This window comes from Salipiger marinus, assembly GCF_035481585.1.
Classification (GTDB): Bacteria; Pseudomonadota; Alphaproteobacteria; order Rhodobacterales; family Rhodobacteraceae; genus Salipiger; species Salipiger marinus.
Map to the genome: position 1 here is coordinate 55,698 of NZ_JAYKSL010000017.1, position 42,508 is coordinate 98,205.

Genomic DNA, 42,508 nt, shown 5'->3' on the forward strand with positions numbered 1-42,508 from the left:
TCCGGATAAAGCCGGGGCCCGTAGCCCTGCAGCCCGACCCGCGCCAGCGCCCGCGCGGTCAGATCCGGCCCGCCCGCAGCGGGGCCAAAGCTTTGCCCCAGCCGCACCACCTCGGCCACGGTGAAGGGAAAGGCCAGCGCCGTGCTCTGCGCCAGAACCGCGCGGCAGGCCGCCCGCTGCGGGCCGGGGGTGGTGGCCACCTCGGCGCCCTGCAGGCGGATCTGGCCGCGATAGGCCAGATCGCCACAGGCGGCGCGCAGCAGCGTGGTCTTGCCCGAGCCGTTGGGGCCGCAGATGGCGGTCAGCCTGCCGGGCCGGGCGGTGAGGGTGACGCCGCGCAGCACGGCGCGGCGGCCAAGGTTCACCTGCAGGTCGCGGATCTGCAGCATGGTCTAGACCTCCGGCAGGCGGCGGCGCAGCAGGATCGCCAGAAACACCGGCGCCCCCATCACCGCCGTGACGATGCCGATGGGCAGTTCGGCGGGGGCGATCAGGATGCGGCTGATCCCGTCGGCCAGCAGCAGCAGCGTGGCGCCCAGCAGGGCGGCATTGACCAGAAGGCCGCGATGGTCCGGCCCGGTGGCAAGGCGCAGCAGATGCGGCACCACGAGCCCGACAAAACCGATGCCGCCCGACACCGCCACCGCCGCCCCCACGGCGCAGGCGACGGTGAGGATGGCGTGGCGCTTCAGCCGCTCCACCGGCAGGCCCATATGGGCGGCGGCGGCCTCGCCAAGCGCCAGCGCGTTGAGTCCGCGCGCCAGCGACGGGGCGGCCAGCAGCGCCAGCGCCATCAGCGGCGCGGTGGCCAGAAGCTTGGTCCAGCTTGCCCCGGCCAGCGAGCCCATGCCCCAGAAGGTCAGGTCGCGCAGCTGGTCGTCATCGGCCATGTAGACCAGCACGCCCGACACCGCCCCGGCCAGCGCGCCAAGCGCGATCCCGCCCAGAAGCAGCGTTGCGACCGAGGTGTGCCCGCCGCGCGTCGCCATGGCGTAAAGCAGCAGCACCGCCCCCCAGCCGCCGCCAAAGGCCGCAACCGGCACCAGCCACGGGCCCGCGGTGGCGGCAAGCGCGGGCGGCAGCAGCCCGCCCAGCACGATGGCGGTGATGGCGCCCAGCCCCGCGCCCGCGCTGACGCCCACCAGCCCCGGATCGGCCAGCGGGTTGCGGAAGAGCCCCTGCAGCACCGCGCCAGACACCGCCAGCGCGGCGCCAACCAGAATGCCCGTCAGCAGCCGCGGCAGCCGGATGTCCCAGAGCACGACGCGGGCGCGCAGATCCAGATCGCGCCCGGCCAGCAGATCGGCCAGTGCATCGCTCAGCGACACCTCCGCCGCGCCCACGGTCAGGCTGGCCACAGCGGTGAGCAGCAGCAGCACCAGCAGCGCGAGGGTGGCGCGGCGGGCGAGCCGCCGCCGGTCGCCCGTGGCGGGCGGATCGGCCTCCAGCACCGCCATGGCTCAGCCCGCCGTCCGGGCGAGGGCTGCGGCAAGCGCACGCACCGTCTGCGGCAGGCGCGGGCCGAAGCCCAGCAGGGCCATGCCCTCCATCCGGACAAAGGCGCCGGTCTGCCCGGCGGTGGTGCTGGAGAGCGCGGGCGAGGCGCGCAGCATGGCATCGGTGATGGCCAGATCGCCGCTGCGGTCCATCATCAGGATGACCTGCGGATCGGCGGCAAGGATCGCCTCGTCGGTCACGGGCTTGTAACCGCTGAAGCCGGTCAGGGCGTTCTGCGCCCCGGCCAGATGCAGGATGCCTTCGGCGGCGGTGTCCTGCCCTGCGGCCATGATGCGCCCGCCCTGCATCGACAGGATGAACAGCACCCGCCGGGGCGGCGCCTTGCCAAGCGCCGCCTGCGCCTCGGCCAGCTGGGCCGACACATCGGCGGCCAGCGCCGCGCCCTTTTCGGGCACGCCCAGCGTGTCGGCCACGGCGCGGATTTTCGCCAGCACCGCCGCGCCGTCAAACCCGTCCGGCACCTCGATGACGGGAATGGCGGCCTCGCGCAGCAGCGCCATGGCCTCGGGCGGGCCTGCGCCCTCTTCGGTCAGGATCAGCGACGGGTTGACCGACAGCACCCCCTCGGGCGAGAGCGCGCGGAGATAGCCGACATCGGGCAGGGCGCGCGCCGCTTCGGGATAGTTCGAGGTAGTGTCGCGCGCGATCAGCCGCGACTCTTCCCCCAAGGCATAGACGATTTCGGTGACCGAGCCGCCAAGGCTCACGATGCGCTCTGCCGGTTCGGCGCGCAGGGCGGCGGCGAACAGCCCCAGCAGCGCGCCGCAGAGCAGCATCTGCAGCCACATCAGCGGCGTGACGCGGGGGATCATGCGGGCACCTCTGCGGCGCGGGCGGGCAGGCCTGCGACCAGATCGGCAAATTCCGCCATGCGGTCCTGCGGTTTGTGGGTGCCGAAGATCTGGCACAGGATGCGGCCCTGCGCATCGAACGCCTCGACCGAGGTGACGGGGCCGCGTCGGGTGGGTTTGTGCACCTCCCAAAGTTCGGCCACGTGATCGCCGCGCAGATGCAGGTTGAACCCCGGATCCAGCACGTTGAGCCATGACCCCATCCCTTCGACGCGCCGGATCGGGCCGGAATGGATCTGGATGCAGCCGGGATTGCCGACAAAGATCATGACGGGCAGGGCGCTCTGCGCCAGCCGGTCCAGCAGCGGGGCCATGGCCGAAGGGGCCAGCGCGCGGGCATAGGGGGCGCCGGCAAGGCGATAGGCGCCAAGGCGGTTCATCTTCAGCCGCGCCACCATCATCAGGAACTGGTGGGTGTCGGTCAGCCGGTCCCAGCCGGTGCGCAGATCCTCGGCCCGGTCGGGGCGCAGCTTCGCCGCTTCGGGGGCGGCGCGGGCATCGGGAACCAGCGTGTCTGGTGCATCGGACAGGGCAAGCTCTGCCACCAGCCCGGCCCATGCCGTATGGTCGGAGCGGTCGCGCAGGTGGATTTTGTGCACCGCGTCACCTGCGGCATCGAACACCTGCAGCGACCGGCGCGGGCCTGTGTCGGTCATCTCTTCGACGGCGAAGCCATGCACCCAGTGGCGCGGAAAGAGGCGCAGGTCGATCGCGCCGTTCAGCACCATGCAGGCATGATCGCCCGACTGGTAATTGCCGTAACGCCCGATCTTTTCATGCACGCAGCCTGCCATGCGGGTCAGCGCCATCACCTCGCCCAGACCTTCCACGGCGGGCATGAGCCGGTCGGGATGGGCGGTGATGCGGGTGGCGCCATGGCCCTGATGCGCGGCCAGAAGCTGGGCTTCGGCCAGTCCCAGACTTTCGGCGAAATCACGGGCGCGCGGGGTGGGGGCGTCGCGGCGGGCGGCGCGAATCTGGTCTGCCGTAAGGGCGGTGGCGGGGGCCATGTCTGTCTCCTGTCCCTGCATGAAGCGGAGGCATCTGGCTGACCCGAGGGAGCGGGGACTGGCTGGAGCGTGATACGTGCCAACGTATAGTTGACTTAAATACTCAGTTATCCTAAGCGATGCAAGCGTCTCCTGCCGCCGGATTGCGGCGGCGGGGGCCACAGCCTCCTTAACCCCAATGGCAGGCCGCCAGCGTCCCAGCGAGCAACCTTCTCTCGTCTCAGCGAAGGGACCACCCATGACCACCTTTTCCCTACGTGCCGGGCTGCTTTGCGGCGCGGCGCTTTCCCTTGTCCTGCCTGCGCAGCCCGTGTTCGGGCAGGATGCGCTGGATCTGGGCACCGTGCTGCTGCCCCGGTCCAAACGCGAGGTGCAGACCGGCACCGCCACCGCGCAGACCGTGGTGGATCAGGAGGAAATCGAGGACCGGCAGGCCTCCACCATCGCGGATCTGATCGATTCCGTGCCCGGTGTCAGCCTCATCAACGGCTCCAGCCCCTCCGGATCGGGCATCAACATCCGCGGCTTTGGGGCCAACAGCGCCTATGGATCCGACCAGAAGGTCGGGATCATCGTCGATGGCGCCAGCGTCGGAGCCGAGGAGCTTTATCGCATCGGCACCCAGCTTTACACCGACCCCGAGCTTTACAAGCAAGTCACCGTGGTGCGCGGCAGCGCGGACACGTTCGAATACGGATCGGGCATGATCGGCGGTCTGGTGAAGCTCGAGACCAAGGACGCGTCGGATTTTACCGGCGGGGCGCCGGGGGTGAAGCTGCGCCAGACCCTGCAATACAGCTCCAACGGCGATGAGGGCGTCAGTTCCACCATCCTTGCATGGCAGCCGACCCGGGAGTTCGAGCTTCTGGGCAATTACACATGGCGCAGCTATGGCGTGCCGGTGGACGGGGCAGGCGATGACATCACCAGCGACGGATCCACGCTGCCGTCATGGGCGCTGAAGGGGAAATACACCTTTGGCGCGGCCCGCAACCAGTATCTGAGCCTGTCGCTGGCCGATACCGAAAGCGAGGAACTGGACGTGCCCTATAACAGCCGCGCGGTGGCCACCGACAGTTTCGGCAATGTCGACCGGCGGGTGCGCAGCCGCACGGCGGTGCTGACCTATGGCTTCGACGCGCCGGGGACCGACCTCATCAACCTGACGGCGCAGCTGTCCCATGCCGATCAGGACATCGACAGCAGCTATGTCGAGGGATCTTCGCCGCTGGAGGGCACGCCATCCGAGCCGACGGTGCGGGCGCTGGGGGATGCCGACAACCGCTACCGCACCACCAAGTTCACGCTGAAAAATCAGGCACTGTTCGATACAGGGGGCGCGTCGCATGATCTGCGCGTGGGGCTGGAGCGCATCCGCAAGATCCGCGCCGACAATCCCGACGCCTCTGCCAGCGGCGGCACGGACTGGCGGTGGGCGCTGTTTGCGGTGGATGACATCCGCATTGGCAAAAGCTGGACCGTGACGCCCGCGCTGCGCTACGAACAGCAGCGCATCGGCGGCGATGGCTATGACAGTTTCGACAGTGATGCGGTGATGGGCGGGGTCACGCTGCGCTATGCCTTCGGCACTGGCTGGGCGGTGTTCGGCAGCGGCAGCTATACCGAGAACCTGCCGATTCTCGACGATCTTGGCACCGTGGCCTATATGGAGCAGTCGGAAAAAGCCGAAACCTACGAGCTGGGCTTTTCCTATGACCGCACCAGCCTTGTTGCGGCGGGGGACAGTCTTGCGGTCAAGCTCAACGCCTATGACACGCGGGTCTGGGACGTGACCTCCTATTCCGGGCTCGACCGGGTGCATCTGCAGGGGCTGGAACTGGAAGCGGCCTACAGCCTTGCGGGCGGGCTTTATGTCGATCTGGCGGCCAATGCGATGCGCGGGCAGGGCTATGCCAGCGGCAGATCCTCGGGCGATGATTTTCAGGGCATCCCCGCCGACACGCTGCGCCTGTCGCTGGGCAAACGCTGGGGCGAGGAGCTGGACACCAGCTGGGAGATGGTCGCGGCGGCGGATATGGACGACTGGACCACGCCGACGCCCGGTTATGCCGTGCACAACCTGCGCGCCACATGGTCCCCGCAGGCGGGCGCGCTGGCGGGCAGCGAGATCCGCTTTGGTCTCGAAAACGCCTTTGACCGCGAGTATCGCCAGCATCTGTCGGAAAACAACGCCGCCGGGCGCACCTTCAAGCTGACGCTGGCGCGCACTTTCTGACCCTTGGCCCCCGCGCACAGCGACTGTGCAGGCGCGGGGGCTGGTTCCTGCCGGTGCCAGGGTTAGGTTGGCGTCAAAGGCCGCGCCCTGATTGCGGGGGCGGCGCACGGACAAGGAGACGGCCATGGAACTTGGGCTTTACACCTTCGGCGATGTGGGCCGGAATCCGGTGACCGGCGAGATGGTGGATGCACCGACCCGCCTCAGCCGGCTGATCGAGGAAATCGAACTGGCGGATCAGGTCGGGCTGGACGTGTTCGGGCTGGGCGAGCATCACCGGCCGAATTACGCCATTTCCTCGCCCGCCACGGTGCTGGCGGCGGCGGCGCGCAGCACAAAATCCATCAGGCTCAGTTCGGCGGTCACAGTGCTGAGCTCGGACGATCCGATCCGGGTGTTTCAGCAGTTCGCCACGCTGGACGGGCTGTCGGGCGGTCGGGCCGAGTTGATGGTGGGGCGCGGCAGCTTCATCGAAAGCTTCCCGCTGTTTGGCTATGACCTTAACGATTACAACGAGCTCTTCGAGGAAAAGCTGGCGATGCTGCTGGCGATCAACGATCACGAGCTGCTGCGCTGGCCCGGCACGCAGTTCACGCCGAAAGTGGACCGCGCAGGCGTCTGGCCGCGCCCGGTCAACGGGCGGCTGCCGGTCTGGATCGCCGCCGGGGGCACGCCGCAGAGCATGGTGCGCGCGGGGGGGCTGGGCCTGCCGCTGGCGCTGGCCATCATCGGCGGCGAGCCGCGCCGCTTTGCCCCGCTGGCCGATCTTTACCGCCGCGCCGCTGCCGAGACCGGCCATGCCGCGCAGGCGCGGGTGTCGATGAACGTGCACGGATTTGTGGCCGAGGACAGCCGCCGCGCCGCCGATCTGTTCTTTCCGGCGCAGAAAGAGGTGATGGACCAGATCGGGCGCGAACGCGGCTGGGGTCCGCAGAGCCGCGCGCAGTTCGACGCGGGCACCGGCCCCGAAGGCGCGATGTTCGTGGGCTCGCCGGCGCAGCTGGTGGACAAGATCCTGAGCCTGCGCGAGGATCTGGGCTTTGACCGGGTGACGATCCAGATGGCCATTGGCCAGATCGAGCATGCCGAGATGCTGAAGGCCATCGAGCTTCTGGGCACGAAAGTGGCGCCCGAACTGCGCAAGGCGGGCTGAGCGGCGCGGGCGGGAGGGGGCGCTGCCCCCTCTTGGCCTGCGGCCAATTCACCCCCGGAGTTCAGGGGCAAGATGAAGCGGCAGCGATAACCTTGCGTCAGAGGCGGACGGCGCGCTGCTTGGCACTGGTCAGATGCGCCACCAGCGCCGCATCGGCGGCGGCGGGATCGCGCGCGGCCAGCGCCTCGATCAGGGCCAGATGTTCGTCCATGACCGAGACCACCAGTTCCGGCAGCATCCGGGTGTCTTCGTTGCGGATCAGCCGGATCTTGATCGAATTGATGCGGTAGATGCCGGAGATCAGGTCATTGTCCAGCGCGTCGATCATGCGGTCATGCATGTTCCAGTCCATCGCCTGCGCCTCGGCCAGCAGGTCCGGGGTCACGCCCTGCCGGGCTGTGGCGCGGATGACCAGATGGCGCTCGCGCAGCTCGGCCAGTTCCGCCTCCGGGGCTGCGGTGACGAAGTTGCGCACCGCCTCGCGCTCCAGCAGCAGGCGCAGCTGGAAGGCGTTGCGGATCAGGCCCATGTCGACCTGCAGGATCTGCAGCCCGCGGTTGGGGACGGTGCGGATCAGCCCGTCCGCCTCCAGCCGCGGGATCATTTCGCGGATGGCGCCAAGCGGCATGCCCGTCAGCTTCACCAGTTCCCGCTGGGAGACGAACTGCCCCAGCGAGATCTGCCGCGACAGCAGCTGTTCGGTGAAGGTCTCATAGGCCTGATCGCGCAGCGTCATCCGGGTCTCCTTTGGGTCAGCCGCGCTGAGCCTGCACTTTCGGGGCCAGCGCCGCAATGACCGAAGCGCTTGCGGGCTGCAGCGGCGCGCGGGTGTGCCGCCAGCCGTCATCCCCGGCCACGGCGCCCACCAGCCCCTTGACCAGCGGCGTGACCGGCACGGTCACGATCTCGTCCACCAGCGCGTTGAGCGCGGGGTTGGTCTGGCCTTCGCGGATCAGCGCGCCGATCACCTGCGGCATCAGGTTGCCCATGCCGCTGATCGCGCCCGCGCCGCCCAGCGGGGCCGCGCGTGCCAGCAGGCGTTCGTCGCCAATCAGGATCGCCAGATCGTCCATGGGCAGCAGCGGCGCGGTATGGTCCCAGCTGCCCGCGCTGTCCTTGACGCCGAAGATCGCCGCACCGCAGGCATCCTTGATCCGGCGGATCAGCGGCGCGTCGAAATGCACGCCGGTGACCTGCGGGATGTGATAGAGGATGATCTGCAGCTCGGTATCGCGCAGGCGGCGCACGAAGGCCTGCACCCAGTCGAAGAGCGCGTCCTCGGCGATGCCCTTGAAATAGAACGGCGGGGTCAGCAGCAGGCGCGTCACGCCCCGCGCCTGCGCGGCACGGGCCTGCGCCTCTGCGGTCTCCAGATCGCAGGCGACGATGGCGGCGGTCAGACGGTCGGCGGCGACACCGGCATCCAGCACGCAGTCCAGCATCGCCTTGCGGTCGGCCTGACCCAGCGAGGCGCCCTCACCGGTGGTGCCATAGAGCGTGATGCCATCCGCGCCTTCGGCCATGACCCGCGCGGCATGAGGGGCAAGACGGGCCAGATCCACCGCACCCTCGGCGGTGAAGGGGGTGACCATGGCGGCGGATACCCCGAAAAGATGGGCGCGCGGGGCTGCGGACAGGTCGGGCGCGGCGGGGGACGGGATCGGCATTTCAGTCTCCGGACTTTAGATGAACGACTGACATGTTGGCGTGTTGACGGTGAATTTGCAAGCGGTGACTTGCCGCTGCCGCGCGTCCTGCCGCCCGGGCTGCCGCAGCGCGCCTCAGCCGCCCCATGTCTGGCGCAGCACCCGCAGCCAGTTGCGGTAGCACAGCTTTTCCATCAGCGCCGCATCGACCCCGTGGCTGCGCAGCGCCGCGCGCAGGGCGGGCAGGCCCGCGCAGTCGCCGATGGCATGTGGCACCACCGCCCCGTCGAAATCCGAACCGAAGCCCACCCGGTCTTCGCCCAGCAGGTTCAGCAGGTGGTCGAGATGGCGCAGCAGGCTGTCGAGCTGCGTGTCGGGATCCATCCGCCCGTCGGGGCGCAGGAAGCCGGTGGCGAAGTTGATCCCCACCATGCCGTCGCTTTCGGCGATCCGGCGCAGCTGGCGGTCGGTCAGGTTGCGGCTGTGCGGGGTCACCGCCCATGCGTTGGAATGGGTGGCGACCAGCGGCGCCTCCGAAAGCCGCGCCACATCGTCGAACCCGGCCTCGTTGAGATGCGACAGGTCGATCAGGATGCCCAGCCGGTTGCAGGCGCGCACCAGCCGCTGCCCCGCCTCGGTCAGGCCCGGTCCGGTATCGGGGCTGGCGGGAAAGCGGAACGGCACGCCATGGCCAAAGATCGTGGGCCGCGACCAGACCGGCCCGAGCGAGCGCAGCCCGCGCGCATGCAGCGCCTCCAGCTCTGCCAGATCGGGGCCGATGGCCTCGGCGCCTTCCAGATGCAGCACACCGGCCAGCGCGGGGCCGTCCAGCGCCGCCTCCAGCGCGGCGGCGGTGGTGCAGGGCACCAGCACGCCCGCTGCCGCCAGCGCCTCGAAGGCGGCGACGCCCTCCCATGTCGCCTGCCGCGCCATGTCCTGCGGCAGCATCGGCGGCAGCGGCACGTCATAGCTGGCGGCGGTCATGTCGCCCACCGGCACTGCCGCCCGCGGGCCGGGATCGGGCACGAAGACCGCGAACATGCCGCCTGCCCAGCCTCCGGCACGGGCGCGCGGCAGGTCGATATGGCCGCCCGCGCCGCCCGCTGCCACCTGCGCCGCGCTGACATGGCCGCGCATCAGCCGCAGGATCAGATCGTTATGGCCGTCAAGGATCGGGGGCGTGGGTCGGGTCATGGCGGAGCCTTTCAGAAAATGCCTGCCCCGACACTGGCCAGAACCGGCACGCCCCGCAACCGGCGATCACCCCGCGAGCCACGCCAGCAGCAGCACCCAGAGCGGCAGGAGCACCAGCATCACCGCCATGTAGCTGCCATTCCAGCGCAGCCCCACATGCCGCGCGCTGACCCCGCCGAAATTGCCCACCAGCAGCGTGGTGGCGGTGAAGGGCGAACTGATGCCCCCCAGCGCCCAGCCTGCGGTGATGGCGGTGACGATGGCCACCGGCGGCACGCCCAGCATTTCGGCGGAGGGCACCGAGGGCGCGATCAGGCTGACGGTCAGGATCGGGTTCATGCCGATCTGCCCGCAGAGCGGCACCAGCCAGACCAGCCCGGCCAGCACCAGCGGCGTCGGCAGATCCTCGGGGTGAAAGGGCGAGCTCTGGATCAGCGGCGCCAGCAGCGGCGCGCCCACCGTGCCGATATAGCCCGCCATCATCAGCAGCGTGATCTCGCCCCGGAAGGAGGGCAGGTCGGCGCAGACAAACTCGCGCACCCGGCGGGGCAGGGACGGGCCGCCCTCGCGCTGCTGCAGCGTCACCCAGCCCAGCGCCATCAGCGGCACCACCAGCATGACGATGCCGGTGACCCGGAACCCGGTGGCAAGCTGCAGCGCCAGCACGCTCAGCACCAGCAGCCCCAGCAGCAGCGCCAGCGGCAGCAGCAGCGCCCAGCTGCCCTCGGGGGGGATGCGCGGCGCGGGCGGGCGGCTCAGCTTCGGCTTGAAGAGCGTGTCCAGCCCCCAGCCCACCCCGGTCAGCAGCACCATGGTGGCCAGCCCCGGCAGCAGCATCGTGCCCCAGCTGGTGCCGGGGATCAGCGCGGTGCTGATCGCCACGGCAAAGGACATCGGCGACCATGGCAGCGAGGCGACAAAGCCGCGCTGGATCGCCAGCAGCATGCGCCTTGTGCGGTGGGCCCGGATCTCGGCATCGGGCTCGTCGCGGGCGGCGGCGGTGGCAAGGCTGCCCAGAAGGGCGATCGCCCCGTAATTGAGCAGCAGCGCGAAGGCCTGCCCGCCCAGCGTCAGCGCCAGATAACGCCGCCCCGGCGGCTGCAGCGCCAGAAACGTGCCCCCCGCCCGGATCGCCGCCGCCTGCTGCGCCGCACTGCGCAGCGAGGCCAGCGCCGAAAAGAACGCGACGATGAAGGCAGCGCTGGCCACGGCCCGCGCCACCACCGCGCGCCAGCCCTCGGGATCGCGCCAGACCAGCGCCAGCGTCAGCACCCCCGCCACCGCGACAAAGGCCCGCCGCCCCGGCGCCACCTGCAGCGTCAGCAGGGCGGTCAGCGCCAGCACCAGCGGCGCCAGCAGCGCGGGCGCGGGCCCCAGCAGATGCCATTCCTGTGCGATCACCACGCCGGTCAGCACCACCAGCAGAACTCCGGTCACCCGGTCGAGCGTCGGAGAGATCAGGATCAAGGTCGGGGCTTTCGCGGCGGGTTGCGCATGCCCCGGGCTTAAACCAGCCCCGGCGCACAACCGCAATGACCTGCGGCGTCCCCCCCTCGTTTCCAGCGGCCCCAAATATCCCGGGGGAGTCCGCGCCAGCGGACGGGGGCAGAGCCCCCCTTGGTCCGGATCCCTGCGCCTGTCACAAAACCTTCGCCGGACTGACATGAAACCGCATCCCCGCCGTCACGGAGCCTTCATCACATGGCCCCAGAACCGCCCCGAACGTACCGGGGGACATATGCTCACCGTCGAGAACCTGACCAAGCGCTTCGGCAGCAATACCGCTGTCGACAAGGCGACCTTCACCGTCGACCGACCGCTGATGATTGGCATCATCGGACGGTCGGGCGCCGGCAAATCCACCTTCCTGCGGATGATGAACCGGCTGACCGATGCCACATCCGGCAGGCTGCTGTTCAAGGGGCGCGACGTGCTGACCCTGCGCGGCGCCGAAAAACGCGCGTGGCAGTCCGACTGCGCGATGATCTTCCAGCAGTTCAATCTGGTGCCGCGCATGGACGTGGTGTCGAACGTGCTGCACGGCACGCTGGCGCAGCGCTCCAGCCTTGCCACGCTGTTCAACGTCTATCCCCGCGCCGACATCCACCGCGCCATCGACATCCTTGACCGTCTGGGCATCGCCGCCCATGCCGCCAAGCGCGCCGAGGCGCTGTCGGGCGGCCAGCAGCAGCGCGTCGCCATCGCCCGCGCCCTGATGCAGGATCCCAAGGTGATCCTTGCCGACGAACCCATCGCCTCGCTCGATCCGATGAACGCGCAGATCGTCATGGAGGCGCTGCGCCGCATCCACGAGGAAGATGGCCGCATGGTCATCGCCAACCTGCACACGCTCGACACCGCGCGGCGCTACTGCGACCGGGTGATCGGCATGCGCGATGGCCGCATCGTGTTCGACGGCACCCCCGAACAGCTGACCACCGGTGTTGCCCGCGACATCTACGGCGCGGGGGCCGAATTTTCGGAAAACGCCACCTCCACCGAAATCCGCGACCCCGTCGCCGCCGAGGAAATCCGGCAGGCGGAAGTCACGGTCTGACGCGACCAAGGGCCAGAGCGACCGGCCCATCACCGAGAGGGAAGACCATGAAGACCATCTTCGCAGCGATGCTTGCCACCACCGCCCTTGTGGGCGCGGCTCAGGCGCAGGACATCACCGAGTTCAACATCGGCATCCTTGGCGGCGAAAACGCCCAGGACCGTCTGAACAACCACGAATGCCTGAAAAACTACACCGAAGAAACGCTGGGCGTCCCCGCCAAGCTGTTTGCTCCCGCCGACTATAACGGCGTGATCCAGGGTCTGCTGGGCGGCACCATCGACATGGCATGGCTCGGCGCCTCCGCCTATGCCGCGATCTACCTGTCCGACCCCGAGGCGGTGGAACCCGCGCTGGTCAAGGTCAACATGGACGGCACCATCGGCTATTACTCCATCGGCTTTGCCCGCAAGGACAGCGGCGTCACCTCGCTGGACGACATGGAAGGCAAGGTCTTCGCCTTCGGCGATCCGAACTCCACCTCCGGCTACCTGATCCCCGCCGTGGAAATCCCCCAGTACAAGGACGGGATCACCATGGAATCCGGTGACTACTTCAAGGAAGTGAAGTTTGTCGGCGGTCACGAGCAGACCATCGTCGCCGTGAACAATGGCGATGTGGATGCGGGCGTGACCTGGGCCGATGGCCAGGGCAACTGGGAAGACGGCTACAACTCCGGCTCGCTGCGCAAGGCCGTGGATGCGGGCCTGATCGACATGAACGATCTGGTCGAGATCTGGCGCTCCAAGGAGATCCCCGAAGGCCCGATCGTGCTGCGCAAGGGTCTGCCCGCCGACGTCAAGGAAAAGATGACGGCACTGGTGCAGAACATGTACGAGACCGACAAGGACTGCACCTACAACATCTCCGCCGGTGAAAGCCTTGGCTTCAAGCCGATCACCCACGACAACTACCTGTCGATCATCGCGGCGCGCCAGTCGCAGTCCAACTGATCCACGCTCCTGATCCGGGGCCCCGCGGCAGACGCGGGGCCCCTTTGCCTGTCTGTCCCCCCCTGATCCGGAAGCCCGCATGACCCAGATGCCCGACGCTCCCTTTGACACGCGCGCGCATTACCTTGCGCTGACCGCCCGCCGCAGGCTTTACGGCGGCATCCTGATGGCGGTCTTCGTGCTGCTCATGGTTTCGGGATTCCTGCTGGCCGACGGGCGCAATGCCGGCGGGTTCTGGGACGGTCTGCCGCATATCCTTGATTTCCCGGCCGATGTGGTGCGCGACACCATCCCCCGCCTGAACCTGCTGCCGGGCTATCTGGTGAAATATTTCCCCGCCCTTGTGGAAACCGTCAACATCGCCGCCGTGTCGACCCTGCTGGGCACGCTGGGGGCCATGGTGCTGTCGCTGCTGGCGACAAGGGGGCTGGCGCGCTGGCCGCGGCTGATCCCGGTGTTCCGGCGGCTGATGGATCTGCTGCGCGCGGTGCCCGAGATCGTGGTGGCGCTGGTGCTGATCTTCGTGCTGGGCGGCGGGCCGGTGCCCGCGATGATCGCCATCGCGCTGCACACCGCCGGGGCGCTGGGGAAACTTTTCTCCGAGGTCAATGAAAACGCCGATCTGAAGCCGGTCGAGGGGCTGCATTCGGTGGGCGCCACATGGCTGCAGCGCATGTGGCTGGGCGTGGTGCCGCAGGTCTCGCCCAATTACCTCAGCTATGCGCTGATGCGCTTTGAAATCAACATCCGCGCCTCGGCCATCCTTGGCTTCGTCGGCGCGGGCGGCATCGGCTACGAGCTGCGCAACACCATGTCCTGGGGGCAGGGCAAGTTCGACGAGGCCGCCGCCATCTTCATCCTGCTGTTCCTGACCATCGTGGTCTTCGACCAGCTGTCCGGCCATGTCCGGCACATGATGATCACCTCCAGATCGAAGGGTCACTGACATGGCCGATGCCGCCCTTTACGCCTCCGCCGACCGGCTGTTCACCCGCAAGAAGCTGCTGAGCTTCGGCCTGCCCGCGCTGGTGCTGGTCTATCTGGTCTATGTCTTTTTCGCCTTCGACCTGCCCGGCCTTGCGGAACGCGCGCGCATGGACAATGCGCAGACGCTGCTGTCGGACACATGGAGCTACAAGACCCATGTCACCCGCGACAACCGCTCCGGCGGGATCGACATCGCCATCGAGGGCGAGCGCAAGGGCGCCTATGCCGAAGGCACCTCGCCCGACTGGGTGACGCCCGAGGGCGAGGCCACCCGTGTCGATCTGGGCGAGGGCCAGCATATCCTGCTGCTGCCGGAGAACGGCTTTGTCTGGGACGTGCCGGGCTACGGGGTGATCGAGGGCCGCCTTGACGGGCGCAGCCTTGTCACCAACCTGCCCGAAACCGGGCTGCCCGAGTGGATTTCCGCCTCCTCCTCGCGGGTGCAGATCACCCGCCCCGAGGCGCGCGTGGCGCTGACCCGCGCCAAGACCGAGGTGTTCCGCTATTTCCCCGGCTGGGAGCTGTTCTTCTTCACGCTCGACAGCCCCTATCATGGTCATGGCCTGACCGAGATCCTGTTCGGCGACCAGATCGATCCCGCGCGCGGCAATCTGGCCGGGGCTTGGCATGACTTCTGGCAGAACGGCATGTGGCGCCACGCCGATGTGGCCTGGGCGCTGTTCGAGACGCTGCTGATGGCCTTTCTGGGCACCATGGGGGCCGCCATCGTGGCGCTGCCGCTGGCCTTCCTGTCGGCCAGGAATTTTGCGCCGCTGGGGGCGCTGCGTTTTGCCACGCGGCGGGTGTTCGATTTCCTGCGCGGGGTGGACGGGCTGATCTGGACCATCGTGCTGAGCCGCGCCTTCGGGCCCGGCCCGCTGACCGGGGCGCTGGCCATGCTGATCACCGACACCGGCAGCTTCGGCAAGCTGTTTTCCGAAGCGCTGGAAAACGTCGATGGCCGCCAGATCGAAGGGGTCGCCTCCACCGGCGCCAAGCCGCTGCAGCGCTACCGCTTCGGGGTGATCCCGCAGGTGATGCCGGTGCTGATCAGTCAGGTGCTTTACTTTCTTGAATCCAACACCCGCTCGGCCACCATCATCGGCGCGATCACCGGCGGCGGCATCGGCCTGCTGCTGACGCAGGCGATGATCACCCAGAAGGACTGGGAAGAGGTGACCTATTACATCCTGCTGGTGGTGCTGATGGTCATGGCGATGGACAGCCTGTCGGGCTGGCTGCGCCGCAAGCTGATCCGGGGATCGTGATGGCGCGGCTGGGACGCGAGCCGCTGATCCATCCCGACTGCGAGATCGCGGATTGCAGCTTCGGCGGCTGGGTCGAGATCGGGCGCGGCTCGCGGCTGAGCCATGTGGAGATGGGGGATTATTCCTACTGTGACCGCTATGCCGATCTGGCCAATGCCAGCGTGGGCAAGTTCGCCAATATCGCGAGCTTCGTGCGGGTCGGGCCGACGGATCATCCGATGCAGCAGGCCTCGCTGCACCATTTCCTGTATCGCTCGGGCGATTACTGGGACGACGCGGCGCGGGACGAGGCGTTTTTTGCCCGCCGCCTGTCGCGCCGTGCCCGCATCGGCCATGACACATGGATCGGCCATGGCGCGGTGATCCGCCCCGAGGTGACGATCGGCGACGGTGCCGTGGTGGGCGCGGGGGCGGTGGTGACCAAGGATGTGCCGCCCTACTGGATCGTGACCGGGGTGCCCGCCACGCCGATGCGCCCGCGCTTTGCCCCGCGCATCGCCGAGCGGTTGAGCGCGCTGGCATGGTGGGACTGGGATCACGCGCTGCTGCGCGAGCGGCTGGAGGATTTCCGCAGTCTGGAGATCGAGGCGTTTCTGGAAAAATACCACGGCTGAGTTTTGGTCAGGCAGAGGAGGGGGCGCTGCCCCCTCTTGGCGCGTGCCGCGCCAATTCACCCCCGGAGTTTAGGGGCAAGATGAAGGCCGGGGCCGGAGGCGTGCGTGCGGCGGCGGGTTATTCCGCGGCCATCCGGGTTTCCTGTAGCGCCGAGACCATGCGGGCCCCCGCGCCGCCAGCCAGATAGGTGAGCCGCCCGCCGCTGACCGTGGCCTCGATCGCGCGGGTGGCTTCGTTGACCACCACAAAATCGGCGCGCTTGCCATGGTCCAGCGTGCCGCGATCGGCAAGGCCCATGATTTCCGCAGGCGTGGTCGAGATCATCGCCCAGGCCTGCGCCAGTCCGCGCAGGCCCTTGTCGACCAGCACCCATGCCGCTTCGGCAAGGCAGGGATAGTGGTAATCCGACACCAGCGCGTCACAGAGCCCCGCCGCCACCAGATGCTGGGCCGAGACATTGCCCGCCTGACTGCCGCCGCGCACCACATTGGGCGCGCCCATCAGCACCGGATCGTTGCAGGCGCGCGCCAGCTTGGCGGCGCTGACCGAGGTGGGAAATTCCGCGATCCGCGCGCCGATGAGCCGGTAATATTCCCGCGTCTCGCCATCGGGATCGTCATGGCTGCCATAGCGGATGTCCATGGCATCAAAGGCTTCGGCCAGCGCGCAGAGATGGCGCGGCACCTCGCGGGCGCGGTCCTTGGCCGCCTGCAGGCGGCTGCGGAACACCTGCGGCGCATCGCCCGCGCGGTCGGCCCAAGCGGCGAGCCGACCGGGGGCGCGTTCCGCCACCTCCAGCGCTTCGGGCAGGTGGTTGTTGAACACCACGTAATCGACGCGGTGCCGGGTCACGGCGGCCAGAAGCCGGTCGCGGGTTTCGGGCATATGGGTTTCGCAGCGGATCTGCAGCCGCAGGTCGGTGAGCGCCTGCGGGCGGTAGCTGTCCAGTTCGCGCAGCACGGCTTCGGCAAAATCGGGGCCGCGCATGCCGCCTTCCCAGCTCCAGCACTGGGCGAGCCATGCGGTGGTGACGCCATGCGAGGCGGCCTCGCGGTCGGTGGCGCGCAGGCCCGAGGCGATGGGAAAGGGCGCCGAGGGACGGGGCGCGATCTGGCGTTCGAAGGCGTCGCCATGCAGGTCGATGATGCCCGGCAGGATCAGATAGCCCGACAGATCCACCTCTGGCCGGGGGCCCTTGCTGATGAAACCGCCTTCGATCACCAGAGAGCGCCGCTGCAACATGCCGTCGCGCAGGATGGTGGCGCCGGTCAGGCGCAGGGGGGGAAGTTGGGCCGTCATGCAAGTCACCTGCCTTGCCTGCTCTGCGTTTTTCCCGTCTCTACCGACTCTCTGTGTCAGGGGCATGACGCGCTCAGGCGTCATGTTCCGGGCTGACGGTCAGCGCCACGCGGTCGCCTGCGAACCATGTGTGGCCCTGTTCCACCGGCTGCCCTTCGGGGTCGAGGTTGAGCCCCACAGACCGCAGCAGCGGGGCACCTTCGCGCAGGTTCAGATGCAGCGCCTGCGTGGCGCTGGCAGGCTCGGCGGTCAGCCGGGTGAAGACGCGGGTGTAATCGGCCACACCCGCGCGGCGCAGCGCCTCGGTGACCGAGGCGGTCTCGCGCAGCGCCTCCGCCAGACCGGGCAGGCGGGATTGCGGAAAGAGGCTGATGAAATGCGCAACCGGCGTGCCGCCCGCCAGCGACAGGCCCTCATGCACCAGCACCGGATCGCCGGGGGCGAGAGCCAGCGCCTGCGCCTCGGTGGTATCCGCCGGGCGGGTTTCCAGCCGCAGGATGCGCTTGTCCGGCAGGCGGCCCGTGGCGCGGACATTCTGGTGAAAGCGCACCCGTTCGCCCAGCGGGTAATCCATCGGCGCCATGCGCACGAACACGCCCGAGCCGCGCCGCGCATGCACCAGCCCGCGTTCGGCCAGATCGGCAAGCGCCCGGCGCACGGTGTGGCGGTTCACCCCGAAGCGGCTGGACAGTTCCGCCTCGGTGGGCAGCTTGTCGCCCGCGCGGTAATGGCCGCGCGCGATTTCCGCCTCCAGCGTGGTGGCGATGGTCGACCAGACCGGGCTGCGGGTCATGGCGGGCTCCTGTCATTGAAATTTCACGCTTTGACGCTTGCCGTCGGGGGCGAGTCGCGCCTAGTATTTGTCTAGTTGTATAGGAACCTAGACAGATCGGCAAGGTGTCCAGATGAGCGGAACCGAAACGGAAACGGCGGCCCGGCAGGGCTGGATGGGGCTTCTGGCGCGGGCGCCCGCGGCACGGCTGGCGGCGCTGATGGCGGGGCGGGCGCTGCCGGACTTTGACTGGCTGCGCGTGCCGGAAACCGGCGGCGTGATGCTGCGCGGGCGGACGGGCGGCACCGGCGCGCCGTTCAATCTGGGCGAGATGACGGTGACGCGCTGCACGCTGCGGCTCGCCAGCGGCGAGACCGGCCATGCCCATGTGATGGGGCGCGACCGGGCTCATGCCGAACGCGCGGCGCTGGTGGATGCGCTGATGGCGGGGCCGCGTGCGGCCGAGATCCGGGCCGAGGTGCTGGAGGTGCTGGCCGCCGAGGAGGCCGCGCGGCGCCATGACCGCGCCGCCAAGGCCGCCGCCACGAAGGTGGAGTTTTTTACCATGGTGCGGGGAGAATGACGATGCCGACCACGGAGGCCCTGACGGGCGGATTTTCCGACGCGCCGGTGCAGGCGGCGCGGGCGTTTCGCGCCGCACTCGAGGTGATGGCGCGCCCCGGCCATATCGCGCCGGTGACGGGGGCGCAGGCGCCGGGCCTGTCGGGGGCCGCGTCAGTGCTGCTGCTGACGCTCTGCGACCGCGAGACGCCGCTGCATCTGGCACAGGGCACCGACAGCGCCGCGCTGCGCGACTGGGTGGCCTTCCATCTGGGCGCGCCGCTGGTTCCGGCGGAGGAGGCGATGTTTGCGCTGGGATCTTGGTCGGCACTGGCGCCGCTGGAGCGGTTCCGCATCGGCACCGCCGAATATCCCGACCGGGCGGTGACGCTGATCGTCGAGATGGACAGGCTGGCACCGGATGGCGCGCGGCTGACCGGGCCGGGCATCGCCACGGAGGCGCGGCTGAGCCTGCCGGAGATAGTAGCGTTTCAGCGCAATAATGACCTGTTTCCCTTGGGTTGGGATGCGTTCTTTACCTGCGGCGACGACATCGCCGCACTTCCCCGCAGCACGAAAGTGGAGGCCGCCTGATGTATGTGGCAGTCAAGGGCGGCGAGCGCGCCATCGAGGCGGCGCATGATTGGCTGGCCGAGGAACGCCGCGGCGATCCCGCGGTGCCGGAACTGACGCTGGAGCAGATCCGCGAACAGATGACGCTGGCGGTGAACCGGGTGATGGCGGAAGGCTCGCTTTACGATCCCGATCTGGCGGCGCTGGCGATCAAGCAGGCGCGCGGCGATCTGATCGAGGCGATCTTCCTGCTGCGCGCCTATCGCACCACGCTGCCGCGGCTGGGGGTGTCCATCCCGGTCGATACCGGCGCCATGCGCTGCGACCGGCGGGTCAGCGCCACCTTCAAGGACGTGCCGGGCGGTCAGGTGCTGGGCCCGACCTTCGATTACACGCACCGTCTGCTGGATTTTGCGCTGGCCGCCGAGGGCGAGGGCCCGCGCGCGCGGCAGGCGGAGCCGCGTCAGGAGCCCACGCCGCGCGTGACGGAATTTCTGAACAAGGACGGGCTGATACAGGACGAAGTTCGCACCGAGGACACGCCGCCCGACATGACCCGGCAGCCGATGGAATATCCGGCGGGCCGCGCGCTGCGGCTGCAGGCGCTGACCCGGGGCGACGAGGGTTTCGTGCTGGGCATGGCCTATTCCACCCAGCGCGGCTACGGGCGCACCCATCCTTTCGTGGGGGAGCTGCGCATCGGCGCGGTGGAGGTGGAGATGGAGATCCCCGAACTGGGTTTTGCCGTCTGCATCGGAGAGGTCACGCTGACCGAATGCGAGACCGTGAACCAGTTTTCGGGATCAAGGACCGAACCGCCCCAGTTTACAAGGGGATACGGGCTGGTCTTCGGACAGACGGAACGCAAGGCGATTTCCATGGCGCTTGTGGATCGGTCGCTGCGCTGGCAGGAACTGGGAGAGGAAAATACCGGCGCCCCGGCTCAGGACGAGGAATTCGTGCTCGCCCATGCCGACAACATTCAGGGCACCGGCTTTCTCGAACATATCAAGCTGCCGCATTACGTCGATTTTCAGTCCGAACTGGAACTGGTGCGCCGGATGCGGGCGGATGCCATGACAGCAAAGGATCCCGCGACATGACCAAGGCCTATTTCGGAGCAAAACTTCCCGCGCTGCCCAACGGGCAGGACTGGTATTGCGGGCTGGTGGAAGTGATCCGCATGCCCGGCACCGACTGCCCGTTTTTTGGCGACGAGCCGGAGGGCGATGTGGTGCTGGCGGTGCTGTGGATCTGCCTTGCCGCGACCTCTGCCGCCGAAGCCGAGGTGCTGCTTTCCGAACATGTCACGGAATGCGGCGGCGTGGCGGGGGCCATCGAGGACATCAAGCTGATCGCCCAGCCCTCCGACCTGCCGCTGGACGAGGACGGATCGCCCGATCTGTCCCTGCTGGAAGCCTTCAGCGACCCCGAACTCGGTGACGAGATCGTCTGGGGCGAGATTTACCTCTTTGCCGAGGAAGATGAGGAACCATGACCGACGCCGCCTATAACTTTGCCTATCTGGATGAGCAGACCAAGCGGATGATCCGCCGCGCCATCCTCAAGGGGCTGGCCGTGCCCGGCTATCAGGTGCCCTTTGCCAGTCGTGAAATGCCGATGCCCTATGGCTGGGGCACCGGCGGCGTGCAGGTCACCGCCGCCTGCCTGACCCCCGACGACGTGCTGAAGGTCATCGATCAGGGCGCCGACGACACCACCAATGCCGTGTCGATCCGGCGCTTTTTCGAACGCACCGGCGGCGTGGCGGTGACCACCCGGACCGAGGAGGCGAGCGTGATCCAGACCCGCCACCGCATCCCGGAAACCCCGCTGACCGAAGGGCAGATCCTTGTCTATCAGGTGCCCATCCCCGAACCGCTGCGCTTTCTTGAGCCGCGCGAGACCGAGACCCGCAAGATGCACGCGCTGGAGGAATACGGGCTCATGCATGTGAAGCTTTACGAGGACATCGCCCATAACGGCGCGATCTCCACCGCCTATGCCTATCCGGTGAAGGTGGAGGGGCGTTATGTCATGGACCCGTCGCCCATTCCCAAATTCGACAATCCCCGGCTGGAAAGTGCCGCGATCCAGCTGTTCGGCGCGGGCCGCGAACAGCGCATCTATGCGCTGCCGCCGCATACCAAGGTGGTCAGCCTCGATTTCGAGGATCATCCCTTTGATCCCAGCAAGGCCGACCATGACTGCGACCTGTGCGGATCGGGCAGCAGCTATCTGGACGAGGTCATCATGGATGACGAAGGGGGGCGGATGTTCGTCTGCTCTGACACCGATTACTGCGCGACCCGCCGCGCCCGGGGCTTTCGCGGCGCGCTTTCATCAGAAGGGGATGCGGCATGACTCCGCTGCTGAAGGTGGAAGGCGTCACCAAACGCTACGGCGCCCGGCTGGGCTGTGGCGATGTCAGCTTTGATCTGTGGCCGGGCGAGGTCATGGGGATCGTGGGGGAATCCGGATCGGGCAAGTCCACGCTGCTCTCCTGTCTTGCCGGGCACCTGGCCCCCGATGCGGGCCGCGTGATCTTTGACACCCGCGCCGAGGGCCCGCGCGACGTGCTGGCGCTGTCGGAACCCGAACGCCGGATGCTGGCGCGCACCGACTGGGCCTTTGTCCACCAGAACCCGCGCGACGGGCTGCGCATGGGCGTGTCGGCGGGCGGCAATGTGGGCGAGCGGCTGATGGCCGTAGGCGCCCGTCATTACGGCGACATCCGCGAGACGGCGATCGACTGGCTGGGCCGGGTGGAGATCGCCGCCGACCGGGTCGATGACCGCCCGCGCGCCTTTTCGGGGGGGATGCAGCAGCGGCTGCAGATCGCGCGCAATCTGGTGACCGGGCCGCGGCTGGTGTTCATGGATGAGCCGACCGGAGGCTTGGATGTCAGCGTGCAGGCGCGGCTTCTGGATCTGCTGCGCGGGCTGGTGCGCGAGATGGGGCTCTCTGCCGTCATCGTCACCCATGATCTGGCGGTGGTGCGGCTGCTGGCCGACCGGCTGATGGTGATGAAGGGCGGGCATGTGGTGGAAAGCGGGCTGACCGATCAGGTTCTGGACGATCCGCAGCACGGCTATACCCAGCTTCTGGTGTCGAGCGTTCTGCAGGTCTGACATGCTTTTTGCCTATCGCAGCACCGGCGCGGGCCTGTCGCGGGTCATCACCGAAAACCCCTCTCTGGCGGAGCCGACGCTGGCCTTCGATCTGCCCGCCGATGCGGTCTGGGTCGATCTGTATCGCCCGCTCTCGGGGCAGGTGGCGGCGGTGGGGGGACTGGGCATCCATGTGCCGACGCTGTCGGAAATGGAAGAGATCGAGATCTCCAGCAGGCTCTATCACGAGGATGGCGCCGATTATCTGACCGTGGTGCTGCCCGGGCGCGATCCGGACGGCCATGTGATCGCGGGGCCGGTGACCTTCGTGCTGCAGCCCTCGCGGCTGATCACGGTGCGGCACCATCTGCCGCGTGCCTTTGAAACCTATCCGCTGCGCGCCGGTCAGGGGCCTGCGGGCTGCGCCACGCCGGACCGCATCTTTCTGGGGCTGATGGCGGAAATCGTGGGCTCGCTTGCCGACAGTCTGGAAGAGGCGGGCCGGGTGCTGGACGAAGCCGGGCGCCGGGTCTTTTCCGGCCATGCCGCCAACCGCCCCGACCTGCTGCAGAAAACGCTGGAGGAGGTCGGGCTGCAGGGCGAACGGCTGAGCCGGGTGCGCACCGCCACCACCACGCTTGACCGTGCGCTGAACCATTTTGCCGCCGCCCGCGACGGGCAGGGGCTGAAGGCGCTGGTCAAGGCGGAACTGCGCGATCTGGCGGCGCTTGCCGTGCATGCGGATTTTCTGGCGGCCCGGGTCGGGCTGGCGGTGGATGCGACGCTGGGCATGATCCATCTGGCGCAGAACGCCACGGTGCGGATCGTGTCGGTGGTGGCGGTGCTGTTCCTGCCGCCGACGCTGGTCGCTTCGGCCTATGGCATGAACTTTGCCACCATGCCCGGGCTGGACCGGGGCTGGGGCTATCCTGCGGTGCTGGGGCTGATGCTGGCCTCGGCGCTTGGCACCTATCTTTTCTTCAAATGGAAGCACTGGCTATGATCGAGATCCGCGACCTGTCGAAATCCTTCGTGCTGCACAATCAGGGCAGTGCGGTGATCCCGGTGATGGCGGGGGCCAGCCTGTCCGTGGCGCGCGGCGAGTGCGTGGCGCTGGTGGGCAATTCGGGGGCGGGAAAATCCACCCTGATGCGCATGATCTACGGCAATTATCTGGCGCAGGGTGGCGCGATCCGGGTCGGCGATCTGGACGTGGCGCAGGCCGAGCCGCGCCAGATCCTCGCGCTGCGCCGTCATGTGCTGGGCTATGTCAGCCAGTTCCTGCGCGTGGTGCCGCGTGTGCCGACGCTGGAGGTGGTGGCAGAGCCGGTTCTGGCGGCAGGCGGCAGCACCGAGGCAGGGCTGGACCGCGCCCGCGACCTGCTCGCGCGGCTCAACATCCCCGAACGGCTGTGGTCGCTGTCGCCCACCACGTTTTCCGGGGGCGAGCAGCAGCGGGTCAATATCGCGCGCGGCTTTGCCCATGACTTCCCGGCGCTGCTCTTGGATGAACCCACCGCCTCGCTGGATGCCACCAACCGCGCGGTGGTGCTGGATCTGATCCGCGAGGCCAAGACGCGCGGAGCGGCCATCCTTGGCATCTTCCACGACGCCGAGGCGCGCGAGGCGGTCTGCGACCGCGAGGTGGATGTCACCGCCTTCACCCCGGCCCGCGCCGCATGAGCCGGATCTTTGCCCTTGTCGGCCCGTCTGGCGTGGGCAAGGACACGCTTCTGGCGCGTGTGGCGCCCGGTCTGCCGGGGCTGCATGTGGTGCGCCGGGTGGTGACCCGCGCGCCCGAAGCCGGGGGCGAGGATCACGAGGCGGTCACGCAAGCCGAATTCGAGGACCAGCGCCGCGCGGGCCGTTTCGCGCTGCACTGGCAGGCGCATGGGCTGCATTACGGCATCCCGCAGGCCGAGCTGACCCGCGCGCCGGTCACGGTGTTCAACGGATCGCGCAAGCATCTGGCCGCTGCGGCGGCGGCCATTCCCGGGCTGGAGGTGATCCATGTCACCGCCACCCGCGCGGCGCTGGCGGCCCGGCTTGCCGCGCGCGGGCGGGAGACGGCAGCGGACATCGCGGCGCGGCTGGACCGCGCCGCCGAACCGCTGCCGCCGGGGCTCTGCGTGCATGTCATCGACAATTCCGGCGATCTTGACACCGCCGCCGCCGCGCTGCGCGCGCTGCTTCAGCCGGTCAGGGCGTAGCGGTGCAGCAGATGGAACCGCCCGTCCTCTGCCTCGCCAAAAAGGCACAGCGCGCCCAGCACGAAAGGCCGCGGCAGCAGCGGCGCCAGATGCGGGCGCAGCGCCTCGGCCACCTGATCCGCCTCATCCCCGGGCAGCGGCCCGGTCAGCGTGAGGTGAAAGCGGAACTCCTCCATCACATAAGGATAGCCCCAGCGCTGCAGGTTCTGCTCCTGCCGCGGGCTCAGCCCCTTGGCACGGCGGCGGGCCAGGTCCGCCTCGGTCTGGGGCGCACGGTGAGGATCGAGTGCGGCCACCACCTCTGCCGCGAGATCTGCCAGCGCCGTGGTGTCGCCCTCGGGGACCAGCGCCAGAAACCGGCCCAGCCGGGCCAGCCGCAGCCCGTCCAGCGTGACGGGGGCCAGCCGGGCGGCAAGTGCGGCCAGATCATCCTCAAGCCGCGCCTGACTTCCGGTCGGGCGGAAGGGCGGTTTCAGCGTGCCGTGAAAGCCGTATTTGCGCGGATCGGCGGTGATCTCCGCCTGCGGACGGGGCAGGCCGGTCACATCGGGCGGCGCGGGTTCGGTCCCGGTGACCGGATCCCAGCCCAGCCAGCGGGCGGCAAATTCGGCCAGCGGCCCGGGATCGGGCGCGGCATAGACGGCGAAGCGGCGGAAGGGGGGCATGGCATCTGTCATGCGCCTGTTCTGCCACGCAAACATGACGGCGGGAAGACCGCCCGGATCCAAGACAAGACACAGGAATTGAGGTAAGGCATGGGCAACACGCTTTTGACCAACGCGCGCATCGTTCTGGACGATGCGGTGATCCACGGCACGCTGCATCTGCAGGACGGGCGCATCGCCGACATCACCGACGGCGCCACCACCGTGGCCGGGGCCGAAGACTGCGCGGGCGATCTGCTGATCCCCGGCCTGATCGAGCTGCATACCGACAATCTGGAACGCCACATGCAGCCGCGCCCCAAGGTGGACTGGCCGCATATGGCGGCGATCCTTGCGCATGATGGCGAACTGGCCTCGACCGGCATCACCACGGTGTTCGACGCGATGCGCGTGGGCTCGGTGGTCAGTGCCTCGCGCACGCGCTATGGCAAATATGCCCGGTCGCTGGCGGGCGAACTGCTGGAGGCGCGGCGCGCGGGCATGCTGCGGATCAGCCATTTCCTGCATCTGCGCGCCGAGATCTGTTCGGAAACCCTGCTCGAGGAGCTGGAGGAATTCGGCGCCGCCGACCGGGTGGGCATCCTGTCGCTGATGGATCACACCCCCGGCCAGCGCCAGTTCCGCGACATCAGCAAGTTCAAGGATTACGTCTGCGGCAAACATGGCCTGTCGGATGCGGAGTTTGCCGAGCATGTGGCGAACCTGACCGGGCTGCGCGACAGCTTGGGCGCGCGGCACGAGGCTGGCGCGGTGCAAGCCGCCCGCCGTCTGGGCGCAGTGCTGGCCAGCCACGATGACACCACGGCGGATCATGTCACCACCAGCGCCGGGCATGGCGTGCGGCTGGCGGAATTCCCGACCACGGTGGAGGCGGCAGAGGCCTGCCATGCGGCGCAGATCGCGGTGATGATGGGGGCGCCGAACCTGATCCGGGGCGGGTCGCATTCCGGCAATGTCGCCGCCGAGGATCTGGCCAAGCTGAACCTGCTCGACATCCTGTCGTCGGATTACGTGCCCTCGTCGCTGCTGCTGGCGGCGTTCCGGCTGGCGGACCTGTGGGAGGATCTGCCGCGCGGCATCGCCACCGTGACCCGTGCCCCCGCAGAGGCTGCCGGGCTGCAGGATCGCGGGCGTCTTGCGCCGGGGTTGCTGGGGGATGTGGTGCGCGTGGCCCATATCGAAGGCCAGCCGGTGATCCGCGGCGTCTGGAGCCATGGCCGCCGCGTCGCCTGATTTAGCCTGATTTCGGCAGTGTGCCGCGCCCCTGATGGGGCGCGGCGCGTTTATTCGGTATCCGTGCCGCGCAGCGCCAGAATGCCAAGGATGCCCAGCACCGCCAGCCCCGCCACCGCGATGTTGAGCGGGCTCAGGTTCGCCACGATCACCGCCACCAGCGCCCAGATCACCGTGATGCCGTAAAGCGGCGCGCGGTGCAGGCGGTATTGCACCACCAGCGCCAGCACGAGCGCCAGACCCAGCCCCACCAGTGCGGCGGGCGTCGCCTCCAGCAGGCCATAGCCCGCCAGCAGCAGCCCGACCGAGACCGAGGCGGCAGCGGTCAGCCAGCCCGCATAGACCGCCACCGGCGACAGCTGCCACCAGCGGTCCATGTCCCCGGTCAGGAACAGCGCCCGCAGCGCCGCAGCCGTCATCACCCAGATCATCACCGTTGCCGCGATCGGCGACAGGTTGGCGACCGGCAGCCAGAACGCACCCACGGCAAGGCTCAGCACCAGCGGCGGGCGGGCAGGCGCCCAGTCTTCGGAATCGCTGCGCGCGAACAGGCCAAAGCCCGCCCCCGCGATCAGCCACAGATAGATCAGGCCCCAGATCGAAAAGGCATAGCCCGCCGGCTGCACCGGCGGATCGACCTGCGGCACCGGAAAGGCCTGCGGGTCAAATCCGTTGAAACCCGGCGTCAGCAGCGGCGAGGCGGCAAACGCCACCGCCGCCAGCAGCACCAGAACGGCCCAGATGCGTGTCATGTCAGATCAATGCCCCTTCCGCTGTCAGCCGGGTCTTGCCTCCCAGCCACGGGCTCAACGCCTCGGGCAGCAGGACGGATCCATCCGCCTGCTGGCCATTTTCCAGCACCGCGATCAGGCAGCGCCCCACGGCAAGGCCGGAGCCGTTCAGGCTGTGCACATATTCCGGCTTGCCACCCGCGTCCGGCTTGAACCGCGCGTTCATGCGCCGGGCCTGAAACGCGCCGCAGAGCGAGACCGAGCTGATCTCGCGGTAACAGTTCTGCCCGGGCAGCCAGACCTCGATGTCATGGGTGCGCCGCGCGCCAAAGCCCATGTCGCCGGTGCAGAGCACCACGGTGCGATAGGGCAGGCCCAGCTTCTGCAGGATGCCCTCGGCGCAGCCGGTCATCCGGTCCAGTTCGGCGCGCGAGGCGTCGGGATGGGTGATCGACACCATCTCGACCTTCTCGAACTGGTGCTGGCGCAGCATTCCGGCGGTGTCGCGCCCGGCGCTGCCCGCCTCGGAGCGGAAGCACTGGGTATGGGCGACATAGCGGCGCGGCAGGCTGTCTTCGTCCACGGTCAGGCCGCTGACGATATTGGTCAGCGTCACCTCCGCCGTGGGCACCAGCCACCAGCCGTCCCGCGTCTGATAGCTGTCTTCGCCGAACTTGGGCAACTGCCCGGTGCCCAGCATCATCTCTTCGCGCACCAGAACCGGGGTCCAGGTCTCGGTCAGGCCGTTTTCTTCGGTATGGGTGTCGAGCATGAACTGCGCCAGTGCGCGATGGATCCGCGCGATGGCGCCCGACAGCACCACAAACCGCGCCCCCGACAGCTTGGCCGCGGTTTCAAAATCCATGCCGCGGGTCACCCCCTCCAGCTGGTAATGTTCCTTCGGGGTGAAGTCGAAGCTGGCGGGCGTGCCCCAGCGGCGGATCTCCACATTGTCGGCCTCGTCGCGGCCTTCGGGCACTTCGTCCAGCGGCAGGTTGGGGATTTCCAGCAGCAGCGCGGTCAGTGCCTCGTCCAGATCCTTGGCGCGGGCCATCATCGCGGCGACCTCGGCCTTCTTGTCGGAAACCAGCGCGCGCAGCCGTTCAAATTCGGCATCATCGCCGCGGCCCTTGGCGGCGCCCACTTCCTTGGAGGCGCGGTTCTGTTCCGCCTGCGCGGTTTCGGCGGCATGGATGGCGGCGCGGCGCGCCTCGTCCATCTCCAGCAGGCGGGACGACAGCGGTTCGGCACCCCGGCGCGACAGCGCCGCGTCAAAAGCGGCGGGGTTTTCGCGAATGGTGCGGATGTCGTGCATCGTCCTGATCCTTTGGCATGAAATGGCGACTCGGGGGCGTTATGCCCTGATTTGCTCAGCGAGGGTAGGGGGCGCCCGGCATCACCTGCCCGCGCAGCCAGCCATCAAGCGGCACCACCAGCGTGCCATGGTCCGAGCGGGCTGAGACCACCCCCACCAGCTGCCAGCGCCCGTCCTGCCGCGCCAGCACCGGCCCGCCGGAATTGCCCGGGCGCACCGGGCAGTCCAGCAGCAGCATCCGGTGCGACCGGCCCCCGCCGCAGTCCATCCGCCCCGACAGCCGGTGCGGGCGGTGATCGTGATAGCCGATCAGGGCAAAGGGCGGCTCTGCCACCGTCCCCAGCGGCACCGGCGGCGGATCAAGCGGCGCGGCCAGATGCAGCAGCGCCAGATCGTGTTCGATCGACAGCGCCTCGCCCTGCAGCGCCTTGGGGTGCAGATCGTAGCGCGCCACCTCCGCCACCCCGGCATGATCGCCGCCACGCCAGCCCGCGACAAAGCGCAGATCCGCCGCCCGCACCGGACGCGCGTCTGGCCCCAGCAGACAATGCGCCGCCGTCAGCACCAGATCGGGCGCCACCAGCGTGCCGGTGCACATGCCCACCCGCCGATAGCCCTGCGTGTTCACCCGCCCCACCGCCTGCCAGTCCGCCAGCTGATCCTGCGGCAGAACCGGCAGCTCCGCCGCCCGGGCGGGCAGGGCAAGAAGCAGGGCAAGCAGGAAAGCGAGGCGTGTCATTGCGAAAGATGTGCGGTCCTGTGGCTGGATCGCCATCTGCGCCAGCGGGTGTGACATAGCGCATTGCCCGGCTTTTTGCGCGAGCAATGTGGTGGCCGAGCAGCCCCAGCCGCCCAAAAAGGCCCGGAACATCCCCCGGGCGCCACGCGCAGAACGGTCCCCTGATCCACGCTTTCCCCAAGGTTCATGGGGTCAGGTCAGGGTGCGGCCGGGCCAGCGTCCCTCTGCGAAGATCCGGCGCCTTGCATCCGGGGCGCTTCGCACATAGGTTCCGGCCAAATTTGCGGGGGGTGCCCCGCCTGACCAGCAAGGAGAGCCCCGCATGGATAGCAGCGCAATTGCCCAGTTTGTTCCTCTGATCCTCATTTTCGGGATCATGTATTTTCTGTTGATCCGCCCGCAGCAGAAGAAGGTCAAGGAGCACCAGAAGATGGTGGCGGCGCTGCGCCGGGGTGACCAGATCGTGACCCAGGGCGGGCTGATCGGCAAGGTGTCGAAGGTCAAGGAAGGCGGCGAGCTGGAAGTGGAAATCGCCGAAGGCGTGCGCGTCCGCATCGTGCAGACCACCGTGGCACAGGTGCTGTCCAAGACCGAACCCGCCGCAGAAGCCTGATCATAAACGGAAAACGCCCGACACATGCTGCAGATCGATCTCTGGAAACGCCTGCTTGTCTGGGCGACTGTCATCGTGGGGCTGGCCTTGGCCAGCCCCAACCTGTTCTACAACCGCGTCGAGGCGCATAATGACGCGGTCGCCGCCATCGAGGAAAGCGGCGCCACCGCAGAGCGCGAGGCCGCCCGCGCGGGCTGGCCGGACTGGCTGCCCTCGGGGCTGGTGAATCTCGGGCTCGACCTGCGCGGCGGCGCGCATCTGCTGGCCGAGGTCAAGGTGGCCGAGGTCTATCAGTCGCGCATGGAAGCGCTCTGGCCCGATGTCCGCGACATCCTGCGCGGCGAGCGGGACTCTGTGGGCACCATCCGCCTGCAGCCTTCGCCCCCGGGCGAGCTGCGCGTGCGCATTTCCGAACCCGACGGCATGGCCCGCGCGCTGGAACTGGTGCGCGGACTGGCACGGCCCGTGGTCTCCATGACCGGGGCAGGCACCACCGATCTGCAGGTGGCGGGCGAGGGATCCGATATCGTGGTCCGCCTGTCGGAGGCCGAACAGCAGGCCACCGATGACCGCACCATGCAGCAGAGCCTTGAAATCATCCGCCGCCGCATCGACGAGGTCGGCACCCGCGAACCCACCATCCAGCGTCAGGGCGCCGACCGCATCCTGATTCAGGTGCCGGGCGTGGGATCGGCGGCAGAACTGAAAGCCATCATCGGCACCACGGCGCAGCTGACCTTTCAGGGCGTCGTCAGCCGCACCAGCAATCCCGACACCAGCGCCGGGGTCGGCAACGAGATCATGCCGTCGCAGGACGAGGAGGGCGTGTTCTATGTGCTGGAACAGGCGCCCGTTGTCACCGGCGAGGAGCTGGTGGATGCGCAGCCCGCCTTTGACCAGAACGGCCAGCCCGCGGTCAATTTCCGCTTCAACCCCTCGGGGGCGCGGAAATTCGGCGATTACACCGCCGCCAATATCGGCAGCCCCTTCGCCATCGTTCTGGATGGCGAGGTGATTTCCGCCCCGGTGATCCAGAGCCACATCCCCGGCGGGTCGGGCATCATCACCGGCAATTTCACTGTGGAACAGTCCACCAACCTTGCGGTGCTGCTGCGCGCGGGCGCGCTGCCTGCGGGGATGGATTTCCTTGAAGAACGCACCATCGGCCCGGAACTGGGGCAGGACAGCATCGAGGCGGGCAAGCTTGCCACGGCGGTGGCCTTCATCGCGGTGCTGGGCTTCATGTGGGCGAGCTATGGTCTCTTCGGGCTCTTCGCCAATATCGCGCTCATCATCAATATCGGCCTGATCTTCGGCCTGCTGTCGTTGGTGGGGGCCACGCTGACCCTGCCCGGGATCGCGGGCATCGTGCTGACGGTCGGCATGGCGGTGGATGCCAACGTGCTGGTGTTCGAACGCATCCGCGAGGAACTGAAGACCGCGCGCGGCCCAGCCCGCGCCATCGAACTGGGCTACGAGAAGGCGCTGTCGGCCATCGTCGATGCCAACATCACCACCTTCCTGACCGCCACCATCCTGTATGTCATGGGCTCCGGCCCGGTGCGCGGTTTTGCCATCACGCTGGGTCTGGGGATCCTGACCTCGGTGTTCACGGCGATCTTTGTCACCCGGTTGCTGGTCTCCATGTGGTTCGCACGCCGCCGCCCCAAAAGCATCGAGGTCTGAGCCATGCGTCTTCGTATCATCCCCGACAATACCAGCTTTGACTTTTTCAGCCGCTGGAAGCTGTGGCTGGGCATTTCCGCCGTGATGATCGTGCTGGCGCTGGCGAGCTTCGCGCTGCGCGGTCTCAACTACGGCATCGACTTCCGGGGCGGCACCACCATCCGCACCGAAACCACCGAACCCGTGGATGTGGGCGCCTATCGCGAGGCGCTGGCCGCGCTTGATCTGGGTGACGTGCTGATCTCGGAAGTGTTCGACCCCTCCTTCGGCCCCGACCAGAACGTGGCCATGGTGCGCATTCAGGCGCAGGACGACGTGGAGGCGGTCAGTCAGGACACCATCGCGCAGGTCGAGGCGGCGCTGCAGGGCGTGGCCCCGGACATCCGCTTCATCTCGGTGGAATCGGTGGGGCCCAAGGTGTCGGGCGAACTGATCTGGACAGCGATTCAGGCGGTGGCGCTGTCGCTGGCGGCGGTGCTGGTCTATATCTGGCTGCGCTTCGAATGGCAGTTCGCGGCGGGGGCGGTGATCGCGCTGATCCATGACGTGGTGCTGACCATCGGCGTCTTTTCAGAGCTGCAGATCAAGTTCGACCTGACAACCATCGCGGCATTGCTGACCATCGTCGGCTATTCGCTGAACGACACCGTGGTGGTCTTCGACCGGGTCCGCGAGAATCTGGTGAAATACAAGAAGACCGAGCTGCGAGAGGTGCTGAACCTGTCGATCAACGAGACGCTGAGCCGGACCTTCATGACCTCCTTCACCACGCTGCTGGCGCTGGTGGCGCTGTTCGTGCTGGGTGGCGACGTGATCCGCGGCTTTGTCTTCGCGATGATCTGGGGCGTGCTGGTCGGCACCTATTCCTCGGTCTTCATCGCCACGGCGCTGCTTTTGTGGTTCGGGGTCAAGCGCGACTGGTCGAAGCCCGAGGCAGAGGCCGAGGCCAAGAAAGCCGGTCCCTTCGTCTGAGGTGCGGGCCCGGCGCGGATTTGTGCCGGGCCTTGGCTTTTCAGCCCCGCTGCCCTATGGTCACTGCTGCGGTCAGGCCAGACGCGGCATATGCCGACGCGGGGGGAGGTTTGCCGTGTCCTGTGGCCTGACAGCTGATCGGGGATGCAATCCGTCCGCGGATTGCCTGTGTGGGATAAGGGGATCACCATGCGGTTGAACGAGATCACGTATAGCGATGCGATGCCGGTCGAGGGCTACGGCCCCGGGTTTTTCCGCATCGGCGGACAGGCCGTGGACGGGCCGGTCTGCATGACGCCGCGCGGCCGTATCGGCTGGGGCGGACTTTCCGACGAAGACACGCTGCTGGCGCTGGCGGACAGCATCGACGTGCTGTTCGTGGGCACGGGGCGTGACATCGCCTTTTTGCCGCAAAGCCTGACCGAACGTCTGGAACAGGCAGGCGTCGGGGTTGAGGTGATGAACTCTCCCTCCGCCTGCCGGACCTATAACGTGCTGCTGGCCGAAGGCCGTCGGGTGGCGCTGGCCGTGCTGCCGGTCTGACCGGGGCGGGGCCGCAACACCTTGTCGCGGGGCGGCTTTGCCGCTTTCCCGTGCAGAAGGGCTGGGCTAAAGGCAGATCATGGATGTGATCGCGCAGGATCTTGCGGTGGCCCGCGGCGGGGTGCCGGTGCTGGAGGGGCTGAGCTTTGTGCTGGGGCCCGGACAGGCGCTTGTGCTGCGCGGGCCCAATGGCTCGGGCAAGACCACGCTGCTGCGCACCGTGGCGGGCCTGCAGCCGCCGCTCGCCGGCAGCCTGAGCGGGACCGAAGACCGCATCGCCTATGCCGCCCATGCCGACGGGCTGAAATCCATGCTGAGCGTTGCGGAAAACCTGCGCTTCTGGGCGCAGGTCTTTGGCGCCTCCGACATCACACCAGCGCTTGCGGCCTTTGATCTGGACCCGCTGCAGGACCGGCTGGCGGGCAGCCTGTCGGCGGGGCAGAAGCGGCGGCTCGGTCTGGCGCGGCTCATGGTCACCGCGCGCCCGGTCTGGGTGCTGGACGAACCCACCGTCTCGCTGGATGCGGCCTCGGTCGCGCTCTTCGCCGGGGTGGTGCGCCGCCATCTGGCCTCGGGCGGCTGCGCGCTGATCGCCACCCATATCGATCTGGGCCTGACCGAGGCGCGGATCCTCGATGTCACCCCCTATCGCGCCGCCCCCCGTGCCGCCCTTCAGGACGAGGCCTTCCTGTGACGGCGCTGCTCTGGCGCGATCTGCGGCTGGCGCTGCGCGCGGGCGGGGGCTTCGGGCTCGGGCTTGCGTTTTTCCTCATCGTCACGGTGCTGGTGCCCTTCGGGGTCGGGCCGGAAACCGCGCTTCTGACCCGCATCGGGCCGGGGGTGCTGTGGATCGGCGCGCTGCTTGCCTGCCTGCTGTCGCTGGACCGGATCTTCGCGCTGGACTGGGAGGATGGCTCGCTGGACCTTCTGGCCACGGCGCCGCTGCCGATGGAGGGTATCGTCAGCATCAAGGCGCTGGCGCATTGGCTGACCACCGGCCTGCCGCTGGTGCTGGCGGCCCCGGTGCTGGGGGTGCTGCTGAACCTGCCGCCTGCGGGCTATCTGTGGGTGGTGGTGTCGCTGGCGCTTGGCACGCCCGCGCTGTCGGTGATCGGCACCTTCGGGGCGGCGCTGACCGTGGGGCTGAAACGCGGCGGGCTGCTGCTGTCGCTGCTGGTGCTGCCGCTTTACGTGCCGACGCTGATCTTCGGCGCCGAGGTGGCGCGGCGCGGCGCCGAAGGTCTGGCGCTGCAGTCGCCGCTGCTGATGCTGGCGGGGATCAGCTTTGGCGTGATCGCGCTGCTGCCCTTTGCCAGCGCCGCCGTGCTGCGCATCAACCTGCGCTAGCGCGGCAGGCTGCCGCAGAGGCCCCCATTGTCCCTGTTGCAGTTTTGAAGTGTAACGGAGCCGGGGCTGGGGTAGAGGAAACACATGTCGATCTGGGAATATGCCAATCCGGTGAAATTCATCCGCGTGACGGACCGCATCCTGCCATGGATCGCGGGCTCTGCGGCGCTGTGTCTGGTCGTGGGGCTGGTCTGGGGCTTCTTCTTCACCCCCGATGATTACCGGCAGGGCGCCACGGTCAAGATCTTCTACCTGCATGTGCCCGCCGCCATGATGGCGATCAACGCATGGGTGATGATGCTGGTGGCCTCGCTGATCTGGATCGTGCGCCGCCATCACGTCTCGGCGCTGGCGGCGCGGGCGGCAGCCCCGGTCGGGGCCATGTTCACGCTGATCGCCCTGATCACCGGCGCCTTCTGGGGCCAGCCGATGTGGGGGACATGGTGGGAATGGGATCCGCGGCTGACCTCCTTCCTGATCCTGTTCCTGTTCTATCTGGGCTATATGGCGCTGTGGCAGGCCATCGAGAATGACGACACGGCGGCGGATCTCACCTCGATCCTCTGCCTCGTGGGCTCGGTCTTCGCGCTGCTGTCGCGCTATGCGGTGCTGTTCTGGAATCAGGGCCTGCATCAGGGCGCCTCGCTGTCGCTCGATGCCGAAGAAAACGTCGCCGATGTCTACTGGTATCCGGCGCTGGTCTGCATCGCGGGCTTCGTGCTGCTGTTCGTGGCGCTGGTCTTCCTGCGGACCCAGACGGAAATCCGCGCCCGCCGCACCCGGGCGCTGCTGGCACGGGAGGGACGGGGATGATGCCCGATCTTGGAAAATACGCGGTGGCGGTGCTGGGATCCTACGGGGTCAGCCTCGCCATGATCGGGGCGCTGGTCTGGCACAGCATCGCCCGGGCCCGCCGGGCCCGTGCCGAACTCGACAAGGTGGAAGCAAGGCTGAACCGACATGGCTAGACTCTCGCCGCTCATGGCGCTCCCGCCGGTGATCTTCGCGGGCTTCGCGGTCATGGCCTATCTCGGCATGTATCGCGGCGATCCCAATGCGCTGCCCTCGACCTTCATCGGCCAGCCCGCGCCGCCCTTGCCCGCCGAGACCCTCGCGGGCTTTCCCGCCGCAACCGATGCCGACCTGCGCAGCGGCGAGGTCACGGTGGTGAACTTCTGGGCCAGCTGGTGCCCGCCCTGCCGCGCCGAACATCCCATGCTGCTGGATCTGCAGGCCGATGGCGTGCGCATCATCGGCGTCAACTACAAGGACCAGACCGCCGCCGCCTCAGGCTACCTGACCGAAGACGGCTCGCCCTTTATCGGCGTGCCCTATGATCCGCAGGGCCGCGCCGCGATCAACTGGGGCGTGACCGGCCCGCCGGAAACCTTCATCATCGCGGGCGACGGCACGGTGCTGCACAAACATGTGGGCCCGCTGGCAGGCACGCTCTACACCGATGTCTTCCTGCCCGCCCTCGACAAGGCGCTGGCCGCCGAAGACTGAGTGCGCTCATAGCCCTTTCATCTTGCCCCTAAACTCCGGGGGTGAATTGGCCGCAGGCCAAGAGGGGGCAGAGCCCCCTCCCTCCATGCCGCCTGCACCCGCTCAGAGGTCGCAGTGGTCGCTCACCGCCAGAGACGGGCAGCTCTTGGGGGTCTCGGAGCTGGCATAGGCGCCAAACACCGCCAGAACGGCCAGCGCTGCGGCCTGGATCAGGGTCAGAAGTTTCATGCTCGGCCTCTTGGAACGGGTCTTTTGTCCTGATCAGATGGCATCTGCCGCCAAAAGGTAAAGACCCTGCCGCGCGGGACGGGCCCTGCACCGGCGAACCTCCGCGCAGGCGGCGCGCGGCTGCCGCCGCAGCAGGCAGCACTGGTGCGCGCAACGGAAAACCCCGCCGCAGGCGAGGGCCTGCGGCGGGGTCATGTCGTTCAGCCGATGCGGCGGGGCGCCGGATCAGGACGCCTTTGCAAGGTTGCGCAGCACGTAATGCAGCACGCCGCCATGCTCGACATATTCCTTCTCGATCGCGGTATCGATCCGGCATTTCAGCTGGATGACCTTCTCGGCGCCATCGGCATAGGTGATGGTGCAGGGCACTTCGGCCAGCGGAGTCACGGTGTCGAGCCCGCCAATCGCCACGGTCTCGTCGCCGGTCAGCTTCAGCGTCTCGCGGGTGTCGCCCCCGGTGAACTCGAAGGGAATGACCCCCATGCCCACGAGGTTGGAGCGGTGGATGCGCTCGAAGCTTTCCGCGATCACGGCCTTGACGCCCAGCAGGGCCGTGCCCTTGGCCGCCCAGTCCCGCGAGGACCCCGCACCGTAAAGCTCGCCGCCAAAGATCACCAGCGGCGTGCCTTCGGCCTGATGCGCCATGGCCGCGTCATAGATCGAGCTCTGCGCGCCATCCGGACCCTTGGTGTAGCCGCCTTCGACCCCGTCCAGCATCTCGTTCTTGATGCGGATATTGGCGAAGGTGCCGCGCATCATCACCTCGTGGTTGCCGCGGCGCGAGCCGTAGGAGTTGAACTCCCGCACCGGCACCTGACGTTCCACCAGATATTTCCCGGCAGGCGTCGTCTCCTTGAACGACCCCGCGGGCGAGATGTGGTCGGTGGTGATCATGTCGCCCAGCACGGCAAGGATGCGCGCGCCTTCGATATTGGTGATGACCCCCGGATCCTTGGACATGCCCTGGAAATAGGGCGGGTTCTGGATATAGGTCGAGCTTGCGGGCCAGGCGTAGGTCTCTCCGCCATTGACCTCGACACCCTGCCACTTCTCGTCACCCTTGAAGACGTCGGCATATTTGGACTGGAACGCCTCGCGGGTCACCACCCGCTCCACCAGTTCGGCGATCTCGGCGTTCGACGGCCAGATGTCCTTGAGGTAGACGGGGTTGCCGTTCTGGTCATTGCCCAGCGGTTCGGTGGTGATGTCGACATTCATGTCGCCCACCAGCGCATAGGCGACCACCAGCGGCGGCGAGGCCAGATAGTTGGCGCGCACGTCCGGGCTGATCCGGCCCTCGAAGTTGCGGTTGCCCGACAGCACCGAGGTGGCGATCAGGTCATGATCGTTGATCGCCTTGGAAATCGGCGCGTCCAGCGGACCGGAATTGCCGATGCAGGTGGTGCAGCCATAGCCCACGAGGTTGAAGCCGACAGCGTCCAGATCTTCCTGCAGGTCCGCCGCTTCCAGATATTGCGTCACGACCTGCGAGCCGGGGGCCAGCGAGGTCTTGACCCACGGCTTGCGGTTCAGACCCAGCGCGCGCGCCTTGCGTGCCACCAGACCCGCGCCGATCAGCACATAGGGGTTGGAGGTGTTGGTGCAGGAGGTGATCGAGGCGATCACGATGGAGCCGTCATGCAGCTGGTGGGTGCTGCCATCCTCGGCCTGATAGAAGCCGCGGTTGTGATGACCCTCGTCGCCGGGGATCTCGCGCGGTTCGGGGGCGCCGCCTTCACCTTCCCAGCGGATTTCCTCCTTGGGGGAGGCGTCCTTGCCGTCGCGCACGCCCTTGACGAACTTGCCGAAGGCCGAAGCGGCGGTGGTCAGCGGCAGGTAATCCTGCGGGCGCTTGGGGCCGGAGATCGCGGGCACGATGGCGCCCATGTCCAGCTCCAGCGTGTCGGTGTAGATCGGCGCGTAATCCGAGCCGCGCCAGAAGCCGTTCGCCTTGGCATAGGCTTCGACCAGCGCGATGCGGTCTTCCTCGCGTCCGGTCTGGCGCAGGTAGCGCAGGGTCTCGTCGTCGATCGGGAAGAAGCCGCAGGTGGCGCCGTATTCGGGGGCCATGTTGGCGATGGTGGCGCGCTGCGCCAGCGGCAGGTTGTCGAGCCCTTCGCCGTAGAATTCCACGAACTTGCCGACCACGCCCTTCTTGCGCAGCATCTCGACGACCTTCAGCACGAGGTCGGTGCCGGTGGTGCCTTCCAGCATCTCGCCGGTCAGCTTGAAGCCGACGACTTCGGGGATCAGCATGGAGATCGGCTGGCCCAGCATCGCGGCCTCGGCCTCGATCCCGCCCACGCCCCAGCCCAGAACGGCGGCGCCATTGACCATGGTGGTGTGGCTGTCGGTGCCCACCAGCGTGTCGGGATAGGCGACTTCGACGCCGTCCTGATCGCTGTCGGTCCAGACGGTCTGCGACAGGTATTCAAGGTTGACCTGATGGCAGATGCCGGTGCCCGGGGGCACGACGCGGAAGTTGTTGAACGCCGACTGGCCCCATTTCAGGAACTCGTAGCGTTCGATGTTGCGCTCGTATTCGCGGTCCACGTTCATCTGGAACGCGCGCGGGTTGCCGAATTCGTCGATCATCACCGAATGGTCGATGACCAGATCCACCGGGTTCAGCGGGTTGATCTTCTGCGCGTCCCCGCCCAGTGCCTTGATGCCGTCGCGCATGGCGGCAAGATCGACCACGGCGGGCACGCCGGTGAAATCCTGCATCAGCACGCGGGCGGGGCGATAGGCGATCTCGCGCGGGTTCTGGCCGCCCTGCTTGCCCCAGTCCGAGAAGGCCTTGATGTCGTCCACCGACACCGTCTTGCCGTCTTCGAAACGGAGCATGTTTTCCAGCACCACCTTCAGCGCGGCGGGCAGCTGCGAAAAGTCACCAAGCCCTGCGGCCTCGGCGGCTGGGATGGAGTAATAGGCGAAGGACGTGCCGTTCACCTCAAGCGTCTTGCGCGTGCTGGATGTATCTTGGCCGACTACGATGGGCATGTCTGGCTCCCTATCAATGGCTGGAGAAAAGGGGTTCGCTTGCTCTGCCTTCTGCCCCATGGGCGCGCAGCGTTCAAGGGGGGCAGCGACGTTTTTGTATACCGTAGAATACCGTAGTGCGCAATTCTTGCCTCACCCGCTCTCGCAAAACCTTGATTGGTTATTTCAGACGCGCTTGGATACCCCGGACATGGCAGCAGAATGGGGAAGACTGGCCAGATGTTCCGACTCACTAACTGGATGGCACCGCTGGCCTTTGCCTGCGCGGCAACGGCGGCGCCCGCGGATGACAGCCCGGTCGTGGTCGAGCTTTTCACCTCGCAGGGCTGCGCCGCCTGTCCGCCCGCCGACGAGGTGCTGGCCGGGCTTGGCGGGCGCGACGATGTCATAGCCCTCGCCCTGCATGTGGATTACTGGGATTATATCGGCTGGAAGGACAGCTTCGCCGATCCCGCTTTCACCAAACGGCAGAAAGGCTATGCCCGCAGCGGCGGGCGCCGGTCGATCTACACGCCGCAGATGGTGGTCAACGGGCGCTTTGACGTGGTGGGCTCGCAGGCCATGAAGGTGATGGATGCCATCGCCGACGCGTCGGACGCCCCCGCGCCCGCAACGCTGAGCCTGAGCCGTGACGGCGCCGAACTGGTGGTGCAGATCGATCCGCTTGCACCGCTGCCGCCCGAAACCGTGGTGCATCTGGTGCGCTACACCCCCGAACGCCATGTGGAAATCCTCGACGGCGAAAATGCCGGGCGCTCGATCACCTACACCAATGTCGCGCATGGCTGGCAGGTGCTGGGCAACTGGGACGGGCAGGGGCCGTGGCAGACCCGCGTGCCGCTGGAGGGCAGCGATCCGGCGGTGGTGCTGCTGCAGGAGCCGCCCTTCGGCGCCATCCTTGCCGCGGGACAGCTGCGCTAGCCGCGCTCCGCCGCCGCCCGCGCCGCGCGCTTGCGCTGCCGCTTGGGCTTCCAGCGCCGGTGAATCCAGAACCACTGCCCCGGATGCGCGGCGATCCGCGCCTCCAGACGCCGCGTCACCTCCGCCATCATCTCCACCGGCGGGCCATGCGGCACCGGCGCCTCGAACACCACCTCGAAGCTGAGGCCATCCGCCTGCCGGATCCCGAAAAACGGCACGAACAGCGCGCCGGTCTTCACCGCGATCTCGGCGGCGGAGGTCAGCGTGGGGGCGGGCTGGCCCATAAAATCCAGCGTGACCCCGGCGCTGTCGTAGACATCGAACAGCAGCACGCCCATGCCGCCATCGCGGATATGCCGCAGCAGCCCCATCGTGCCGCGTCGCCCCTGTTCGAAAACCGGATCGGAGAGCGCGTGCATGTTGGCGGCGTAATGGCTGTTGAAAAACGGGTTGGCCATGGGGCGGTAGAGCCCGCCGATCCTCCAGCCCCGGGCCACCAGCGCCGCACGCGGCGCCTCGAAATTGCCGAAATGGCCGGTGACGAACAGCACGGGCCGCCCTTCGGCCCGCGCCGCCTCGATCTCGGGCAGGCCCGCGCCGGTGATGGGGGCATCCTGCATCCGCGCCAGAAGGCCGGGCACATCGTAATTCTCGATCATCGTGCGCCCGGCATTGTCGGCCACCGCATCGGCGATGCGCCGCCGTTCCGGCTCTGGCATGTCGGGCCAGACATGGGCCAGATTCTCCATCGCGCGCGCCCGGTAGCCCGCCAGCGGCGCGATCACCCGCGCCACCGTCCAGCCCATCAGCCGTAGCCGCGTGCGCAGCGGCAGGCGCAGCGCCAGCCGGATCAGCGCGCGCAGCACCCGGTCGGCGATCCAGTCGCCCTTGCCGCCGCGCGGCTTCCGCTGTGCCGTGATCCGTGTCAAACCCTGCTCCGTGCCGCCGCGGTCCGGGCGCAGAGATAGGCCGCGCGGGCCCGCCGCACAAGCCGGGGCGGCTCATTCCTCCTCGTCGCTGTCGGGATCCTTCAGGTCGATCTCGCCCGCCTGCACCAGATCGCGGATGGTCGAGATCACCGCATTCTGCGCGGCCTCGCCGCGCTTGCCCTTCACGCTCATGCCGGCGGCATCCTCGCGCAGGCCGCCCGCCATGCGCTTCGACATGTTCTCCAGCAGGAATTCCACCGTGCGCAGCTCCGCCTCGCTGCTGGCAGAGGCGATGGCCTGCGTCAGCACATCCGCAGGCACGTCGCGGCTGATCTTCGGGACATCGCTTTTCTTCAGCCGGTCGGGAATATTGGCAAAGGTGAAGATCGCCTTGCGCACGGCCTCGGCGAAATCGCGGTCGGTCTCCTCCAGCCCACCCAGCACCTCGTCGCGCTTGGCGGAGGCGGCGTAGTTGAGGATCGCCCCCAGCCGCTCGTCGGGACGTTTTTCGAACGCCTTCAGCGGCTCGGCATCCAGCTGCGCGGCAAGGCTGATGCCGATCCGGTCCACCGCTTCGGGGCTGACACCCGCCGTCATCGACACGGCATAGGTGATGCGCCGCGCCCGGTCCCCGGGCAGCCGCGCCAGCACCTTCGCCGCCTTGGCGGTGTCGATCTTGGACATCATCACCGCCGCCACCTCGGTGGATTCGCTGCTGACGAACCGCGCCAGCCGCTCTTCGTCGAGCTTGTTGATCCGCTCCCACGGATCGCCGGTCTGCCGCACCCCGGCCTCCTTGCGCAGGCGCATCGCGGTGCGTGCGCTGATCCGCCCGTCAAGCAGGCTCAGCGCCCCGGCCATGTCGCCGGGAAAGGCCAGCCCCACGGAATCGAGCGCATCGGCAAATTCCTCGACCACGGCATTCAGCGTCTCGCGGTCGACATAGCGCATGCGGCCCAGCTGCTGGGTCAGTTCGGCCTGCAGATCCTCGGGCAGGGAGGACAGCGGCACATCCGCGCCTTCGTTGAGCAGAAACTGCACGATGATCGCGGCCTTGGCGCGCTGGGTCAGGGGCGGGCGGGCCGCAGGCAGGCCCATCCGCTGCGGGGCGGCAAGCTGGGGAAGATTCGGCATCCGAGGGCTCCTGTTCCGGTGCCCCTCCAGTGCTAAGCCCCCGGGGTTAACGAAGCCTCTCCAGATCTGCTCCCAGATCGGCCCCCGGTCGCGGCAATACCCGGGGCGGCGCCGCCCCGGGTCGGTGGCTCAGCTGTTCACGACCTTGCAGCTGTGGCTGGCGGCGTCATAGGCCATGCCCGCCTCGCAGCTCATCTTGGCTTCGGAATGGGCGGGACAGGCAAGCGCGCCGGTCACCGAAGCCGCGACAAGCGCTGCGGCGGTCACAAGGGTCTTGGTCATCTGGCATCCTCCATGCTGACAGGGTTCCAGCCTAACACGGTCCTGCCCCGCCCCAAAAAGAAATGCGCCCCGGCGCGGGGTCCCGCGCCGGTCTGCTGCTTCTTCTGACCGGAAATATCCCGGGGGAGCGGGCCTGCGGCCGCGGGGG

Annotated in this window: 46 protein-coding genes (1 of these 46 running past the window's edge); 27 read left to right on the forward strand and 19 right to left on the reverse strand. The window is 68.0% G+C overall.

Annotated elements, in window-relative coordinates:
• The 4 genes in view from VK682_RS19600 to VK682_RS19615 are tightly spaced (at most 3 nt apart) and all read right to left on the reverse strand, a layout consistent with a single transcriptional unit that may run on beyond the window.
• A protein-coding gene (locus VK682_RS19600; RefSeq protein WP_230794446.1) for a heme ABC transporter ATP-binding protein crosses the window boundary here: on the reverse strand, positions 1-389 show its beginning. 397 nt of this gene lie to the left of the window's left edge; 389 of the gene's 786 nt are visible here — the first part of the coding sequence; the start codon lies at positions 387-389; its stop codon lies beyond the left edge, outside the window.
• Between the two features lie 3 nt (positions 390-392).
• Complete coding sequence (locus tag VK682_RS19605) at positions 393-1,457, reverse strand: FecCD family ABC transporter permease (RefSeq protein ID WP_324782433.1); 1,065 nt, start codon at positions 1,455-1,457, stop codon at positions 393-395.
• A gap of 3 nt (positions 1,458-1,460) precedes the next feature.
• Positions 1,461-2,330 carry a heme/hemin ABC transporter substrate-binding protein gene (locus VK682_RS19610; protein ID WP_230794449.1) on the reverse strand — a complete coding sequence of 290 codons (870 nt, stop codon included), beginning with the start codon at positions 2,328-2,330 and terminating at the stop codon, positions 1,461-1,463.
• Positions 2,327-3,379: a hemin-degrading factor gene (locus tag VK682_RS19615; RefSeq protein ID WP_230794451.1), complete on the reverse strand. Its 1,053-nt coding sequence runs from the start codon at positions 3,377-3,379 to the stop codon at positions 2,327-2,329. The genes VK682_RS19610 and VK682_RS19615 overlap by 4 nt, the downstream gene beginning before the upstream one ends.
• A 238-nt stretch (positions 3,380-3,617) precedes the next feature.
• Here VK682_RS19615 and VK682_RS19620 point away from each other — a divergent pair, with 238 nt between their 5' ends.
• Both VK682_RS19620 and VK682_RS19625 read left to right on the forward strand, forming a co-directional pair.
• Positions 3,618-5,615, forward strand: a complete 1,998-nt coding sequence (locus tag VK682_RS19620; protein ID WP_230794457.1) for a TonB-dependent receptor domain-containing protein — start codon at positions 3,618-3,620, stop codon at positions 5,613-5,615.
• A gap of 124 nt (positions 5,616-5,739) precedes the next feature.
• Positions 5,740-6,768: an LLM class flavin-dependent oxidoreductase gene (locus VK682_RS19625; RefSeq protein ID WP_230794458.1), complete on the forward strand. Its 1,029-nt coding sequence runs from the start codon at positions 5,740-5,742 to the stop codon at positions 6,766-6,768.
• A gap of 97 nt (positions 6,769-6,865) precedes the next feature.
• Here VK682_RS19625 and VK682_RS19630 read toward each other — a convergent pair whose 3' ends face one another.
• The 4 genes from VK682_RS19630 to VK682_RS19645 all read right to left on the reverse strand — a co-directional run bounded on the left by VK682_RS19630 (position 6,866) and on the right by VK682_RS19645 (position 11,075).
• A complete protein-coding gene (locus VK682_RS19630; RefSeq protein WP_089848055.1) occupies positions 6,866-7,504 on the reverse strand; it encodes a GntR family transcriptional regulator in 639 nt (212 codons plus the stop codon).
• Between the two features lie 16 nt (positions 7,505-7,520).
• Positions 7,521-8,435: a dihydrodipicolinate synthase family protein gene (locus VK682_RS19635; protein ID WP_230794459.1), complete on the reverse strand. Its 915-nt coding sequence runs from the start codon at positions 8,433-8,435 to the stop codon at positions 7,521-7,523.
• 114 nt (positions 8,436-8,549) lie between these two features.
• On the reverse strand, positions 8,550-9,608 hold the full coding sequence (locus tag VK682_RS19640; RefSeq protein WP_324782434.1) for a dipeptidase: 1,059 nt from the start codon (positions 9,606-9,608) through the stop codon (positions 8,550-8,552).
• A gap of 66 nt (positions 9,609-9,674) precedes the next feature.
• Complete coding sequence (locus VK682_RS19645; protein WP_324782435.1) at positions 9,675-11,075, reverse strand: hypothetical protein; 1,401 nt, start codon at positions 11,073-11,075, stop codon at positions 9,675-9,677.
• 271 nt (positions 11,076-11,346) lie between these two features.
• Between VK682_RS19645 and phnC the strand changes: the two genes are divergently transcribed.
• The 5 genes from phnC to VK682_RS19670 all read left to right on the forward strand — a co-directional run bounded on the left by phnC (position 11,347) and on the right by VK682_RS19670 (position 15,987).
• Positions 11,347-12,165 carry a phosphonate ABC transporter ATP-binding protein gene (gene phnC, locus VK682_RS19650; protein WP_230794611.1) on the forward strand — a complete coding sequence of 273 codons (819 nt, stop codon included), beginning with the start codon at positions 11,347-11,349 and terminating at the stop codon, positions 12,163-12,165.
• Positions 12,166-12,212: 47 nt separating this feature from the next.
• On the forward strand, positions 12,213-13,118 hold the full coding sequence (gene phnD, locus VK682_RS19655) for a phosphonate ABC transporter substrate-binding protein (protein WP_089848047.1): 906 nt from the start codon (positions 12,213-12,215) through the stop codon (positions 13,116-13,118).
• A gap of 79 nt (positions 13,119-13,197) precedes the next feature.
• Complete coding sequence (gene phnE / locus VK682_RS19660) at positions 13,198-14,064, forward strand: phosphonate ABC transporter, permease protein PhnE (protein ID WP_375342686.1); 867 nt, start codon at positions 13,198-13,200, stop codon at positions 14,062-14,064.
• Position 14,065: 1 nt separating this feature from the next.
• Complete coding sequence (gene phnE / locus VK682_RS19665; RefSeq protein WP_324782436.1) at positions 14,066-15,373, forward strand: phosphonate ABC transporter, permease protein PhnE; 1,308 nt, start codon at positions 14,066-14,068, stop codon at positions 15,371-15,373.
• Positions 15,373-15,987 carry a DapH/DapD/GlmU-related protein gene (locus tag VK682_RS19670; RefSeq protein WP_230794464.1) on the forward strand — a complete coding sequence of 205 codons (615 nt, stop codon included), beginning with the start codon at positions 15,373-15,375 and terminating at the stop codon, positions 15,985-15,987. The genes phnE (VK682_RS19665) and VK682_RS19670 overlap by 1 nt, the downstream gene beginning before the upstream one ends.
• A gap of 118 nt (positions 15,988-16,105) precedes the next feature.
• Here VK682_RS19670 and VK682_RS19675 read toward each other — a convergent pair whose 3' ends face one another.
• Both VK682_RS19675 and phnF read right to left on the reverse strand, forming a co-directional pair.
• Complete coding sequence (locus tag VK682_RS19675; RefSeq protein WP_089848041.1) at positions 16,106-17,287, reverse strand: alpha-D-ribose 1-methylphosphonate 5-triphosphate diphosphatase; 1,182 nt, start codon at positions 17,285-17,287, stop codon at positions 16,106-16,108.
• Between the two features lie 73 nt (positions 17,288-17,360).
• On the reverse strand, positions 17,361-18,080 hold the full coding sequence (gene phnF, locus VK682_RS19680) for a phosphonate metabolism transcriptional regulator PhnF (protein ID WP_089848039.1): 720 nt from the start codon (positions 18,078-18,080) through the stop codon (positions 17,361-17,363).
• Positions 18,081-18,192: 112 nt separating this feature from the next.
• Between phnF and phnG the strand changes: the two genes are divergently transcribed.
• Genes phnG through phnN form a run of 9 tightly spaced genes read left to right on the forward strand, consistent with a single transcriptional unit; the run spans position 18,193 to position 24,513 of the window.
• Positions 18,193-18,642, forward strand: a complete 450-nt coding sequence (phnG, locus tag VK682_RS19685) for a phosphonate C-P lyase system protein PhnG (protein WP_324782437.1) — start codon at positions 18,193-18,195, stop codon at positions 18,640-18,642.
• Positions 18,643-18,644: 2 nt separating this feature from the next.
• Positions 18,645-19,214: a phosphonate C-P lyase system protein PhnH gene (gene phnH / locus VK682_RS19690; RefSeq protein ID WP_230794466.1), complete on the forward strand. Its 570-nt coding sequence runs from the start codon at positions 18,645-18,647 to the stop codon at positions 19,212-19,214.
• On the forward strand, positions 19,214-20,296 hold the full coding sequence (locus VK682_RS19695; RefSeq protein ID WP_230794467.1) for a carbon-phosphorus lyase complex subunit: 1,083 nt from the start codon (positions 19,214-19,216) through the stop codon (positions 20,294-20,296). Before phnH ends, VK682_RS19695 begins: the two co-directional genes overlap by 1 nt.
• Positions 20,293-20,691 carry a hypothetical protein gene (locus VK682_RS19700; protein ID WP_089848032.1) on the forward strand — a complete coding sequence of 133 codons (399 nt, stop codon included), beginning with the start codon at positions 20,293-20,295 and terminating at the stop codon, positions 20,689-20,691. Before VK682_RS19695 ends, VK682_RS19700 begins: the two co-directional genes overlap by 4 nt.
• Entirely contained in the window at positions 20,688-21,557 is an 870-nt protein-coding gene (locus VK682_RS19705) for an alpha-D-ribose 1-methylphosphonate 5-phosphate C-P-lyase PhnJ (RefSeq protein ID WP_230794469.1), read from the forward strand. Before VK682_RS19700 ends, VK682_RS19705 begins: the two co-directional genes overlap by 4 nt.
• Positions 21,554-22,324: a phosphonate C-P lyase system protein PhnK gene (gene phnK / locus VK682_RS19710; RefSeq protein WP_230794470.1), complete on the forward strand. Its 771-nt coding sequence runs from the start codon at positions 21,554-21,556 to the stop codon at positions 22,322-22,324. The genes VK682_RS19705 and phnK overlap by 4 nt, the downstream gene beginning before the upstream one ends.
• A 1-nt stretch (position 22,325) precedes the next feature.
• A complete protein-coding gene (locus VK682_RS19715) occupies positions 22,326-23,306 on the forward strand; it encodes a magnesium transporter CorA family protein (protein ID WP_089848026.1) in 981 nt (326 codons plus the stop codon).
• Positions 23,303-23,986, forward strand: a complete 684-nt coding sequence (gene phnL, locus VK682_RS19720; RefSeq protein WP_230794471.1) for a phosphonate C-P lyase system protein PhnL — start codon at positions 23,303-23,305, stop codon at positions 23,984-23,986. Before VK682_RS19715 ends, phnL begins: the two co-directional genes overlap by 4 nt.
• Positions 23,983-24,513 (forward strand): phosphonate metabolism protein/1,5-bisphosphokinase (PRPP-forming) PhnN, encoded by a 531-nt coding sequence (gene phnN / locus VK682_RS19725; RefSeq protein WP_230794472.1) that lies wholly within the window; start codon positions 23,983-23,985, stop codon positions 24,511-24,513. Before phnL ends, phnN begins: the two co-directional genes overlap by 4 nt.
• On the opposite strand, the gene VK682_RS19730 is transcribed toward phnN, so the two are convergent.
• The gene (locus tag VK682_RS19730) at positions 24,495-25,190 is read right to left on the reverse strand and encodes a DUF1045 domain-containing protein (RefSeq protein WP_230794473.1); all 696 of its coding nucleotides are present in this window, start codon (positions 25,188-25,190) and stop codon (positions 24,495-24,497) included. The two genes, phnN and VK682_RS19730, sit on opposite strands and share 19 nt — an antisense overlap.
• Before the next feature lie 78 nt (positions 25,191-25,268).
• Here VK682_RS19730 and VK682_RS19735 point away from each other — a divergent pair, with 78 nt between their 5' ends.
• Positions 25,269-26,411: an alpha-D-ribose 1-methylphosphonate 5-triphosphate diphosphatase gene (locus tag VK682_RS19735; protein WP_230794474.1), complete on the forward strand. Its 1,143-nt coding sequence runs from the start codon at positions 25,269-25,271 to the stop codon at positions 26,409-26,411.
• Positions 26,412-26,461: 50 nt separating this feature from the next.
• Here the strand turns inward: VK682_RS19735 and VK682_RS19740 are convergent, their stop codons facing one another.
• From VK682_RS19740 to VK682_RS19750, 3 genes are read right to left on the reverse strand one after another with little or no spacing between them, the layout of a single operon-like run.
• On the reverse strand, positions 26,462-27,163 hold the full coding sequence (locus VK682_RS19740) for a TspO-related membrane protein (protein ID WP_230794475.1): 702 nt from the start codon (positions 27,161-27,163) through the stop codon (positions 26,462-26,464).
• Between the two features lies 1 nt (position 27,164).
• On the reverse strand, positions 27,165-28,457 hold the full coding sequence (gene serS / locus VK682_RS19745) for a serine--tRNA ligase (RefSeq protein WP_230794476.1): 1,293 nt from the start codon (positions 28,455-28,457) through the stop codon (positions 27,165-27,167).
• Between the two features lie 55 nt (positions 28,458-28,512).
• The gene (locus VK682_RS19750; RefSeq protein WP_269061871.1) at positions 28,513-29,196 is read right to left on the reverse strand and encodes a trypsin-like serine peptidase; all 684 of its coding nucleotides are present in this window, start codon (positions 29,194-29,196) and stop codon (positions 28,513-28,515) included.
• Positions 29,197-29,518: 322 nt separating this feature from the next.
• On the opposite strand from VK682_RS19750, the gene yajC reads away from it, so the two are divergent.
• The 9 genes from yajC to VK682_RS19795 all read left to right on the forward strand — a co-directional run bounded on the left by yajC (position 29,519) and on the right by VK682_RS19795 (position 35,863).
• Positions 29,519-29,809, forward strand: a complete 291-nt coding sequence (gene yajC / locus VK682_RS19755) for a preprotein translocase subunit YajC (protein ID WP_089848013.1) — start codon at positions 29,519-29,521, stop codon at positions 29,807-29,809.
• A 24-nt stretch (positions 29,810-29,833) separates the two neighbouring features.
• Positions 29,834-31,495: a protein translocase subunit SecD gene (secD, locus tag VK682_RS19760; RefSeq protein WP_230794477.1), complete on the forward strand. Its 1,662-nt coding sequence runs from the start codon at positions 29,834-29,836 to the stop codon at positions 31,493-31,495.
• Positions 31,496-31,498: 3 nt separating this feature from the next.
• Positions 31,499-32,467, forward strand: a complete 969-nt coding sequence (secF, locus tag VK682_RS19765; RefSeq protein ID WP_230794478.1) for a protein translocase subunit SecF — start codon at positions 31,499-31,501, stop codon at positions 32,465-32,467.
• 189 nt (positions 32,468-32,656) lie between these two features.
• Complete coding sequence (locus tag VK682_RS19770) at positions 32,657-33,010, forward strand: Mth938-like domain-containing protein (RefSeq protein ID WP_089848011.1); 354 nt, start codon at positions 32,657-32,659, stop codon at positions 33,008-33,010.
• 79 nt (positions 33,011-33,089) lie between these two features.
• On the forward strand, positions 33,090-33,704 hold the full coding sequence (ccmA, locus tag VK682_RS19775) for a heme ABC exporter ATP-binding protein CcmA (protein ID WP_230794480.1): 615 nt from the start codon (positions 33,090-33,092) through the stop codon (positions 33,702-33,704).
• Positions 33,701-34,357 carry a heme exporter protein CcmB gene (ccmB, locus tag VK682_RS19780; RefSeq protein ID WP_089848007.1) on the forward strand — a complete coding sequence of 219 codons (657 nt, stop codon included), beginning with the start codon at positions 33,701-33,703 and terminating at the stop codon, positions 34,355-34,357. The genes ccmA and ccmB overlap by 4 nt, the downstream gene beginning before the upstream one ends.
• Positions 34,358-34,441: 84 nt before the next feature.
• Positions 34,442-35,170: a heme ABC transporter permease gene (locus VK682_RS19785; RefSeq protein WP_324782439.1), complete on the forward strand. Its 729-nt coding sequence runs from the start codon at positions 34,442-34,444 to the stop codon at positions 35,168-35,170.
• Complete coding sequence (gene ccmD, locus VK682_RS19790; protein ID WP_311135838.1) at positions 35,170-35,325, forward strand: heme exporter protein CcmD; 156 nt, start codon at positions 35,170-35,172, stop codon at positions 35,323-35,325. The genes VK682_RS19785 and ccmD overlap by 1 nt, the downstream gene beginning before the upstream one ends.
• Positions 35,318-35,863 carry a DsbE family thiol:disulfide interchange protein gene (locus VK682_RS19795; RefSeq protein WP_230794482.1) on the forward strand — a complete coding sequence of 182 codons (546 nt, stop codon included), beginning with the start codon at positions 35,318-35,320 and terminating at the stop codon, positions 35,861-35,863. The genes ccmD and VK682_RS19795 overlap by 8 nt, the downstream gene beginning before the upstream one ends.
• A 102-nt stretch (positions 35,864-35,965) precedes the next feature.
• Here VK682_RS19795 and VK682_RS19800 read toward each other — a convergent pair whose 3' ends face one another.
• Both VK682_RS19800 and acnA read right to left on the reverse strand, forming a co-directional pair.
• Positions 35,966-36,091 carry a hypothetical protein gene (locus tag VK682_RS19800; RefSeq protein ID WP_269061872.1) on the reverse strand — a complete coding sequence of 42 codons (126 nt, stop codon included), beginning with the start codon at positions 36,089-36,091 and terminating at the stop codon, positions 35,966-35,968.
• 225 nt (positions 36,092-36,316) lie between these two features.
• Positions 36,317-39,094: an aconitate hydratase AcnA gene (gene acnA / locus VK682_RS19805; RefSeq protein ID WP_324782440.1), complete on the reverse strand. Its 2,778-nt coding sequence runs from the start codon at positions 39,092-39,094 to the stop codon at positions 36,317-36,319.
• A gap of 219 nt (positions 39,095-39,313) precedes the next feature.
• Between acnA and VK682_RS19810 the strand changes: the two genes are divergently transcribed.
• On the forward strand, positions 39,314-40,015 hold the full coding sequence (locus VK682_RS19810; protein WP_089847997.1) for a DUF1223 domain-containing protein: 702 nt from the start codon (positions 39,314-39,316) through the stop codon (positions 40,013-40,015).
• Here the strand turns inward: VK682_RS19810 and VK682_RS19815 are convergent.
• The 3 genes from VK682_RS19815 to VK682_RS19825 form a co-directional block, all read right to left on the reverse strand.
• Entirely contained in the window at positions 40,012-40,944 is a 933-nt protein-coding gene (locus VK682_RS19815; RefSeq protein ID WP_165616821.1) for a lysophospholipid acyltransferase family protein, read from the reverse strand. The genes VK682_RS19810 and VK682_RS19815 overlap by 4 nt on opposite strands.
• Before the next feature lie 72 nt (positions 40,945-41,016).
• Positions 41,017-42,078 carry a flagellar motor switch protein FliG gene (locus tag VK682_RS19820; protein ID WP_089847995.1) on the reverse strand — a complete coding sequence of 354 codons (1,062 nt, stop codon included), beginning with the start codon at positions 42,076-42,078 and terminating at the stop codon, positions 41,017-41,019.
• A 129-nt stretch (positions 42,079-42,207) separates the two neighbouring features.
• Positions 42,208-42,360, reverse strand: a complete 153-nt coding sequence (locus VK682_RS19825; protein ID WP_089847993.1) for an adenylosuccinate lyase — start codon at positions 42,358-42,360, stop codon at positions 42,208-42,210.
• Between the last annotated feature and the right edge of the window lie 148 nt (positions 42,361-42,508).

Coding starts and splice junctions, on each gene's coding strand:
- VK682_RS19605 (WP_324782433.1), bottom strand. CDS start 1,457: ATGGCGGTGCTGGAGGCCGATCCGCCCGCCACGGGCGACCGGCGGCGG.
- VK682_RS19610 (WP_230794449.1), bottom strand. CDS start 2,330: ATGATCCCCCGCGTCACGCCGCTGATGTGGCTGCAGATGCTGCTCTGC.
- VK682_RS19615 (WP_230794451.1), bottom strand. CDS start 3,379: ATGGCCCCCGCCACCGCCCTTACGGCAGACCAGATTCGCGCCGCCCGC.
- VK682_RS19620 (WP_230794457.1), top strand. CDS start 3,618: ATGACCACCTTTTCCCTACGTGCCGGGCTGCTTTGCGGCGCGGCGCTT.
- VK682_RS19625 (WP_230794458.1), top strand. CDS start 5,740: ATGGAACTTGGGCTTTACACCTTCGGCGATGTGGGCCGGAATCCGGTG.
- VK682_RS19630 (WP_089848055.1), bottom strand. CDS start 7,504: ATGACGCTGCGCGATCAGGCCTATGAGACCTTCACCGAACAGCTGCTG.
- VK682_RS19635 (WP_230794459.1), bottom strand. CDS start 8,435: ATGCCGATCCCGTCCCCCGCCGCGCCCGACCTGTCCGCAGCCCCGCGC.
- VK682_RS19640 (WP_324782434.1), bottom strand. CDS start 9,608: ATGACCCGACCCACGCCCCCGATCCTTGACGGCCATAACGATCTGATC.
- phnC (WP_230794611.1), top strand. CDS start 11,347: ATGCTCACCGTCGAGAACCTGACCAAGCGCTTCGGCAGCAATACCGCT.
- phnD (WP_089848047.1), top strand. CDS start 12,213: ATGAAGACCATCTTCGCAGCGATGCTTGCCACCACCGCCCTTGTGGGC.
- phnE (WP_375342686.1), top strand. CDS start 13,198: ATGACCCAGATGCCCGACGCTCCCTTTGACACGCGCGCGCATTACCTT.
- phnE (WP_324782436.1), top strand. CDS start 14,066: ATGGCCGATGCCGCCCTTTACGCCTCCGCCGACCGGCTGTTCACCCGC.
- VK682_RS19670 (WP_230794464.1), top strand. CDS start 15,373: ATGGCGCGGCTGGGACGCGAGCCGCTGATCCATCCCGACTGCGAGATC.
- VK682_RS19675 (WP_089848041.1), bottom strand. CDS start 17,287: ATGACGGCCCAACTTCCCCCCCTGCGCCTGACCGGCGCCACCATCCTG.
- phnF (WP_089848039.1), bottom strand. CDS start 18,080: ATGACCCGCAGCCCGGTCTGGTCGACCATCGCCACCACGCTGGAGGCG.
- phnG (WP_324782437.1), top strand. CDS start 18,193: ATGAGCGGAACCGAAACGGAAACGGCGGCCCGGCAGGGCTGGATGGGG.
- phnH (WP_230794466.1), top strand. CDS start 18,645: ATGCCGACCACGGAGGCCCTGACGGGCGGATTTTCCGACGCGCCGGTG.
- VK682_RS19695 (WP_230794467.1), top strand. CDS start 19,214: ATGTATGTGGCAGTCAAGGGCGGCGAGCGCGCCATCGAGGCGGCGCAT.
- VK682_RS19700 (WP_089848032.1), top strand. CDS start 20,293: ATGACCAAGGCCTATTTCGGAGCAAAACTTCCCGCGCTGCCCAACGGG.
- VK682_RS19705 (WP_230794469.1), top strand. CDS start 20,688: ATGACCGACGCCGCCTATAACTTTGCCTATCTGGATGAGCAGACCAAG.
- phnK (WP_230794470.1), top strand. CDS start 21,554: ATGACTCCGCTGCTGAAGGTGGAAGGCGTCACCAAACGCTACGGCGCC.
- VK682_RS19715 (WP_089848026.1), top strand. CDS start 22,326: ATGCTTTTTGCCTATCGCAGCACCGGCGCGGGCCTGTCGCGGGTCATC.
- phnL (WP_230794471.1), top strand. CDS start 23,303: ATGATCGAGATCCGCGACCTGTCGAAATCCTTCGTGCTGCACAATCAG.
- phnN (WP_230794472.1), top strand. CDS start 23,983: ATGAGCCGGATCTTTGCCCTTGTCGGCCCGTCTGGCGTGGGCAAGGAC.
- VK682_RS19730 (WP_230794473.1), bottom strand. CDS start 25,190: ATGACAGATGCCATGCCCCCCTTCCGCCGCTTCGCCGTCTATGCCGCG.
- VK682_RS19735 (WP_230794474.1), top strand. CDS start 25,269: ATGGGCAACACGCTTTTGACCAACGCGCGCATCGTTCTGGACGATGCG.
- VK682_RS19740 (WP_230794475.1), bottom strand. CDS start 27,163: ATGACACGCATCTGGGCCGTTCTGGTGCTGCTGGCGGCGGTGGCGTTT.
- serS (WP_230794476.1), bottom strand. CDS start 28,457: ATGCACGACATCCGCACCATTCGCGAAAACCCCGCCGCTTTTGACGCG.
- VK682_RS19750 (WP_269061871.1), bottom strand. CDS start 29,196: ATGACACGCCTCGCTTTCCTGCTTGCCCTGCTTCTTGCCCTGCCCGCC.
- yajC (WP_089848013.1), top strand. CDS start 29,519: ATGGATAGCAGCGCAATTGCCCAGTTTGTTCCTCTGATCCTCATTTTC.
- secD (WP_230794477.1), top strand. CDS start 29,834: ATGCTGCAGATCGATCTCTGGAAACGCCTGCTTGTCTGGGCGACTGTC.
- secF (WP_230794478.1), top strand. CDS start 31,499: ATGCGTCTTCGTATCATCCCCGACAATACCAGCTTTGACTTTTTCAGC.
- VK682_RS19770 (WP_089848011.1), top strand. CDS start 32,657: ATGCGGTTGAACGAGATCACGTATAGCGATGCGATGCCGGTCGAGGGC.
- ccmA (WP_230794480.1), top strand. CDS start 33,090: ATGGATGTGATCGCGCAGGATCTTGCGGTGGCCCGCGGCGGGGTGCCG.
- VK682_RS19785 (WP_324782439.1), top strand. CDS start 34,442: ATGTCGATCTGGGAATATGCCAATCCGGTGAAATTCATCCGCGTGACG.
- ccmD (WP_311135838.1), top strand. CDS start 35,170: ATGCCCGATCTTGGAAAATACGCGGTGGCGGTGCTGGGATCCTACGGG.
- VK682_RS19795 (WP_230794482.1), top strand. CDS start 35,318: ATGGCTAGACTCTCGCCGCTCATGGCGCTCCCGCCGGTGATCTTCGCG.
- VK682_RS19800 (WP_269061872.1), bottom strand. CDS start 36,091: ATGAAACTTCTGACCCTGATCCAGGCCGCAGCGCTGGCCGTTCTGGCG.
- acnA (WP_324782440.1), bottom strand. CDS start 39,094: ATGCCCATCGTAGTCGGCCAAGATACATCCAGCACGCGCAAGACGCTT.
- VK682_RS19810 (WP_089847997.1), top strand. CDS start 39,314: ATGTTCCGACTCACTAACTGGATGGCACCGCTGGCCTTTGCCTGCGCG.
- VK682_RS19820 (WP_089847995.1), bottom strand. CDS start 42,078: ATGCCGAATCTTCCCCAGCTTGCCGCCCCGCAGCGGATGGGCCTGCCT.
- VK682_RS19825 (WP_089847993.1), bottom strand. CDS start 42,360: ATGACCAAGACCCTTGTGACCGCCGCAGCGCTTGTCGCGGCTTCGGTG.